Source organism: Achromobacter sp. (genome assembly GCF_050285565.1).
Classification (GTDB): domain Bacteria; phylum Pseudomonadota; class Gammaproteobacteria; order Burkholderiales; family Burkholderiaceae_B; genus Achromobacter.
In genome coordinates this window covers 281,371-337,334 of record NZ_JBLZXG010000007.1, presented here as the reverse complement: position 1 = coordinate 337,334, position 55,964 = coordinate 281,371, and the positions used below count along the sequence as shown (strand labels likewise).

Genomic DNA, 55,964 nt, shown 5'->3' with positions numbered 1-55,964 from the left:
ACACCGGCGTGCCCAGGGCCACCACGGGCAAGGCGTCGCCCTGGCGCATGACGTCGCGCACGTGGGTCAGCAGGCGGCGGCCGAGCGCGCCGCCGGGATGCGAGCGGGCGAAGTCCTGCGGACCGAAGCCCCGCGCCTCGAGACAGGCCACGGCCAGCGCGTCGCCCAGGGCCAGCGCCGCGGTGGTGCTGGCGGTGGGGGCCAGGTTCAGCGGGCAGGCCTCCTGGGACACGCTGGCGTCCAGGTGGACGTCGGCCAGCAAGGCCAGTTCGGACTGCGGATTGCCGGTGATGGCGACCAGGCCGGCGCCCATGCGGCGGGCCACCGGCAGGATGGTGAGCAGTTCCTGGCCAGAACCGGAATATGAAATGGCGATCAGGACGTCGTCGCGGGTGATCATGCCCAGGTCGCCGTGCACCGCTTCGGCCGCGTGCACGAAGAAGGCGGGCGTGCCGGTGGAGGCGAACGTGGCGGCGATCTTGCGGGCGATGTGGCCGGTCTTGCCGATGCCGCTGACGACCACGCGGCCACGGCAGGCCAGCAGCATGGCGACGACCTGCGCGAAGCTGTCGTCCAGCCGCGCGGACAGGTCCAGGATGCCCTGGCTTTCGATTTGCAGCGTCCGGCGCGCGGATGCCAGCGCGGTCTCGGACGATGTGGTGGGATGGTCGGTCATCAAGCGATTTTAATATCAGGTTGCGGGTTTGCCCCGGGCTGGGGGGTATGGCATCCTGGCGGCTCTTTCATCCGGCTATCAATCTTTCCTTTCCAGGCCCGCTCCATGTCCAGCATTCCCAGCCCCGTCCTTGGCACGCCCCTGTCTCCCCTGGCCACCCGAGTCATGCTGCTCGGCTCGGGCGAACTGGGCAAAGAGGTCATCATCGCCCTGCAGAGGCTGGGCGTGGAAGTCATTGCGGTGGATCGGTACGCCGACGCGCCGGGCCACCAGGTGGCGCACCGCGCCCACGTGGTGTCGATGACTGATCCGGCGGCCCTGGAAAAGATCATCCGGCAGGAGCGGCCGCACGTTATTGTCCCCGAAATCGAGGCCATTGCCACCCATTTGCTGGTGGAACTGGAAGCGGCCGGCGTGGCGCGGGTCACCCCGACCGCCCGGGCGGCGCAGTTGACCATGAACCGCGAAGGTATCCGCCGCCTGGCGGCCGAGACCCTGGGTCTGCCCACTTCGCCCTACGCCTTCGTCGACACCGAGGACGAACTGCGCCAGGCCATCGATGGCGGTATTGGCTATCCCTGCGTCATCAAGCCGGTCATGTCCTCGTCGGGCAAGGGCCAGTCCGTCATCAAGAGCCCCGACGACGTCGCCTCGGCCTGGCGCTACGCCCAGGAGGGCGGCCGGGTGGGCGGCGGCCGCGCCATCGTCGAGGGCTTCATCCGCTTCGATTACGAGATCACCCTGCTGACCGTGCGCGCCCGTGGCGCCGACGGCCAGGTCGAGACCCGCTACTGTGAGCCGATCGGCCACAAGCAGGTCGACGGCGACTACGTCGAAAGCTGGCAGCCCCATCCCATGTCGCCGGCGGCGCTGGAACGGGCCCGCGAGATCGCGCTGGCGGTTACGGCCGAGCTGGGCGGCCTGGGCATCTTCGGGGTCGAACTGTTCGTGGCGGGCGACCAGGTCTGGTTCTCGGAAGTCAGCCCGCGCCCGCACGACACCGGCATGGTCACCATGATCACCCAGGTGCAGAACGAATTCGAGTTGCATGCCCGTGCCCTGCTGGGCCTGCCGGTGGACACCTCGCTGCGTCAGCCCGGCGCCAGCAGCGTCATTTATGGCGGGGTGCAGGCCAAGGCGGTGTCGTTCCATAACGTCGCCCAGGCGCTGGCCGAGCCCGGCACCGACATCCGCCTGTTCGGCAAGCCCGAATCCTTCGTCAAGCGCCGCATGGGCGTGGGCCTGGCGGTGGCCGAGGACGTCGCCGCCGCGCGTGCCAAGGCCAAGCGGGTCTCGGCCGCCGTGACCGTCAAGGCCGGCTGACCGCAAGTTCCATTCCGGGCGCCAGGCCCGGATCTGCCATCACTGCCAGCCACCCGCCGTACGGCGGGTGGCTTTTTTCGTCGTGTGCCCGCAACAGACAGCGACTGATTTCGGGGGCGGAACGGCAGAATCGTCATCGCTTGCGGCTATACCCCTGCCATGAGTGTGGTTTGTGTTTTCGCACAGTTTGTTCGATAATTTCAGGAATTTCTGAAAACGGCGTAACTGTTTATGTTTGCCGTCATGGCATATGCCGGGCTGGATGGATCATGGTGCTCACCCCTCAAAACGAACGTTTCGTCCTGCACTTCGGCGAAATGGGCAGCCGTTGGGGCGTGAACCGCACGGTCGGCCAGATCTATGCTTTGCTGTTCCTGGCGCCGCAGCCCCTGCATGCCGACGACATCGCCGAAACGCTGGGTTTTTCCCGTTCCAACGTCAGCCTGGGCCTGAAGGAACTGCAGTCCTGGCGCCTGGTGAAGCTGGTGCACCAGGTCGGCGACCGCCGCGACTACTTCGAAACCCCCAAGGATGTCTGGGAGATCTTCCGCATCCTCATGGAAGAGAAGCGCAAGCGCGAAATCGATCCCACCCTGACCCTGCTGCGCGACACCCTGCTCGAGCCCCCTAGCGGGCCGGACGGCGCCTACGCGCAGCAACGCATGACCGAAATGCTGGAGCTCATCGAACTGTCCACCGGATGGTTCGATGAGGTTCAACGTCTGCCGCCGGAGACACTGCAGAACCTGATGAAGCTGGGTTCCAAGGTGCAGAAAGTGCTGGGCTTCGCCGGCAAGTTGCGGGGCAAAGGCTGATTCGTCTGACCTGGCCCCAATTTTTTCAGGAAACCTCTATGAAGCTGTATACAACGCCCTTATCATGGGGCCAGAGACGGCCTGGGAACCATGCCGGTTGCTGTGGCTACTCACCTGCTTGGGAGCGCCCCAATGATTGATCTCGACGTCGTCAACCTGTCGCGATTCCAGTTTGCCGCGACCGCCCTTTACCACTTCCTGTTCGTCCCACTCACGCTTGGCCTGTCGTTCATCCTGGCCATCATGGAAAGCGTGTACGTCATGACTGGCCGCCCCATCTGGAAGCGGATGACGATGTTCTGGGGCACCCTGTTCGGCATCAACTTCGCGCTGGGCGTGGCCACGGGCGTGGTCATGGAGTTCCAGTTCGGCATGAACTGGTCGTACTACAGCCACTATGTGGGTGACATCTTCGGCGCGCCGCTGGCGCTCGAAGGGCTGATGGCCTTCTTCCTGGAAGCCACCTTCGTCGGCCTGTTCTTCTTCGGCTGGAACCGCATGTCCAAGGTCAGCCACCTGGTGGTGACCTGGCTGGTGGCGTTCGGCACCAACTTCTCGGCGCTGTGGATCCTGATCGCCAACGGCTGGATGCAGAACCCGGTGGGCGCGGTGTTCAATCCCGACACCATGCGCATGGAAATGACCGACTTCGCCGCGGTTCTCTTCAACCCCGTGGCGCAAGCCAAGTTCGTGCACACCGTCAGCGCGGGCTACGTGGCCGGCGCCATGTTCGTCATGGCGATCAGCGCCTGGTATCTGCTCAAGGGCCGTCACACCGACCTGGCCAAGCGCTCGATGGCGGTGGCCGCCAGTTTCGGCCTGGCTTCGGCGCTGTCGGTGGTGGTGCTGGGTGACGAAAGCGGTTACCTGACCACCGAGCACCAGAAGATGAAGATCGCGGCCATGGAATCCATGTGGCACACCGAGCCGGCGCCCGCGTCCTTCAACCTGATCGCGCTGCCCAACCAGGCTGAGCGCAAGAACGACTTCGCCATCGAGATCCCGTATGTCATGGGGATCATCGGCACGCGTTCGCTGACGACGCCGCTGCTGGGCATCAACGACCTGATCCTGCGCGCCGAGAACCGCATCCGTGACGGCATGGTGGCGTACGACGCCCTGCAGAAGATCCGCGCCAACCCCAAGGATGTCGACGCGCGCATGGTGTTCGACCGCACCTGGCCCGACCTCGGCTACGCGCTGCTGGTCAAGCGCTACCAGCCTGACATGAGCAAGGTCACCGAGGAGGACATCAAGAAGGCGGCGGTGGATACCGTGCCGAACGTGGCGCCGCTGTTCTGGGCGTTCCGCATCATGGTGGCCGTGGGCCTGTACCTGATCCTGTTCTTCGGCGTGGCGTTCTGGCTGGCCTCGCGTGGCCGTCTCGACAGCCGCCGCGGCTTGCTGAAGGTGGCGCTGTGGAGCCTGCCGATGCCCTGGATCGCCATCGAGAGCGGCTGGTTCGTGGCGGAATACGGCCGCCAGCCCTGGGTGATCGAAGGCGTGCTGCCGACGTATTACGCCGCGTCCGGCCTGACCATCGCCGACCTGGCCATCAGCCTGACGATCTTCCTGGTGCTCTACACCGCGCTGCTGATCATCGGTGTGAAGGTGATGCTGCACGCCGTGCGCAAAGGCCCGAAGTCCGACGCGCCGGCTCCGGCCAGCGCCGCCGCCGATCCAGTCCACGCCGCCGTGCGCGCTTGAGGGGAGAGAAGCAATGGATACCCTTATTCCTTTCGACTACGCCACCTTGCGGGTGGTCTGGTGGGTCCTGCTGGGCGCGCTGCTGATCGGCTTCGCCATCATGGATGGTTTCGATCTTGGCGTGGCCGCGCTGTTGCCGGTGGTCGCCAAGACCGACGCCGAGCGCCGCGTGGTGATCAACGTGGTCGGCCCCGTATGGGAAGGCAACCAGGTATGGCTCATCACGGCGGGCGGTGCCATCTTCGCGGCCTGGCCGCTGTTGTATGCGGCCTCGTTCTCGGGTTTCTACCTGGCGATGATGCTGGCGCTGATCGCGTTGATCCTGCGTCCGGTCGGGTTCAAGTACCGCAGCAAGATGGAAGGCACGCGCTGGCGCAACAGCTGGGACGGCGTGCTGTGCTTCTCGGGCGTGGTGGCGTCGCTGGTGTTCGGCGTGGCCGTGGGCAACATCATCCTGGGCGTGCCGTTCACCTTTGACGAAAACGCGCTGCGCATGGTGTACCAGGGCCATTTCTATCAGCTTTTCACGCCGTTCGCGCTGTTGTGCGGCGTGCTCAGCGTGGTGATGCTGGCGATGCATGGCGCCGTGCTGCTGGCCTGGCGCACCGAGGATCCGGTGTCGTCGCGGGCCCGCAACTGGGGGCGCCTGTGCGCGCTGCTGACGCTGGCGCTGTTCGTCGCGGGCGGGTTCTGGGTGAATCATCTTGCCGGCCATACCATCACCAGCGCGGTCGACATGCACGGCCCCTCGGATCCCATGCTCAAGAGCGTCGCCGTGCAGCCGGGCGCCTGGATGGCCAACTACGCCAAGTGGCCGCTGATGTGGATCGCGCCCGCGCTGGGCGTGGCGGGCGCGGTGCTGGTACTGCTGCTGTTGACGCTGCGCGCCAATGTGCTGTCGTTCCTGGCTTCGGCGGTGTCGATCGCCGGCGTCATCCTGACGGTCGGCTTCTCGATGTTCCCGTTCCTGATGCCGTCCTCGACCAATCCCAAGGCCGGCCTGACGGTCTGGGATGCCTCGTCCAGCCATCTGACGCTGTGGATCATGGTGATCGCGGTGGTCGTCTTCCTGCCGATCGTGACGCTCTATACCGCCTGGGTGTACCGCGTCATGCGCGGCAAGGTGACCCACGCATCCGTGGGCGATACGCCCAACTCGTACTGACAAGGAGCCTTCGCCATGTGGTATTTCTCATGGGTACTCGGTCTGGGACTGGCGTGTGCATTCGCCATCCTCAATGCAATGTGGTTCGAGCTGCGCGAAGGTCACTCGCATGATCCGCGCGCCAACCGTAACGACGAGTGAGCAACCGCGCCAGCAGCCTCGAGCATGATCCCTCGGCCAGCCTGCGCAAGCCGTCGCGCGAGCAATCGCGCTGGCTGAAGGGGCTGGCCGGGGCCGCCCGGCTGCCGCTGATGCTGGCGGGCGCGGCGCCGCTGGCGGCGGGCGCGCTGCTGGTGGTGCAGGCCTGGCTGCTGGCGAGCGTGCTGGATGCCGCCATTGCGCGGCAGGTGCCGCGCCAGCAATTGCTGGGCCAGATACTGGCCATCGCGGCGTTGATGCTGGTGCGTGCCTGCATCACCTGGGCGGGCGAGCGCGCCGGGGCGGATGCCGCCGAACGCATCAAGCGTCACGTGCGCCAGGCGCTGTTCGCGCGGCTGCTGCGCAAGGGGCCGGACTGGAGCCGCAGGCAGGCGTCCGGCGAAATCGCCAGCGCGCTGGTGGATCAGGTCGAAGCCCTCGACGGTTTTTTTTCCAAGTACCTGCCGGCAATGGCCGCGGCGGCCTTGCTGCCCGTGGCCTTCTCCGTCCTGCTGCTGCCGGTGGATGTGATCGCGGGGCTGGTGCTGCTGATCACCGCGCCGCTGATTCCGCTGTTCATGGCCCTGGTGGGGTGGGGCGCTCAGGGCGCGAGCCGCCGCCATCTGCGGGCTTTCGCGCGCCTGTCGGGCTTTTTCGCCGACCGCCTGCGCGGCCTGTCCACCTTGAAACTGTACGGCCGCGCCGAGGCCGAGGCGGCATCGGTCGCCGCCGCCAGCGACGCGCTGCGCCAGCGCACCCTGTCCGTGTTGCGCATCGCTTTCCTGTCGTCGGCGGTGCTGGAGTTCTTCGCCGCGCTGGGGGTGGCCGGGGTGGCCGTCTACATTGGCCTGAGCTATCTGGGATTTCTCGACCTGCGCTGGTCGCCGTTCACCATGCAGGCGGGCCTGTTCTGCCTGTTGATGGCCCCCGAGGTCTACGCGCCGTTGCGCCAGTTCGCGGCGCACTACCATGACCGCGCCACGGCGCTGGCCGCCGTGTCGCAGATCGCCACGCTGTTCGATGGCCTGCCGCAAGGGCAGGAGCCGGACGCGGCCCCGGCGTCCGTGGCGCAAGCGGCGCCGGTGCCGGCCACGGGCGCCGCGCGCCTGACGGTGACGGGCCTGACGATGACCGCGTCCGGCCGGCCGCAACCGGTGCTGGCCGAGGCGGCGTTGGCGCTGGCGCCGGGCGAGCAGGTGGCCTTGATGGGCCCCAGCGGCATCGGCAAATCGACCTTGATCGAAGCGGTCGCGCGCCTGCGTCCCAGCCAGGGCGATATCCATCTGGACGGCGTGCCATTGGCACAGTGGGGCGAGGCGGCCCTGCGCGCGCGGGTGGCGCTGATCGGGCAGAAGCCGCAGTTGCTGGCCGGGTCGATCGCCGACAATATCCGCCTGGGCCGCCCCGATGCGTCCGACGCCGCCGTGCAAGAGGCCGCGCGCCGCGCCTGTGTGCTGGAGTTCGCCGCTGAATTGCCGCAAGGCTTGGATACGCCCCTGGGCAGCCGTGGTCATGGCCTGTCCGGCGGCCAGGCCCAACGGGTCGCGCTGGCGCGGCTGTTCCTGCGCGATCCGGGCTTGATCCTGCTGGATGAGCCGACCGCCCATCTGGACGAGGCGACACAGTCGCGGGTGCTGGACGAGATCCTGGCGTTCGCCGCCGGCCGCACGCTGCTGCTGGCGACCCATTCGCCCGCGGTTGCGGCGCGGTTTGCCCGGGTGTTGCGGGTGGCCGATGCAAAAGTGAAAGACGCATGAAGAATCTGTTGCTGCTGCTGCCGCTGTACGCGCGCCGCAAGGGCGGGCTGTTGCTCGCCCTGTTCTGTGCCCTGGCGACCGTGGCGGCGGGGGTCGGCCTGTTGGGCGTGTCGGGCTGGTTTCTGACCGGCGCGGCGCTGGCCGGAGCCGGCGGCGCCTTCAACCTGTTCGCGCCATCCGCGCTGGTGCGTGGCCTGTCATTCCTGCGGATCGTGTCGCGCTATGCCGATCGCGTGGTCGGGCATGCGGCCACGTTGCGGCTGTTGGCGGACCTGCGCGCGGTGGTGTTCGCGGCGCTGATCCGGCTGACGCCGCGGCAGCTGGCGCGCTACCGCAGCGGCGATCTGGTGGCGCGCATGACCGGCGATGTCGATGCGCTGGATACGGTCTTCCTGTTCGTGCTGGCGCCGCTGGCCACGGCCATCCTGGCCGGCGCGGTGTTGACGGCGGTGCTGGGTCACTGGGTGCCGGCGGCGGCGCTGGTGTTCGCGCTGGCCTTGCTGGTGGTGTGCGCGCTGGTGCCATGGTGGTTGCTGCGCGCCGCGCGCAAGCCTGGCGCGGCCGCGCAGGAAAGCGCGGCCGGCTTGCGCGCGGCCGCGCTGGACGCGGTCGACGGCCACGCCGACATGGTGGCGCTGCACGCGCAGGCCCAGACCCACGCGCATTTCGAGCGCTTGTGCGAGGCCAGCGCCAAGGCGCGCGGCAGCCAGGCGCGCGTGGCTGCCCGCGGACAGTGGTTCCTGCAGGCGGCGGCGGGCATGTCGGCATTGGCCATGCTGTGGTTCGGCCTGGCGCAATACGAGGCCGGCGCGCTGCCAGGGCCGTTGCTGGTCGGTCTGTTGTTGGCGGTGATCGGTATTTTCGAAGTGGCCGGTCCGATCATGCGCGGCGCCTCGCGCATGGGCTCGGCCCTGTCGGCTGCGGCGCGCATCCGTGATGTGTCGCAGCGCGAGCCTGACATGCGCGATCCGGCCAGGCCCGCACCGTTGCCGCAGCGCGGCGCGCTGGAACTGCTGGGCGTGGACTTCGCCTATCCGGCGCGCGCCGGGGAATCGCCGGCAGCCTTGCTGCGCCGGTTGGACTTGCGCGTGGAGCCGGGCGAACGGGTGGCGATCGTGGGCCCGAGCGGCGTGGGCAAGTCCACGCTGTTGCATCTGCTGTTGCGCCTGGAGGATCCGCTGGCCGGGCAGGTGCGCTATGCCGGTGTCGACGCCCGAGCCTGCGCGCAGGCCGACTGGCACCGCCGCATCGCGCTGCTGTCGCAGGATGCGCCGGTTTTCCTGGGCACCTTGCGCACCAACCTGCTTATCGGCGACCCGCAGGCCGACGACGCGGCGCTGTGGCGCGCGCTCGACGCCGCCCGCCTGGGCGAGTTCGTCAGGGGCCTGCCCGATGGCCTGGATACCTGGGCGGGGGAAACCGGCTCGCTGCTGTCCGCCGGCCAGGCGCGCCGCCTGTGCCTGGCACGGGCGTTGTTGTCGCCGGCCACGGTCATTGTGCTGGACGAGCCGACGGCCGGTCTGGACGCGGCGGCCGAGGCGGCGTTCCTGGCCGATCTGGGCCAGGCGGTGCGGGGACGCACCGTGGTGCTGGCGACGCATGCCGCTCTGCCGCCTGGCGCGGTCGACCGTTGTTGCGTGTTGCGCGGCGGCCAGTTGCATGACGTGTCATCGCCGGCGGCAATCCTGGCTTAAGCGCGGTTGCGCGGTTATAGTTCGCCTTGCTTCAATTCTTCAGGGCCGTCTTTCATGCAGACCGACAACGCCGAGTACATCCGGCGCACCATCCGCAGCGTTCCAGACTGGCCCCAACCCGGTGTCATTTTTCGTGACATCACGCCCGTGCTGCAGGATCCACGCGCGTTCCGGGTACTGATCGATCTTTTCGTCTACCGCTATATGCGCCAGCGCCTGGATCTGGTCGCGGGCGTGGACGCGCGCGGGTTCATCATTGGCAGCGTGCTGGCCTATGAACTGAACCTGGGCTTCGTGCCGGTGCGCAAGAAGGGCAAGTTGCCCTATCGCACCGTGGCCGAGGAATATTCGCTGGAATACGGCAACGCCGCGGTCGAGATGCATACCGATTCGGTGCGCACCGGCCAGCGCGTCCTGCTGGTGGACGACCTGATCGCCACCGGTGGCACCATGCTGGCGGCTATCAAGCTGCTGCAGCGCCTGGGCGCCAACGTGGTCGAGGCCGCCGCCATCATCGACCTGCCGGCGCTGGGCGGCTCGGCCAAGATCGCGGCGACCGGCACGCCGCTGTACACCGTCTGTCAATACGATAGCGCGTCGGTCTGAACGAATCGCGCGGCCCGGCCATCCGGCGCCACGCTCAGGCGTCGGACAGTCGTGGCTGGATGAAGTCCAGGAAGGCCTTGGTCTTGGCCGGCAGCATGCGCGACGGCAGCAGGGCGAACAGGGGCAGGGGCGTCAGGCTCCAGTCGGGCAGCACGCGCACCAGCCCGGCCTGCTGGATCGCCCGTTCCATCGCATCGAACACCAGCAGAGGCGTAATGCCCAGGCCCTGTCCGGCCAGGCGGCCGAGCATGCCGACGTTGTTGGCGGACAGGCGTCCCGATACCTGCACCCGTTCGACCTTGTCACCCGAATGCAGCATCCAGAAGGAGGATTCGTCGCGCATCGTCGGGCGCAGGCATTCGTGGTGGCTCAGATCGGCGGGCACGCGCGGCTCGCCGTGGCGCGCCAGGTAGTCGGGCGAGGCATACAACTGGTGCGCCATCAGCACGATCTTGCGCGAGATCAGGCTGGAATCGGGCTGCTGCCCGAAGCGCAGGATCAGGTCGAACGGATTGCTGATGGGGTCGATCGGCCGCATGCTGAGATCGAAGTCGCATTCGATGTCGGGATGCTGCTCGCGGAACTCGCGGATGACGGCCGGCAGAAACAACTGCGCCAGGCTGGTCGGCAGGGAGATGCGCAGGCGGCCCTTGGGTTGTACCGCCATGTCCAGCAACTGGTCGTGGGCGATGCGCGCTTCTTCGACGATGTGGCGGCAACGCTCGAAATAGATGGCGCCGGCTTCGGTCAGATCGATCTTGCGTGTGCTGCGATTGAGCAAGCGCATGCCCACGCTGCGCTCCAGTTCGCTGACCCGGCGTGAGAGCGTGGACGTCGGAATATTCAAGGCTTCCGCGGCATGGCTGAAGTTCTTGCGCTTGGCGACTTCGACGAAGAGCGCGATGTCGTTAAGCTGTATATCCATGGGCCCCTCAGATTCAAAATTCCATTTCTGGCAGGGTCATATGATAAGTGGAATTATTGTCCCGGCAGTGGAAATGTCTATTTAGGCGGGACAATGCCACCCCGTGCCACTTGGCGGACGGTCATTTCGCGGCCAAGCTGGCGCGCAGCTGAATGCCGGAGCGGCCCGCGGCATAGGCGCGGGCAGGCTGGCCGCGCATTGGCGGTGAGATTTTGAGGGTTGGGCTTTGCGATTGTCCCGCCCATGCAAATATGTTCACCAAAATAAGGGTTTTTACTAGGGCTTGATCGCCAGATACTTCACCCCAGCAATCGAATTGTCACATTGCCGCTGCCGCCCTGGCGGCGGACGGTGTGCCAGGTTTAGGATGGAGTCATCACAATGAAAGCCCTAGCTACCGCCCTCATGGTTACCGCAACGCTGGCGGGCATGTCCGCCGCCCACGCCGATGGCAAGACCCGCGAACAGGTCCGCCAGGAACTGCAGGCCGCCAAGGCCGCCGGCCAGGTCACGTTCGGCGAACAGGACTATCCGCCCGCCATTGCCCAGCAGACCGGCATGACGCGCGAGCAAGTGCAACAGGAACTGCAAAGCGCCAAGGTGGCCGGACAAGTCACCAGCGGCGAACTGGATTACCCGCCGCGCGCGGCCGCGCCGCAGACGGCCGGCAAGACCCGCGAGCAGGTGCGCGAAGAACTGGCCCAGGCCAAGGCGCGTGGCGAATACACGTTCGGCGAACTGGATTACCCGCCCAAGGGCCGTTGAGCGATTCCTCTGCCACGAGGCACTGAAACCCCTTGCAACCCAAGGGGTTTTTTGTCGCCGCGCGTTGTGGCGTTTTCGCCGCAGAAATGTGCGGCCAGTACAACAAGTGATGTCGGCATGGCGGCCGGCAACGTGCCGTTCCCGGTGCCATGCGGGCCCAATTGCGAGCAAGAATTCACATTTGATATCAAGACGTTAAAGCACCTTTCCGGGAGGCTCGACGGCGCGGGCGGCGGGCATTATCCCAACCATGGAAAGTTGTTCTTCGAAATCCGGATTACTTCAAATTGTTCCCGAGCCGAAACTAGATCCAGTGCAGACGCCGCTCGCTTTTTTTCGTAGCGGCACGCAGACCACGGCGGGCTTCGCCGCGCGGATGCGTCAATGCCTTTATCTCGCCATTTTGGGGACTTTTATGAAGAAGACGCTATTGGCAGTCGCGTTGCTGGCTGGCTTTGCCGGTGCCGCGCAAGCCGCTGACTCCGTGACGCTGTACGGCCTGATCGATGCCGGTGTCGGTTACGAGCAGGTGAAATTCAACGGCCATTCGCAAAGCCGCATCGCCGGGGTGCAGGGCGTGAGCAGCGGCTCGCGCTTTGGCCTGCGTGGTTCGGAAGACCTGGGTGACGGCCTGCGCGCCGTGTTCAACCTGGAAGGCGGCTTCGGCCCGATGAACGGCCAATCGCTGCAGAATGGCCGCCTCTGGGGCCGCCAGGCCACCGTCGGCCTGGACAGCGATTCGTGGGGCCGCCTCGAATTCGGTCGCCAGACCAACCTGGCCTCGAAATACCTCGGTTCGATCGACCCGTTCTCAATCAGCTACAACACCGCCAACCTGGGTACCACGTTCAGCAGCGCCAACACCATGCGCCTGGACAACATGGTGCTGTACCAGACCCCCAGCATGGACGGTTTCAAGGTGGGCGTGGGCTATTCGTTCAGCGCCGATGACAGCGTCACCGACGACAAGCAGAAGGGTTTTGCCACCGGCAACAACAACCGCGTCCTGACCGCGGGCGTGCAGTACCTGAACGGCCCGTTGAACCTGGCGGCCGCCTATGACCGCTTCAATCCGTCCAACGATACCAAGGGTGGCAAGTCCAGCTCGCGCATCCAGGAATACATCATCGGCGGCACCTACGACTTCGAGGTGGTGAAGGTGGCGGCGGCGTTCAGCCAGACCCGCGACGGCTGGTTCATCGGCCAGAACATGGGCACGACGCCGGACGGCATGCAGAAGCTGGGCACGTTCAAGCTGGCCGACGGCTTCCGTGCCAATTCCTACATGATCGGCGCCACCGTGCCGCTGGGCCGCCACGCCGTCTTCGGCTCCTGGCAGCGCGCCACGCCGAACAACGACAAGCTGACCGGCGACGACGCGACCTTCAACGTCTACAGCCTGGGTTACACGTACGACTTCACCAAGCGCACCAATCTGTACGCGTACGCCTCCTACGGCGACAACTACGCGTTCCAGCATGATGCGCGTGACACCGCCTTCGCGGTGGGCGTGCGTCACCGTTTCTAAGCGAGGGCGCCGGCCTGGCTGCACCTTGCTGAATGCGCGGCACATCTCCGTGAGCCGCCGAGTGACAGCGAACCCCCCCTTCAGGTTGCAGCCGGGCGGGTCTTGAGCAAAGAAGGGCAGGGCCTCCGTATGGAGGCCCTCTCGCTTTTAGCGAACGGAATTACAGGAACAGCTTGTAGGCCGGGTTGTCGGTTTCATTCCAGTGCGGATAGCCGAGGTCGGCCACGAAGTGGCGGAACTGCTTCTTGTCGGCCGGCGGCACCTGGATGCCGATCAGGATGCGGCCGTAGTCGGCGCCCTGGTTGCGGTAGTGGAACAGGCTGATGTTCCATTCCGGGTTCATGGCGTTCAGGAAACGCATCAGCGCACCCGGGCGTTCCGGGAACTCGAAGCGGTAGAGCAGTTCGTCGCGCGCCTGCGCCGAGCGCCCGCCGACCATGTGGCGCAAGTGGGTCTTGGCCATTTCGTCGTGGGTCAGGTCGAGCGTGTCGAAGCCGTGGCGGCGGAAGTGGTTGGCGATCTTTGCCGGCTCGGCCGGCGACGACACTTGCAGGCCGACGAACACGTGGGCTCGGTCCGAATCGGAAATGCGGTAGTTGAATTCGGTCACGCTGCGCTCGCCGACCAGTTCGCAGAAGCGGCGGAAGCTGCCGCGCTGCTCCGGCATGGTGACGGCGAAGACGGCCTCGCGCATTTCGCCGACCTCGGCGCGTTCTGCCACGAAGCGCAGGCGGTCGAAGTTCATGTTGGCGCCGCAGGCGATGGCGACCAGCGTCTTGTCCTTGAGCTTGTGTTCGGCGGCATACTGCTTGGCGCCGGCCACGGCCATGGCGCCGGCCGGTTCCAGCACGCTGCGGGTGTCCTGGAACACGTCCTTGATGGCGGCGCAGATCGAATCGGTGTCGACCACCACGAAGTCATCCACGTACTTGCGGGTGAGCCTGAAGGTTTCGGCGCCCACCAGTTTGACGGCGGTGCCGTCGGAGAACAGCCCGACGTCGTTCAACTGCACGCGGCGGCCGGCGCGCACGCTGCGCAGCATGGCGTCGGAATCCTCGGTCTGCACGCCGATGATCTTGATCTCGGGGCGCAACTGCTTGATGTAGGCGGCCACGCCGGCAATCAGGCCGCCGCCGCCGATGGCCACGAAGATGGCGTCGATCGGGCCAGGGTGCTGGCGCAGGATCTCCATGCCGACCGTGCCCTGGCCGGCGATCACGTCGGGATCGTCGAAGGGGTGCACGAAGGTCAGTTTCTCTTTCTTTTCCAGCGTTTGCGCGTGGGCGTAGGCGTCGGAGAAGCTTTCGCCGGCCAGCACCACTTCGCCGCCCAGGCGGCGCACCGCGTCGATCTTGACCTGCGGGCTGGTGGTGGGCATGACGATGACCGCGCGGCAGCCGAGCCGGGAGGCGGCCAGCGCCACGCCCTGGGCGTGGTTGCCGGCCGAGGCCGCGATCACGCCGCGGTTGCGCGCCGCCGGGGTCAGGTTGGCCATCTTGTTGTAAGCCCCGCGCAGCTTGAAGCTGAAGACGGCCTGGGTGTCCTCGCGCTTGAGCAGGATCGTGTTCGCCATGCGCTGCGACAACAGCGGCGCGGCTTCGAGCGGCGATTCGACCGCGACGTCGTAGACCTTGGAGGTCAGGATGCGTTTCAGATAATCGGTGGACATGGACTGCGCGTGGATAGGGGCGGAAAAGTGGACGGCGCGGGCTGGTGAGCCGCGCGCGCCATGGTGTGAGCGCGATTATTGCAGGGAATCCCCCGGCACCCGACGGATTTCCGGCGCTTTTGCCACGCATCGGACGGCCGTGGCGTGGCACGGGGCCGCGCGCGGCTACACTCGTTGGCATCATGGAAGAAAGTCTTCTCGCCGCCGTCCACTGGCTGCTTGGCCTGCTGGCTCTGCCTTCGGTGGGCCTGTCCGCCATCTTCGCCGTGTCGCTGATCTCGGCCACCCTGTTGCCGCTGGGCTCGGAGCCCGCGGTGTTCGGCTATTTAAAGCTGGCGCCCGACATGTTCTGGCCGGCCGTCCTGGTGGCGACCGCCGGCAATACCATCGGCGGCGCCATCAGCTACGCCATGGGCCTGGGCGCGGAAAAGGCCGTCGAGCGCTGGAAGGAGCGGCACCCCCACGCGCCCGCCGAGCGGCGCATGCGCGGCCGCTGGCACGAGCGGGCCCATGACTGGATCCACCGCATGGGGCCGCCGGCCCTGCTGCTGTCGTGGCTGCCGGCCGTGGGCGATCCGTTGTGCGCCGTGGCCGGCTGGCTGCGACTGCCGTTCTGGCCGTGCGTCGCCTATATGGCCATCGGCAAGTTCCTGCGCTATCTGGCCATGACGGCCAGCCTGCTGTGGCTGTTTCCCGGGCAGGTCTAGCGCTGACGCCCCGCTTAAATGGGGACGCAATAATGTGAAATTGCCCAGGTTTTGGACGCTTCCCTGGGGGTATTCGGGGGCAGTTCCGGCCAATGGCATAAAATAATTTTTTAAGGGCCCCCTCTTGCCGCCATGAACGCCCCACTCGCCAGCCACATCTTGAACGGGGCGACGCCGCCCACAGCACCCGCGCGACTGCGCGAAATTCCCTACAACTACACGTCGTTCTCCGATCGCGAGATCGTCGGCCGGCTGCTGGGCGATGACGCCTGGAGCCTGTTGACCGACCTGCGCGGCGAACGCCGCACCGGGCGCTCCGCCCGCATGCTGTACGAGGTGCTGGGCGACATCTGGGTGGTGCGCCGCAATCCGTACCTGCAGGACGACCTGCTGGACAACCCCAAGCGTCGCAAGCAGCTGATCGACGCACTGCACCATCGGCTGGGCGAGATCGACCGCCGCCGCGAACCCGGCGCGCCGGCCGAGGCCGGCCACGATCCGCATCGCGACGAAAAGGTGCTGGGCCTGCTGGGCCGGGCGCGTTCGGCCATCGCCGCCTTCGAGGGCGAGTTCGACCAGACCGCCATGCTGCGCAAGCAGGCGCAGAAGGTGCTGGGCCGCATCACCGCGCGCGATAACATCAAGTTCGACGGCCTGTCGCGCGTGTCGCACGTGACCGACGCCACCGACTGGCGCGTGGAATACCCGTTCGTGGTGCTGACGCCCGACTCGGAGGACGAGATCGCCGCGCTGGTCAGGGCCTGTATCGAGCTGGGCCTGACCATCGTGCCGCGCGGCGGCGGCACCGGCTATACCGGCGGCGCGATTCCGCTGACCTGGAAATCGGCCGTCATCAACACCGAGAAATTCGACAAGCTGGGCAAGGTCGAGTCCTGTATTTTGCCGGGGCTGACCGAGCCCGTGGCCGTCATCCATGCCGGCGCCGGCGTGGTGACCAAGCGCGTGTCGGAGGCGGCCGAGGCGGCCGGTTTCGTCTTCGCCGTGGACCCGACCTCGGCCGAGGCCTCGTGCGTGGGCGGCAACATCGCCATGAACGCCGGCGGCAAGAAAGCCGTGCTGTGGGGCACCGCGCTGGACAACCTGGCCTGGTGGCGCATGGTCGATCCGGACGGCAACTGGCTCGAAGTGACGCGCCTTGACCACAACATGGGCAAGATCCACGACGTCGACGTGGCCCGTTTCGAACTCAAGTGGTTCGACGGCCGCGGCAAGCCGGGCGAGCGCCTGCTCAAGACCGAGACGCTGGAGATCGCCGGCCGCGTGTTCCGCAAGGAAGGGCTGGGCAAGGACGTCACCGACAAGTTCCTGGCCGGCCTGCCCGGTATCCAGAAGGAAGGCTGCGACGGCCTGATCACGTCGGCGCGCTGGGTGCTGCACCGCATGCCCAAGCACACCCGCACGGTCTGCATGGAGTTCTTCGGCCAGGCGCGCGACGCGATTCCGTCGATCGTCGAGGTCAAGGGCTACCTGGACGGCGAGGGCCGCGCCCGCGGCGCCATCCTGGCCGGCCTGGAGCACCTGGACGAACGCTATCTGCGCGCGGTCGGCTACGCCACCAAGAGCAAGCGCGGTTCGCTGCCCAAGATGGTGCTGATCGGCGACATCGTCGGCGACGACGAAGATGCCGTGGCCGCGGCCGCCAGCGAAGTGGTGCGCCTGGCCAACACCCGCCATGGCGAGGGCTTCGTGGCGGTGAGCGCCGAGGCCCGCAAGAAGTTCTGGCTCGACCGTTCGCGCACCGCGGCCATCGCGCGCCACACCAACGCCTTCAAGATCAACGAAGACGTGGTGATCCCGCTGCCGCGCATGGGCGAGTACACCGACCATATCGAGCGCATCAACATCGAGCTGTCGACCCGCAACAAGCTGCGGCTGCTGGACGCGCTGGACGATTACCTCTGTACGCCGTTGCCCGTCGGCAAGGCCGAAGACGCCGCCGACGACGATGAAACCCGCGCCGAGGTGCTGGCCGAGCGCACCCGCCAGGCCATCGAGCTGCTGGCCGCGGCGCGCCAACGCTGGCAGTGGCTGCTGGACAACCTGGACCTGCCGCTGGCCGAGGCCATGCCGCAGCTGGACGGCCTGGGCATGTCGCATCTGCGCGCGACCCTGACCGAGCGCCTGGCGGCGCAGCCGCAGGCGCGCGTGTTCGACGTGGTGCAGGACCGCACCATCCGCGTGTCGTGGAAGACCGAAGTGCTGGCCGGCCTGCAGGCTGCCTTCTCGGGCGCGGCGCGCAAACCGATCCTGGACGAGCTGGTGGCGATCCATGGGCGCGTGCTCAAGAGCCGCGTGTTCGTGGCGCTGCACATGCACGCCGGCGACGGCAACGTGCACACCAACATCCCGGTCAACTCGGACGACTACGGCATGCTGCAGGAGGCCCACCAGGCCGTCGAGCGCATCATGCAGATCGCGCGCGACCTGGATGGCGTGATCTCGGGCGAGCACGGCATCGGCCTGACCAAGTACGAGTTCCTGACCGAAGCCGAGCTGGCGCCGTTCCAGGACTACAAACGCCGCGTCGATCCCAACGGCCACTTCAACGCCGGCAAGCTGATGCCGGGCGCCGACCTGCGCCACGCCTGGACGCCCAGCTTCAACCTGATGGGCCACGAGTCGCTCATCATGCAGCAGAGCGACATCGGCGCCATTTCGGATTCGATCAAGGATTGCCTGCGCTGCGGCAAGTGCAAACCGGTGTGCGCCACCCACGTGCCGCGCGCCAACCTGCTGTATTCGCCGCGCAACAAGATCCTGGCGACCTCGCTGCTGGTGGAGGCCTTCCTGTACGAAGAGCAGACCCGCCGCGGCGTCAGCCTGAAGCACTGGGAGGAATTCGAGGACGTGGCCGACCACTGCACCGTCTGCCACAAGTGCTACAACCCCTGTCCGGTCGATATCGACTTCGGCGACGTGTCGATGAACATGCGCGCCGTGCTGCGGCGCATGGGCCGCAAGTCGTTCAATCCGGGCACGGCCAGCGCTATGTTCTTCCTGAACGCCAAGGACCCGGCCACCATCAACGCCACCCGCAAGGCGATGGTGGGCGTAGGCTACAAGGTGCAGCGCGCCGCGCACGACCTGCTGTCGGGCCTGGTGAAGAAGCAGACCTCGGCGCCCCCGGCCACGGTCGGCAAGCCGCCGCTGCGCGAGCAGGTGGTGCACTTCGTCAACAAGAAGATGCCGGGCGGGCTGCCCAAGCAGGCCGCGCGCAAGCTGCTGGACATCGAGGACGCGAACTACGTGCCGATCATCCGCGACCCGAAGGCCACCACGGCCGACACGGAAGCGGTGTTCTACTTCCCGGGTTGCGGTTCGGAGCGGCTGTTCTCGCAGGTGGGCCTGGCCACGCAGGCAATGCTGTGGCATGCCGGCGTGCAGACCGTGCTGCCGCCGGGCTACCTGTGCTGCGGCTATCCGCAGCGCGGCAACGGCATGACCGACAAGGCCGAGCAGATCATCACCGACAACCGGGTGCTGTTCCACCGCGTCGCCAACACGCTCAACTACCTGGACATCAAGACCGTGGTGGTCAGCTGCGGCACCTGTTACGACCAACTGGCCGGCTACGAGTTCGACAAGATCTTCCCGGGCTGCCGCCTGATCGACATCCACGAGTACCTGCTGGAAAAGGGCATCAAGCTGGAAGGCGCCAAGGGCGTGCGCTACATGTATCACGACCCCTGCCACACGCCGATGAAGCTGCAGGACCCGATGAAGACCGTGCGCTCGCTGGTGGGCGAGGGCGCCGTCAAGAGCGATCGCTGTTGCGGCGAGTCTGGCACGCTGGCGGTCAGCCGGCCGGACATCTCGACGCAGGTGCGCTTCCGTAAGCAGGAAGAACTGCTCAAGGGCGATGCCGCGCTGCGCAGCGACGGTTTCACGGGCGACGTCAAAGTGCTGACCTCATGCCCGTCGTGCCTGCAGGGCCTGTCGCGCTACCAGGGCGACACCGGCATGGACGCCGACTACATCGTGGTCGAGATGGCGCGCCATATCCTGGGCGAAGGCTGGATGGAAGACTACGTGCGCCGCGCCAACGCCGGTGGCATCGAGCGCGTGCTGGTATAAGACGCCGCCGTTGTGGTGGCAGGACGCAACGCCCGGCGGTGACGCCGGGCGTTTTGCTTTGGGTCGGCCGGGGATAATTCCGGCGCCGATGGAAAGCTTGTGTTGCAATTTTATTGCAAATAACATTGCGTCTCAGTTGTAAATTGAGGCGAAGCATTTCCCATGCCTGTTTTCCCCCGTACTCCCCTCCTGGCCGCGCTCCTGGCGGCCACGGCCAGCCTACCGGCCCACGCCGCGCGCCAACCCATCGCCGAGGCCCCTTTGTCTGGCGAAACCGAGTTTCACTGCCGCTTCGGCCAGGACAACAGCACCGAGTGCCTAAGCACCTACCGCTACACCATCCTGACCCTGGCCGGACGCGACCTGGTTTCGCGCATCGACCGCAGCTATGCCGAAAACGACAGCCTGAAGGTCGAGCGCGCCGAATTGATCCAGCCCGGCGAGAAGCCGGTGCCGCTGCCGGCCACGCAGATCGATACGCGCATGGCGCCCAATCCGGATCAGGGCTTTCTGCGGCAGAAGCAGACGTCGCTGGCCTTTCCCAATCTGCGGGTGGGCAGCACCATCGTCTATACCCTGCGCGAACGCTTCGCCGCCGTGCCGTCGGCCACGCAATTTCACTACCTGCTCGACCTGCAACCGCGCGCCGTGCGCCAGGAGCGCTTCCGGGCCGAGTTCAGCGCCGATCGCCCGATGCGCTGGCGCGGCCAGGCCATGGATGACTACCGCGTCGAGGCAACGCCCGATGCCAAACACATCACGGTGGAGCTGAAGGCCCCGCCGTACTACTACGCCTACGTCAACGAGTCGGACCGCGGTTATCTGCGGCAGTCGCCACGCCTGGAAATCGGCAGTTCCGACGCGCTGCAGGATTACTTCGGGCCGTTCGCCAAGCGCTACAACGCGATCCTGGCGGCCGCGCTGCCGCCGAACGCCGCCGCGGCGGTCGCGGCGCAGCGCGGCCAGCCCGAGCCGCGGGCCGTGGCCGGCCTGATGCGCCATTTGCACGAACACTACCGCTACCTGGGCGACTGGCGCAGCAGCGAGCGTGGCCAGATTCCGTTCGCGCTCGACGAGATCGAGCGTCGTGGTTATGGCGATTGCAAGGATCTGGCCGTGCTGCTGGTGGCCATGCTGCGCGCGGCCGGCGTCGAGGCCGAACCCGCGCTGGTGAGGCGCGGCACCCTGGCGCCAGAGATCCTGCTGCCAGGGCTGGCGGCGCCCAACCACGCCATCGTGCGGGCCCGGGTGCAGGGCGCGACCTGGTGGCTGGATCCCACCAATCCGGTGTTCGTGCCAGGCTTCACCATGCCCGACATCCAGCAGCGCTGGGCGTTCGTCATGGATGACCAGGGCAATGTACGGCGCGAGGACATTCCGCTGGAAAGTCCGGGCGTCGGCGTCGCGGTGACGCGCAACGAGCAATTCGGCGAAGGCGGGCAAGCCCAGGTGCGCGCCTCGGTCGAGGTCGGGCGCATGGTGGCGGCGCAAGTCAGCGTCGGCGATCTGCAGAATGGCGCGACGGCGATGGATCAGGCCCTGTGCCGCGGCTTCGCCGCCGAGAACCGCGATTGCCAACTGCAACGCGCCGCCAGCGATTTCGTGGTGCCGACCGCTTATCGCATCGACGCCACGCTGGTGGACCTGCGGGCGCTGGAACGTGTGGGCGGGCAGTATCTGTACGCGCAATCGCACCTGGGCGATGAGTGGGAGTCTTTTGCGCGCTATCGCCAGACCGGCCAGTTGGCGGATATCTACCTGGGCACGCCTGAAACCGCATCCTACGACGTGACGCTGGCGGGCGGCCGGGTCGAGGCGCCGGCGCTGCATTGCCAGGTGCGATCGCCCTGGATCGACGTGGACCTGGACGGCAAGCCCGCCGCGTCGGGTTATCGATACCGGTATCGCAGCGTGCGCAAGGTGAGCTGGTTCAGCCACGACGATATCGTGTCCGAGGCGTTCGGCCAGGCCATCGAGCAGGGCCGCCAGTGCGTGGAGTCCCTGCGCCTGGCGGTCCGGCTGCCGGGCAAGTGACCGGCCTGGCGGCCAGCCGCCGCGGACGGCGCGGCCACCCAAGAAAAACGCGGCCCCTGGGGGGCCGAGTTTTTCTTGGGCGAGAGGCGCTCATTCGAGCTTGATGTTGGCCTTCTTGATCACGTCGGCCCAGGTGGCGCGTTCCTTGTCGGCATAGGCCTTGAAGTCCTGCGCCGACATCGGCATCGGGATGACGCCCATGTCCAGCATTTTCTGCGACACGGCCGGCGATTTCAGCGCGGCGTCGAGTTCGGCGGACAGCTTCTTGATCACCGGCTCGGGCAGGCCGCCGGGGGCGACCAGGCCTTGCCAGGCATAGGCGGTGAAGTCGGGCACGCCTTGTTCGGCCATGGTGGGCGCGTCGGGCAGCACGGCGACGCGCTCGGGCGTGGCCGCGGCCAGCACGCGCAGCTTGCCGGCCTTGACGTTCGGCAGGCCGGCGGCCAGGTCGATGAACATCACGTCCACCTGTCCGCCCAGCAGATCCTGGATGGCGGGCGCGGCGCCCTTGTAGGGCACGTGCAGCAGGTTGGCGCCGGTGCGTTGTTTGAACAGCTCCAGTGCCAAGTGGTGCGGCGAACCGGCGCCGGCCGAGGCGGCGGTCAGCTTGCCGGGTTCCTTCTTGGCGGCCTGGATGACGTCGTTGACCGTCTTGTAGGGCGAATTGACGTTCACCGCCAGCAACAGCGGGAACTTGGCGATGCCGCCGATGTACGTGAACTTGGACGGGTCGTAGGCCAGCTTGGCGTATAGCGTCGGGTTGTACGCCAGGGTGCCGGAGTCGGCCGTGCCAATGACGTAGCCAGTGGGTTCGGCCTGCGAGATCGCGGTGGCGCCGATGATGGTGGCGGCGCCGGGCCGGTTTTCGACCACGATGGTCTGGCCCAGCGGCTTTTCCATGCCGCTGGCGACGGTGCGCGCGACCACGTCGGCGCCGCCGCCGGCCGGGTAGGGCACGATCCAGCGGACGGGTTGGGTGGGCCAGGATTGGGCCGAGGCCGCGGTGGCGGCCAGCGACAGGGCGGCAAGCGCCAACAGGCGCCGGGCGTGCTTGTGCATGGGGAGTCTCCTCGTTTTTTTGCGACGCTATTATGCCCCGGGCTCCGGGCAATATGCGTGTGTTTCGAGGCCCCGATTCAGCGGCTTATTGCGGATCCGGGTAGCTGCGGGCGCCGAAGATGGCGGTACCGATGCGCACTTCGGTCGAGCCTTCCTCGATCGCCAGTTCGAAATCGCCGCTCATGCCCATAGACAGCCGCTCCAGCGATACGCCGGCGATGCCTGCCGAGCGCAATTGGTCGCGCAACTCGCGCAGGGCGCGGAAGCAGGCGCGCACCTCCTGCGGGTCGGGGGAGTTCACGGCCATGGTCATCAGACCCTGCACGCGCAGGGTGGGGAAGTCGGCCGCGATGCGGCGCAGGAAGGCCGCCACCTCGCCGGGCGCCATGCCGTACTTGCTGGGTTCGGAGGACGTCTTGACCTGCACCAGCACGTCGAGGGTACGACCCTCGTTGAGCAGGCGGCGGTGCAGCGCCTCGGCCAGGTCGAGGCGGTCGAGCGATTGCAGCTCGGTGGCGTCGCGCGCGGCGTCCTTGGCCTTGTTGGTCTGCAGGTGGCCGATCAGCACCCATTGCAGGCCTTGGCCGGCCAGGGCGGCTGCCTTCTGGCGCAGTTCCTGGGTCTTGTTCTCGCCGAAGCGGTTCAGGCCCAGCGCCATGGCCTCGCGGATGGCTGCGACCTCGAAGGTCTTGCTGACGGGCAGCAGGGTCACGCTGTCCGGCGCCCGGCCGGCGCGTTCGCAGGCCTGGGCGATGCGTTGCCGGATCCGGGCCAGGCGGGTGGCCATGGTGTCTACTTCGGTCATGCGGCTCTCTTGGGAACGGAATGTCCCATAGTGTAGGACGCGCGCGCACCGTTTCGCCACACTGGGCCGCGCGGCGCCCGGTCTTCGTTGACCCTGTCCGAAGCGCCGGCTTAGAATTTCAGGATATTTGTTTAGATTTCAATGTTCTAAGCCCGCCGGCGTGGTCCTCGCGGATCGCGCGGTCCCTTCCTTCCTCTCGTCGTTCCCCTCCGCCATGTCCAGCGCCGCGCCCGAGTACGCATTTGCCACGCCTTTCGTGAATCCCCCCGCTTCGCCGATCCGATCGCTCATGCCCTACGCGCTGCGTCCCGGCACGATTTCGCTGGCGGGCGGCTATCCGGCGCAGGAGCTGTTCGACGTGGATGGCCTGTCGATTGCTTCGACCCAAGTGCTGGCGCGCCTGGGCGCCTGCCTGCAGTATTCGAACATCGATGGCCAGGCCAGCCTGCGCCATGAACTGGCCCGCCTGTCGGCGGCGCGCGGCCTGCAGTGCAACGCGGATACCGAGCTGGCCGTCACCGGCGGTTCGCAGCAGGCGCTGGCGCTGTTGAGCCGGGTGATGCTGCAACCGGGCGACCACGCCATCATCGAATCGCCCGCCTTCCCCAATTCCGTGCAGGCGCTGCGCTACACCGGCGCCACCGTACACACCGTGGCGTCAGGCCCCGATGGCATCGACATCGACGCGCTCGACGAGCTGGCCACCCGCGTCAAGCCCAAGATCGTGTGCGTGGTGGCGTCGTTCTCCAATCCCTGTGGCGCCACCCTGTCGCGCCAGCGCCGCCTGCGGCTGCTGGAGCTGGCGGTCAAGCACCGTTTCCTGATTGTCGAGGACGATCCCTACAGCGAATTGCGCTTCGCCGGCGAGGCGGTGCCGCCCATCATGGCGCTGGCCGAGGGCGAGGCCCGCCACTGGGCCGTGTATCTGGCGAGCATGTCCAAGACCATGGCGCCGGCCCTGCGCATCGGCTGGCTGGTGGCGCCGGCCGAGATCCGCCGCCGCTGTGTCGGCGCCAAGGCCGCCGACGATATGGCCTCGTCCGCCTGGATCCAGGAGGTGGTGGCGCAGTACCTGGCCAATGGCCGCTACGAAGCGCACGTGCCGCGCATCCGCGCCGCCTACGGCCAGCGTTGCGACGCCATGGCCACGGCGCTGGCGCGCGAGCTGGACGGCCGCATCACCTTCAGCAAGCCCGAAGGCGGCATGTTCTTCTGGGCGCGGCTGACCGGCGAGGTCGACGCCACCCGCCTGCTGCCCTACGCCATCGAGCACGAGGTGGTCTACGTCCCGGGCAAGGCGTTCTACGCCGACCCGGCGCAGGCCGACCTGCACGCCATGCGCATGTCGTTCGCCACCATGAACGAAAGCCAGATCGCGCAGGGCATGGAGCGCCTGAGCCGGGCCCTGGACGCGTGCGAGGCCAACGAACCGGTGTCGATCTCGCTGGCGGCGTGATATACCCAAATAAGCGTTGGTTATTTGGTTCTGGCGCTTCATGCCGATAAGCTTCTCGCCTTGACGCGCCTGGCGCGTCCCGGATCAACAGGAAAACCAGTCATGAACATTGCAAAAGGATTGGCGGGCGCGGCGTTGCTGTTTGCCGCGGCACAAGGGGCGCAGGCAGCCACGCTGGACGTGGTGCGCCAGCGTGGCGCGGTCGCCTGCGGCACCACCACGGGCTTCGCGGGCTTTTCCGCGCCCGACGCGCAGGGCAAGTGGCAGGGGCTGGACGTGGATCTGTGCCGCGCCATCGCGGCGGCCGTGTTCGGCGACGCCAACAAGATCAAGGTGGTGCCGCTCAACTCGCAGCAGCGCTTTACCGCGCTGCAGTCCGGCGAAGTCGACGTGCTGACCCGCAACACCACCGTGACGCAGCAACGCGATACGGCGCTGGGCATCATCCACGCCGGCATCAACTTCTACGACGGCCAGGGCTTCCTGGTGCCCAAGTCGCTGGGCGTCAAGAGCGCCAAGGAGATCAACGGCGCGACCATCTGCCTGCAGACCGGCACCTCCAACGAGAACACGCTGGCCGATTGGGCGCGTGCCAACAACGTCACTTACAAGCCGGTGGTGATCGAGACTTTCAACGAAGTGGTCAATGCCTTTGCCGCGGGCCGCTGCGACGTGTTTTCGACCGACGCTTCGGGCCTGGCCTCGATCCGCATCTCCAAGTTGCAGAACCCCGATGACTACGTGGTGCTGCCCGAAATCATCTCGAAGGAGCCGCTGGGCCCGTTCGTGCGCCAGGGCGACGATGCCTGGCTGAATATCGTGCGCTGGTCGCTGTCGGCCATGATCGAAGCCGAGGAATACGGCGTGACCTCCAAGAACGTCGATGAGCAGGCCAAGAGCAACAACCCCAACATCAAGCGCATCCTGGGCGTGACGCCCGGCGGCGGCGCCAACCTGGGGCTGGATGAGAAGTGGGCCTACAACATCGTCAAGCAGGTCGGCAACTATGGCGAGAGCTTCGAGCGCAATGTTGGCCAGGGCAGCCCGCTGAAGATCAAGCGCGGCCTGAATGCGCAGTGGACGCAGGGCGGGTTGATGTACGCGCTGCCGATCCGCTGAGCGCGGCGTGAGCCGGCCCAGGGGCCGCAACCGTCAATGAAAAAACCGATGCCGCGCATCGGTTTTTTCATTTGGCGCCGATGGTTTCAGGGCCGCCTTGCCCGGATCGTCATCCGCGCCGGTAGACCTGCGCGACCCGCGTGAACGCCGCCCGCAGTTCGCGTGTGCCGCCCTGGAAGATCACGGGCCGGCCGCGATGCGTGAACACCACCAGCCGCTTGGAAAAGATCATCGGCACGAAGCGCGCCTCGCGCACATCTTCCCAGACGACCTCGCGGCGCGAGAACCAGGTCTGGCGCAGGCCGCGTTCGTCGATGGTGGTGATGGAGGTCTGCATGTGCCACGACACGAACAGCAGGCCGATGAAGCACAGGCCCACCACGATGGCCATCGAGCTGTCCAGCGGCTGGCCCGGGGCGCGGATGGCGCTGGTGACGACCTGCACGCCCAGCACGGCCAGGATGACCCAGGTCAGGATGCGCACCCAATCGGGCCAGGCCTGTCCCGACAGGGGCAGCGGGCCGATGGCGCGCAGCAGGGCGGCGTGCTCCTCGGGCGAGGGGGGCGTAGCGGGGGACGTCATGCGGCGGCGGAGTTCCGGTAGCGTTGCGAGAAGACGTGCGCCGGGTGGCCCCGGCGCTCACGCGAAACGCGCGCAGCCATTCTACGGGGTTTCCGTGTCAGGCGGCCCGCTTGGCGGCGATGGCGTTGCCGGCCCGGCTGGAGCCCTTGCGATTCAGGTTGGCCGACATCCATTGGCCGATGTCGACCACCGCGTCGAAATCCACGCCGGTGTCGATGTCCAGGCCGCGCAGCATGTACAGCACGTCTTCAGTGGCGACGTTGCCGGTCGCGCCCTTGGCGTAGGGGCAGCCGCCCAGGCCGGCCACCGAGGCGTGGAAGATCGAGATGCCGGTTTCCAGCGAGGCCAGGATGTTGGCCAGCGCCTGGCCATAGGTATCGTGGAAGTGGCCCGAGACGCGCGCCGGATCCACCACGCGGGTGACCGCGGCCATCACGTCGCGCACGCGCTGTGGCGTGCCCACGCCGATGGTGTCGGCCACGTCGATCTCGTCGACCTGCATGGCCAGGTAGCGCTGGGCCACGTCGACCACGGATTCGATCGGGACTTCACCCTGGTACGGACAGCCCAGCGCGCAGCTGATGCTGCCGCGCACACGGATGCCGGCCTCGCGGGCGGCTTGCACCACGGGCTCGAAGCGCGCGATGGATTCGGCGATGGAGCAGTTGATGTTCTTTTGCGAGAAGGCTTCGCTGGCCGCGCCGAAGATGACGATTTCGTCCGCGCGGGCCGCCAGCGCGCCCTCGAAGCCCTTCATGTTGGGCGTGAGCACCGAGTAGATCGTGCCGGGACGGCGCTGGATGCGCGCCATGACGTCGGCGCCGTCGGCCATCTGCGGCACCCATTTGGGCGACACGAACGAGGCCGCCTCGACGTTGGCAAAACCGGCGGCCGCGAGGCGGTCGATCAGTTCCACCTTGATGTCGGTGGGCACGAATTCCTTTTCATTCTGCAGGCCGTCGCGGGGCGACACCTCGACGATCTTGACGTGTGTGGGCAATGCCATGTCTCTTCCTGTATCGGTATCGGCGGGCGGCCGCGGCGGCGGCCCGGTGCCAGGGACAATATTAGCGCCAACGAATCCGGCCCCGCGCGCGGCCTGCCGGGCGGGCGTCGATGCGCCGGCCGCGCCCGCGCTGCGTCGCGGCGGGGCGGGCTACTTCAGGCGTTGGAAGCGGCCATCGTCCAGGCGCGCGACGCGCGCGGCCAGCTCGAGCTCGAGCAGTTGCGCCTGCAGCGTGGCCGTGTCCAGTCCGCAGCGTGCCTGCAGCGCGTCCAGGTGCAGGGGGTCGAAGCCCAGCGCGTCGAGCACCGGATGAGCCGGTGCCGCGTCTTCGGCCGGCGCCGGGGGGCGGCGGGCGCCTGGCTGCGGCCCGCCGCCCAGTTCGTCGGTGATGTCGGCGGCGGTTTCGACCAGCTTGGCGCCCTGGCGGATCAACGCATGGCAGCCGCGCGACAGCGGCGAATGGATCGAGCCGGGAATGGCGAATACCTCGCGCCCGCTTTCACCCGCCAGCCGCGCGGTGATCAGCGAGCCGCTCTGCCTGGCCGCCTCCACCACCAGTACGCCCCGCGCCAGCCCGGCCACGATGCGGTTGCGCTTGGGGAAGTGCTGCGGCAGGGCGCCCGTGCCCAGCGGCAGTTCCGACACCAGCGCGCCGTGCGCGGCGATGCGGTGCGCCAGGTCGCGGTGGCGCGCCGGATAGATGCGGTCGATGCCGGTGCCCATCACGGCGACGGTGCCGGCGCCATCAGGGCCGGCATCCAGCGCGCCCTCGTGGGCCGCGGCGTCGATGCCCAGGGCCAGGCCGCTGACCACGCGCCAGCCGTGGCCGGCCAGGTGGCGGGCGAAGGCGCGGGCGTTTTCCTGGCCGCCGGGCGTGGCGTTGCGCGCGCCCACCACCGCCAGCGCCGGCCCCTGCAGATAGGCCGGATCGCCGGTCACGTAGAGCAGGATGGGCGGGTCGGCGATGGTCAGCAGGTTTTGCGGGTAGTCCGGGTCGGACAGCGTCAGGATGTGGTGGCCGGGCGCCTCGACCCATTGCAGCGCGCTGTCGACCTGGGCCGCCATGTCGGCCGGCATGGGCGCGGCCAGTTGGCGTGCCAGCGAATCCGGCAGTTGGCGCGCCAGGGCGGTGGCGCGCTGGGCGTAGATCTGCTCGGGCAGCCCGAGGGCGCCCAGCAGCGTGCAGGCGGTGGCGGAACCGATACCCGGTTCCAGCGACAGGCGCAGCCAGGCGGACAATTCAGCGGCGGTGTGGGTGAGCGGCATGGGCAGGGGGCGCCGGGCGGGCCGGCGCGGCAAAGGCAAGGGGCGAGGCACGCGCAGGCGCGCCAGACGTCCGAGAGTGTCGCACGGCGGCCGGGCGGCGCCGCGCGGGGCGGATCGAATCGTCCCGGCCGGCGCCGGCCAAAACGGGGCCGGGCCGGGCTTGGATAATCCCCGGTTTAGCCGAAAACTATTAGAAATCAAGACTCTAATGAATTAAACTCTTAGCTGGACACCAATTACCGACGATCCCTTTTCAATGGCTTTACTCCCTATTCTTCGCTACCCGGATCCGCGCTTGCACAAAAAGGCCAAGCCGGTCGCCGAGGTCGATGACCGCATCCGCCAACTGGTGCGCGACATGGCCGAGACCATGTATGACGCGCCGGGCGTGGGCCTGGCCGCGACCCAGGTCGACGTGCACGAGCGCGTGGTCGTCATCGACGTTTCCGAAGAAAGCAACCAGTTGCTGGTCCTGATCAATCCCGAGATCACCTGGCGCAGCGACGATTACAAGATCTACGAGGAAGGCTGCCTGTCGGTTCCCGGCATCTACGACGAAGTCGAGCGCGCCTCGCGCATCCGCTGCAAGGCCCTGGACATCGATGGCAAGCCGTTCGAGTTCGACGCCGACGGCCTGCTGGCGGTGTGCGTGCAGCACGAGCTCGACCACCTCGAAGGCAAGGTGTTCGTCGAATACCTGTCCAACCTGAAGCAGAACCGCATCAAGACCAAGCTGAAAAAGGCCGAGCGCGAAGCGCTGCGCGCCTGACGCCCGTCTCCTTCTTCCTGGTTTCGATCCCCATGCGCCTCGTTTTTGCCGGCACGCCGGAATTCGCCCGTATCGCCTTCGACGCCCTGCGGGCGGCGGGGCACGACATTCCCCTGGTCCTGACCCAGCCCGACCGGCCGGCCGGGCGCGGGCTCAAGCTCACGCCCAGCCCCGTCAAGCAGGCGGCGCTGGACGCCGGCATCGAGGTGGCCCAGCCGCGCAGCCTGCGGCTGGACGGCCGTTATCCCGATGAAGCCGCCGCGGCGCGCGCCCTGCTCGAACGCGTGGCGCCCGATGTCATGGTGGTGGCCGCCTATGGCCTGATCCTGCCGCAGTGGGTGCTCGACCTGCCGCGGCTGGGTTGCCTGAACATCCATGCGAGCCTGCTGCCGCGCTGGCGCGGCGCGGCGCCGATCCAGCGCGCCATCGAGGCGGGCGACGAACGCACCGGGGTCACCATCATGCAGATGGATGCGGGCCTGGACACCGGCGACATGTTGCTGGAACGCATCGTGCCGATCGGCGCCGACACCAATGCCGCGCAATTGCACGACGCGCTGGCGCAGGCCGGCGGCGAGGCTATCGTGGCGGCCCTGGCCGCGTTGGCCCAGGGCAACCTGGCGCCGACCCCGCAGCCGCAGGACGGCGTGACCTACGCCGCCAAGCTGGACAAGGCCGAGGCCGCGCTCGACTGCAGCCAGCCGGCCGAACTGCTGGCGCGCCGCGTGCGCGCCTTCAATCCGGTGCCGGGCGCCAGCATCCGTCTGCCCGGGCTGGCCGATCCCGTGAAGGTGTGGCGCGCGCAGGCCTTGCCGCGGCCAGCGGCGGCGGCGCCGGGCAGCGTGCTGCGCGCGGATGCCGAAGGCATCGACATCGCCACCGGCGACGGCGCGCTGCGCTTGCTGGAGTTGCAGAAAGCCGGCGGCAAGCGCCAGCCGGTGGACGTGTTCGTGCGGGGCTGGCAGCCGGCCTGAGGTCGGCGCCGCCGCGTCGCGGCAACGGGCCCCGCCGTGATGGCGATCGGCCCGTTCTCAGGGGCGTTGGGCCAGCAGGTCCAGGTAGGCGCCCGATAGCAGCTGATCCGGCGCGACTTGCAGGCTGGCCAGCAGTTCGTGGGCTTCGGCCATGCCGGCGTCGACGCTTTCGCCGTCGCGCAGCACCACTTCCAGCTCCAGGAATTCCCCCAGCCCTTCGACCCTGTCCAGATGGATGCGGGTGCGCCCCGCCATGAACAGCAGGCGCTGCTTGCGCACGCGGCCAATCACGCCGTGGGCCAGCGCCAGCGCTTCACGCAAGGTGTCGGGCGATGCGGTCGGCGAGATGACGTAGAAGCTTTCCTTGGGCCCGGTAGCGTCGGCGCGGCGGTAGAAGATCAGTTCACCCGAGCCGTCGCCGAAGTCGCGCAGCTTGAGGCGGCCGCTGGCGCAGGTGAAGAAGGTGTCGTCCTGGGCGATGCTCACGGGCGCGGCGCCCGACAACGCCGCCGCCAGGGGTTCCAGGGCGGCCAGGCTGGCGACGCGCGCCTTGATTTCGACATTGCGTGCCATCGCGCTTCCTTGGTGGGGCCGCTCAGGCGAGCGCGGCGGGCAGGTCGGCGACCCGCAGGATCAGTTCGTCGGGGCCGCGCTCACGCAGCGCATCCACGTGGTTGTAGCCCCAGGCCACCGAGCTCACGCGCACGCCGGCCTTGCGGGCGGCGTCGATGTCGCGTATTTCGTCGCCCACCAGCAGGAAGCGGTCGGGAGCCACGGCGTGGCGCTGCAGCAGCCGGTCGATCTTGGCGGCCTTGCCGAACAGGTCGGTGCCGCATTCGTAGTCATCGAACAGGGCCGCGGTTTCGGGCCCCAGCACCCGCTGCACGTTTTCCAGCGAGTTCGAGCTGACCACCGCCAGCCGCATGCCGGCGGTCTTCAGGCGCGCCAGGGCATCGGGAATGCCGTCGAACATGTGCACGGTGGGATCGATTTCCTGCATCAGTGCGCGCACGTGCGTCATGATCGCGGGCAGCTTCCACAGCGGGATGCCGAGGAATTTGAGGATCTCGGAGGCGTCGCGATGGCGCAACTGATCGCGCTCGGCGGCATCGATCTTGCGAAAGCCGTACTTGTCGGCCACCGTGTTCAGGATGGAATTGAACCAAGGCATGGTGTCCGCCAAGGTTCCGTCGAAGTCGAAAGCTGCTATGTCGTATTTCAAGTAAACAATCCGATGCCGGGCTACAGGGGGTGAAGCAGATACTGCACCACCGGCGCCAGGTCTTCAAGCGGCGGGGCGCCGGCGACAACGCGCTGGGCGTTGGTCCAGGGGTAGTCCAGCGCCAGCAGCCAGCCGAAGACGGCGTCGGTGTCGCCGGGCGGCAGCGTCACCATGGTGTCGATGGTGATGGTCAGGTGGGTGGCGCGGTAGGGCTCGGGCTGGAACGTCCAGGCGTAGCGGCCGCAGCCCACGCGCACGTTGCCGGTGGCCTTCTCGGTCATGCCGACGATCCAGTCACAGGAATAATCGGACAGCCGTGCGCCGGCCTCCGGGCGCGCCAGGTAGAAGGTGTAGACGTTGTCGTAGGTCTGGCCGAACTTGCGCACCAGCGTATCGGTGATCGCGGCCAGACCGTGCGATTCGGGCGGGAAGGCGATCGCCTGCGTGCGCAGCGCCATCTTCAGCACCGCCTGCGGCGCGAAGGCGCGCGCCATGAAGTGCGGGCGGTTTTCGTCCTTGGCGTGGAAGTAATCGCGCAATACGGACTCGGTGCTGGCGGGAGACGAACCGTTGGACATTGCGGGCTTTCCTTGGGGCGGGTTAGGGGGCGCGATGCTCGGGCTTGACCGGCTCGAACCACTTGGAGATGTTGGGCGGTTCGTAGATGGCGTAGCGGTCCAGCAGCGTCGCGGGGTCGCTTTCCACCACCAGCATGTCGCGATGCTGGGGGCGCATGAAGGCTTCTTCGACGGCGTGGTCGACGAACTGCATCAGCGTGTCGTAGTAGCCGGCGATGTTGAGCAGGCCGCAGGGTTTCTGGTGAATGCTGAGCTGGGCCCAGGTCCAGACCTCGAAAAACTCTTCCAGCGTGCCGGCGCCGCCGGGCAGCGCGATGAAGCCGTCGGCCTTTTCCATCATCATGGCCTTGCGCTCATGCATGCTCTGCACCAGGTGCAGCTCGGTCAGGCCGCGGTGGGCCTGCTCTTTCTTCTGCAGCAGTTCCGGGATCACGCCGATCACGCGGCCGCCGCCGGCCAGCACCTCGTTGGCGATCACGCCCATGATGCCGACGACCGAGCCGCCGTAGACCAGGCCGAGGTCGCGCTTGACCAGTTCACGGGCCAGCACGCGGGCCTGTTCCAGGTATTCGGGGCGCGCGCCAGGATTGGAGCCGCAATACACGCAGATGTTCTTCAGGGTCATAGGGAGCTACGAATTGCCGGGCCCGTTACAGATTGCGTCACGGGCCATCCGGGAAGCCAATAGTTTACGAGAAGCGCCGGGCGGGTTCCCGGACCCCGCCGGCGGGAGGCGATCCGGCGTCCGGGGCAATGTTTGGACACAGCATCTTTTCGCATGGCCGGTAGACTGGGTTGTTCGGAACGACTGGATATCCAGCGTCGTATTGCCAACCCACAAGGAGCTGACGATATGGAAAACACGACCCGTAACCACAACGAGGCAAGCCGCCCCTTCGACATGGATGTGAAGGCGATCCGCGCCAAGGCGCGCCAGGACATCGAATCCGGCGCTGTCACCGACACCTACCGCGCCGACCGCAAGACCGTGCTCAAGCTATTGAACGAGGCGCTGGCCACCGAGATCGTCTGTGTGCTGCGCTACAAGCGCCACTTCTTCATGGCCCGCGGCCTGAACGCCGAGCCGGTGGCGGCGGAATTCGCCGAGCACGCCACCCAGGAACAGGAACACGCCGACAAGCTGGCCGAACGCATCGTGCAGCTGGGCGGCGAACCCAATCTGTCACCCAAGGGGCTGCTCGATCGCAGCCACTCCGAGTATGTCGAGGGCGCCACGCTGGAGGACATGATCAAGGAAAACCTGATCGCCGAGCGCATCGCCATCGACAGCTACCGGCAGATGATTGATTACATCGGCGAACAGGACTCCACCACCCGCCGCCTGCTCGAGGAGATCCTGGCGGTCGAGGAAGAGCACGCCGACGACATGTCTGATTTCCTGGCCAAGCACTGAAGCCACGCCGGCCAGCCGCGTTCAATCCGGGCGCGGCGGCCGCATCGTGGCGGCGCGCCGCCGGCCCGGCAGCGTGACAATCAGACCGAGTCGGCCCAGAGGTCGTATTCGTCGGAGTCGGTGACGCGGGCGCGCACCAGGTCGCCGGCCTTGAGCGGGCGTTCCGAACTGACGTAGACGCAACCGTCGATTTCCGGCGCGTCGCCGCTGCTGCGGCCCACGGCGCCGTCTTCGTCCACTTCGTCGATCAGCACCTCGATCTCGCGGCCGACCTTCTGCGCCAGGCGCGCGGTCGAAATCGACTGCTGCATTTCCATGAAGCGTTCCCAGCGTTCCTGCTTGACCTCGTCCGGCACCGGATTGTCCAGCAGGTTGGCGGGCGCGCCTTCGACCGGTGAATACTGGAAGCAGCCGACGCGGTCGAGTTGCGCCTCTTGCATCCAGTCCAGCAGGTACTGGAAGTCCTCCTCGGTTTCTCCGGGGAAGCCGACGATGAAGGTCGAGCGGATGGTCAGGTCGGGGCAGATCTCGCGCCAGTTCTTGATGCGCGCCAGCGTCTTGTCCTCGAACGCCGGGCGCTTCATCGCCTTGAGGATGCGCGGGCTGGCGTGCTGGAAGGGGATGTCCAGGTAGGGCAGGATCTTGCCCTCGGCCATCAGCGGGATCACTTCGTCCACGTGCGGGTACGGGTAGACGTAGTGCAGGCGCGTCCAGACGCCCATTTCGGACAAGGCCGTACAGAGTTCGGTCATGCGGGTGCGCACCGGACGGCCGTTCCAGAAGCCGCTGCGGTACTTGACGTCGACGCCGTAGGCGCTGGTGTCCTGCGAGATCACCAGCAGTTCCTTGACGCCGGCCTTGACCAGGCGCTCGGCCTCGCTGAGCACGTCGCCCACCGGGCGGCTGACCAGGTCGCCGCGCATCGACGGGATGATGCAGAAGCTGCAGCGGTGATTGCAGCCTTCCGAGATCTTCAGGTAGGCGTAGTGGCGCGGGGTCAGCTTGACACCCTGCGGCGGCACCAGGTCCAGGTAGGGATTGTGGTCCTTCTTGGGCGGCGCGGCATTGTGCACGGCGCGCACCACTTCCTCGTACTGCTGCGGGCCGGTCACGGCCAGCACGCTCGGATGCACATTGCGGATCACCGATTCCTCGACCCCCATGCAGCCGGTGACGATGACCTTGCCGTTCTCGGCCAGCGCCTCGCCGATGGCTTCGAGCGACTCGGCCTTGGCGCTGTCGATGAAACCACAGGTGTTGACCACCACCACGTCGGCGTCGTTGTACTCGGGCGTGACTTGATACCCTTCGGTGCGCAGTTGGGTCAGGATGCGTTCGGAGTCGACCAGGGCTTTGGGACAGCCCAGGCTGACAAAGCCGACTTTGGGGGAAGACATGGAATACCTCGGTGGGCGCGAGCCGGCGCCAATGATCAAATACTGCGCAATTCTAGCGCGGCAGGGCGGGGGGCCGTTATTTTAGCGGGTCGCCGCGGGCAGCTTGCGGATAAGGTGTGTCCCTAATATTTCGGCGGTCTTGGCGCGAGGCGTCCGGCCGGGTCAGGCGCCGCTGCGGCGATACAGCGCCAGGGTGCCAGCCAGCCCGATCATGAGCGAACCGCAGACCCGGTTCAGCCAGCGCAGGCCCGAGCCGCGAAAGGCCCGCACCAACTGCGCTCCGAGGGTGGCGTAGGCCAGCATGGTGGCGATGTTCATCAGCGCAAGCACGGCGGCCACGGTGGCGTATTGCGGCAGCAGGGGCGCCTGGGTATTGATGAACTGCGGCAGGAAGGCCGACATGAACAGCAGCGCCTTCGGGTTGGTCAGCGCCACCACGAAGCTGCGCAGGCCCAGCTTCAGGCCCACCTGCCGGGCGCCGCCGGGTTCGGCCGCCGGCAGCACCAGCGCGGCGTCCGAGCGCAGCATCTTCCAGCCGAGATAGGCCAGGTACGCCGCGCCCGCCCACTTGATGGCATGGAAGGCCACTTCCGAGGTGGCCAGCACCACGCCCAGGCCGGACGCGACCGCGCCCAGCAGGATGAAGTCCGCCAGCACCGCGCCGCCCATGCCCCAGCAGGCGGTACGCACGCCGTGGCGCGAGCCGTTGCTCATGGCGAGCAGCATGGTGGGGCCAGGCGTCACGATGGCGACGGCCGAGGCCAGGATGAACAGCAGCAGCGTGGCGGTGGACATGGCGGGCTCCGTGGCAAGCGGCCAGTGTGACGCGCCCGTTCCGGTTCGTCCAGCGCCGGGCGCGGCCGCCGCCGGGGCCGCTGGGCCGCGCCGGGCTACCATAGCGGTCTTATTCCCTGATCTGTTGCCATGTCCACGCGTTCCGACACTCCTCATCTGGCCCCGCCGCTGTCCACTGTCCTGCTTTCCAGCGCGCAGGTGGTGGAGGACGTCCTGGACGGCCGCTCGCTCACCGAGGCGCTGGCCGACGTCGACGGCGCCTTGCGCCCGGCCGCGCAGGCGGTGTCGTTCCATGCCATGCGCTACCTGGGCTGGGCCGACGCGGTCGGCCGCGAACTGGTGCAGCGCTATCCGAACGTGCTGTTCGAATCGCTGTTGCTGGTGTCGCTGACGCTGCTCAAGGCCGAAGGCGAGGCCGCCGCGGCGCTGCCCGGCATGCCGGTGTACGCCCCGCACACGGTGGTGGATCAGGCGGTCACGGCGGCCGCCAAGAGCCGCGGCCTGGCGTCGTTCAAGGGGCTGCTCAATGCCTGCCTGCGCCGCTTCCTGCGTGAGCGGGCGGCGCTGGAGGCCGCCGTGGCCGACAGCCCCGAGGCCGAATGGAACCATCCGGGCTGGTGGGTCAAGCAGTTGCGCGTCGCCTATCCGCGGCAATGGCAGGACATCCTGCGGGCGGCCAACGTGCCGGCGCCGCTGACCCTGCGCGTCAACCGCCGCCGCGCCAGCCGCGAACAGGTTCTGGCCGCGTTCCAGAACGCGGGTCTGGCGGCCGAGGCCGTGGGCTCCGCCGGCCTGGTGCTGGCCACGCCCCGGCCCGTGACCCAGTTGCCTGGCTTTGCCGAAGGCTGGTGGTCGGTGCAGGACGCCGGCGCCCAACTGGCCGCCGAGTTGCTGGCGCCCGCCGCCGGCATGCGGGTGCTGGATGCCTGCGCCGCGCCCGGGGGCAAGACCGCCCATCTGCTGGAGCTGGCCGACATCGACCTGTTGGCGCTGGATGCCGATGCCGACCGGCTGGCGCGGGTCGGCCAGAACCTGGACCGGCTGGGCCTGGCCGGCGAACGGGTGCGGCTGCAGGCCGCCGACGCGGCCGACCTGGACAACTGGTGGGACGGAACGCCGTTCGACGCGGTGCTGGCGGACGTGCCGTGCACGGCCTCGGGCATCGTTCGGCGTCACCCCGACATCCGCTGGCTGCGCCGCGAGAACGACCTGCGCCGTACCGCGACCTTGCAGGCGCGCATCCTGGACGCGCTCTGGCGCACCGTGGCGCCCGGCGGCCGGCTGCTGTATGTCACCTGCTCGGTGTTCCCGATCGAAGGCACGCGCCAGGCGCTGGAGTTCCTGCAGCGCCATCCCGACGCCACCCGGCTGGAAGCGCCCGGCCAATTGCTGCCAGTTGCGGTCGATGCAACACCCGCCGCGCAGCACGATGGGTTTTTCTACGCCTTGTTTGCCAAGCAGTCGTGAATCGCCAAGAATAGGGGCAATGACGGGGTTCCGGTGTCGTATGTCCATCATTTCACGCTTATTTCTGGGGTTATTGTTCGCATCTGCCGCGCTGTCATTGGCGCCGGCGGGCCAGGCACACGGGTCCGAGCCGCAGGTCGTGCGCGTCGAGCCGGTGGTGCGTGGCGACAAGCTCGAAATCGACGCCGACATCGAATTCGAACTGAACCAGCAACTGCGCGACGCCGCCCAGCGCGGCGTGCCGCTGTATTTCACCGCCGACCTGACCATCACGCGCGAGCGCTGGTGGTGGTTCAACAAGTCCCTGGTGGATACCTCCCGCACCTGGCGCGTGGTCTACAACGCGCTGACGCGGCAGTGGCGTGCCGGCGTGGGCGAGCTGTCCTTCCCGGTGGCGTCGCTGGACGATGCCATGAGCGTCATCCGCCACGTGCGCAACTGGCAGGTGGCCGATGCCGACGATTTCGACGAAGGCGTGGTCTATGGCGGCCAGTTCCGGCTGCGGCTGGACACATCGCTGCTGCCCCGGCCGTTCCAGGTCAATGCGCTGAACAGCAGCTCCTGGATCCAGGGCACGCCGTGGACCGATTTCTCGTTCTCGCTGGGTGACAAGGAGAAAGACCCCTCATGAGGCTGTTGCTTCGGCTGGCCCTGATGGTCGGCGCCGTGAGCGGCCTGGCATTGCTGGGCCTGCTGGCGTGGTCCACCGGCAATGCCTCGCGCTTTGCGCGCTATTACGACACCCTGCTGATCCTCAACGGCATTTTCGCCCTGGCGCTGTTCGTCTGGGTGGTGGCCTTGACGGTGCGGTTGGCGCGGCAGATCCGGCGCCGGCAGTTCGGCGCCCGGCTGACGGCCCGCTTCTCGCTAGCCTTTGCGCTGATCGGCGTGGTGCCCGGCGCCCTGATCTACACCGTCTCGGTGCAGTTCATGTCGCGCTCGATCGAATCCTGGTTCAACGTGCGGGTCGACAGCGCGCTGGAGGCCGGCCTGAACCTGGGCCGCGCCGCGCTCGATTCGCTGCTGGCCGACCTGGATGCGCGGGCGCGGTCCATGGCTGCCGAGCTGAACCGCAACTCCGACACCGGCGTGACGCTGGCCCTGACGCGGCTGCGCGAAGCCAATGGCGTGCAGGAAGCCATGGTTTTCACCGGCAGCGGCCGCATGGTGGCGTTCTCCACCAGCCAGTACGGCCAATTGCTGCCGGCCATGCCGCCGCCCGCTGTCATGAACCAACTGCGCCTGTCGCGCGGCTATTCGGCCGCCGAGGCCGACGACCCGGTCAAGCCGGGCGAGGATGGCGGGCTGCACCTGCGCGTGGTGATCCCGCTGACCGGCCCGGACCGCTACGACAATCTGCTGGGCGCCGCGTCCGAGCCGCGCTGGCTGCAACTGCTGCAGCCAGTGCCCGAGCAGATCGCGCACAACGCCAACCTGGTGCAACAGGGATTTCGCGATTACCAGGAACTGGCGCTGTCGCGGCTGGGCCTGCGCAAGCTGTATGGCATCACGCTGACCCTGGCGCTGCTGCTGGCGGCATTCGGCGCCATCGCGGTGGCGTTGTCGCTGTCCAAGCGGCTGGTGCGGCCGCTGCTGAGCCTGGCCGGCGGCACCCAGGCGGTGGGCGTGGGCGACTACCGGCCGCTGCCCGAGCCGCCGGAACGCGACGAGGTCGGCCAGCTCACCCGCTCGTTCAACGCCATGACGCGCCAGCTCGACGAGGCGCGCCGCATGGTCGAGAGCAACCGTCAGCAGCTCGAACGATCCAACGTCTACCTGGAAAGCGTGCTGTCGAACCTGTCCTCGGGCGTGCTGGTGTTCGACGAGTCCTTCCGCGTCACCACCGTCAACCAGGGCGCCCAGACCATCCTGCAGGCCGATCTGCGCTCGGTGATCGGGCGGCCGCTGGAAACCGTGGACGGCATGCTCGAATTCGCCAATATCGTGCGGCAGGCGTTTTCCACCCACGCGGCGGTGGGCTCCGAGCGCCAGCACTGGCAGCAGCAGTTCGAGATCGCGCCCAAGCAGGGCGACACCCCCAACGGGCCGCAGCCGCTGACGCTGCTGGCGCGTGGCACGCACCTGCGGGTGGATGGCCGCGGTAACGGCTACCTGGTGGTGTTCGATGACATCACGGAAGTCATTTCGGCCAATCGCACCGTGGCCTGGGGCGAGGTGGCGCGCCGGCTGGCGCACGAGATCAAGAATCCGCTGACCCCGATCCAACTGTCCGCCGAACGCCTGGCGATGAAGCTGGAGGGCAAGCTGCAACCGGCCGAGGCCCAGATCGTGGAGCGTTCCACCAACACCATCGTCAACCAGGTGGCCTCGCTCAAGCAGATGGTGGACGATTTCCGCGAATACGCCCGCACGCCCCCCGCGGTGATGCAGCGCATCGACTTCAATGCCCTGGTTGCCGATGTGCTGTCTCTTTACGGCTGGGAGCCGGACGGCGCCGCCGCGGTCCGCATGGTGTCCGGCAAGGCTTTGAACCTGGACGTCAACCTGGCCGCGGGCCTGCCGGCCATCGAGGGCGATCCGACCCAGCTGCGCCAGGTGATCCACAACCTGCTGTCCAACGCCCGCGACGCCATCGCCGAGAAGGGCGGGGAAGGCCGGGTCAGCGTCACGACCCAGCTGATGCGCAGCGAGCAGCCCGACCGCGCCGACCAGCAGGCCCTGCGTTTCACGGTCGCCGATACGGGCCCGGGCTTCCCACCGCAGGTCATGCAGCGCGCTTTCGAGCCCTACGTAACCACCAAGTCCCACGGGACTGGGTTAGGATTGGCAATCGTACGCAAGATCGTGGAAGAGCATGGCGGGCGGATCGACCTTGCCAATCGCAAGGAAGGAGGCGCGCGGATCTCCATCTTGTTGACCCGGCTTGCGCCCGGGGCCGATACTATGGACGCGACCGCGCAAGAAAAGGATAATGCGGCTACGCAATAGGTGGATGCTTTATGGCCAGAATTCTGGTGGTTGACGACGAAGTCGGTATTCGCGAGCTTTTGTCGGAAATCCTTTACGACGAAGGGCACACGGTCGAATTGGCCGAAAACGCGGCGCAAGCGCGCGCCGCGCGCCTTCGCATGCGTCCCGATCTGGTGCTGCTGGACATCTGGATGCCGGACACCGATGGCGTCAGTCTGCTCAAGGAATGGGGTTCGCAGGGCCTGCTGGACATGCCCGTCATCATGATGAGCGGCCATGCCACCATCGACACGGCGGTCGAGGCCACCCGCATCGGCGCCATGGATTTCCTCGAAAAGCCGATCACGCTGCAGCGCCTGCTCAAGACCGTGGCGGCCGGCCTGGCCCGCGGCCGGGTGCCGCATCCGGCGCCCGTGGCGGCGCCCGTGGCGGCCAGCACCGCCGTGGCGCTCGAAGACGAACTCGATCCGCCGACGCTGTCGGCGGCGCCCGCCAACGAGGTTCCGGTCACCGCCAACGGCCAACTGGGCAGCATTTCGCTGGATCAGCCGCTGCGCGAGGCGCGCGACGAGTTCGAACGCATCTATTTCGAATACCACCTGGTTCGCGAAAGCCACAGCATGACGCGCGTGTCCGAACGCACCGGCCTGGAACGCACCCACCTCTATCGCAAGCTCAAGCAATTGGGCATCGAGTCGGCGCGCAAACGGGGCGCATGAAGATCCTGATCATCGGCGCTGGGCGCGTAGGCACCAGCGTGGCGGAAAACCTGGTGTCCGAGCAGAACGACATCACGGTGATCGATTCGGATCCCTCCCAGCTGCAATACCTGCAAGAACATTTCGACCTGCGCGTCGTCCATGGCGACGGCTCGCAGGTATCGGTGCTGGAAGGCGCCGGCGCGGCCGACACCGACCTGTTGATCGCCTGCGCCGCCTCCGACGCCGCCAACATGGTGGCCTGCAAGATCGCCCGCCAGTTGTTCAATATCCCCCGCCGCATCGCCCGCATCCGCTCGGGCGAGTTCTCCGAGCATCCGGAGCTGATGAGCGAAGAGGGCTTCTGCATCGACGCCATCATCAGCCCCGAGCGCAGCGTCACCACCTACCTGCACAGCCTGATCGAATTTCCGGAGGCCTTGCAGGTCGTGGAGTTCGCCGAGGGCCGGGTCAGCGTCGTGACCGTCCGCGTCGGGCATGGCAGCCCGATGGCGCATCATCCCGTCGACAAGCTGCGCGAGGTCTGGCCCGACGTCACCGCCCGTGTGATCGACGTGCTGCGCGGCGGCCGGCCGCTGCGGGCCGGCTCGGGCACCGTGATCGCGCCCGGCGACGAAGTGGTGCTGGTGGTGGACACGCGCCACGCCCGCCGCGCGGTGCGGCAACTGCGCGAAGCCGAAAAGGCCGTGCGCCGCGTGATGATCGCCGGCGGCGGCAACATCGGCCTGCGGCTGGCGCGCGCGCTGGCCGAGGAAAACTACAGCGTGCGCATCATCGAGCGCGACCTCAAGCGTTGCGAATACCTGGCCACGCAACTGCCCGACAGCGTGCTGGTACTGCACGGCAGCGGCACCGACGAGGCCCTGCTGGAACGCGAGAACATCGAGGACATGGATACCTGGCTGGCCCTGACCAGCGACGACGAGGACAACATCATGTCGTCGCTGCTGGCCAAGCGCCTGGGCGCGCGCAAGGTGATCGCGCTGATCAACCGCCAGGCCTACGGCGAACTGATGCAGGGCAGCCATATCGACATCGCGGTGTCGCCGTCGCAGGCCACCATGAGCGAACTGCTGCGCCACGTGCGGCGCGGCGACGTGGCGGCGGTGCACCGCTTGCGCCAGGGCGTGGCCGAGGCGCTGGAAGCCATCGCCCACGGCGACCGTTCCACTTCCAAGGTGGTGGGCCGGCGGGTCGGCGAGATCAGCCTGCCCAAGGGCGCCAGCATCGGCGCCCTGGTGCGCGAGGACGAAATCATCCTGCCCGACGCCGACACCGTGATCGAGACCGACGACCACGTCATCGTCTTCGTGCCCTCGCGCAAGCAGATGCCGCGCGTGGAAAAGCTGTTCCAAGTCTCGGCGTCGTTCTTCTGATGAGCCCGCGCGTCCTGTTTTCCGACGGGCCGGCGCCGGCCGGGGAGGCGGCATGAGGCGCGTCCTGGCGACCCTGCACATCCTGGGCCTGACCATGGTGATGTTCGCGCTCACCATGCTGATTCCGCTGGGGGTGGCGTACCTTGGCGGCGACGCCGCGCGCGATGCCTTTCTGCACGGCTTCCTGCTGTCCATCGGCATTGGCGTGGGCCTGGCGGCGCTGACCCGGCGCGCCCGCAGCGAGCTGCGCGCCCGCGACGGCTTTGTGCTGGTGTCGGCCGTCTGGGCCGGCCTGCCGCTGCTGGCGGCGATTCCGTTGCTGATCTATTTCCACCGCGCCGGCCTGCCGCTGTCGTTCACCAGCGCCTATTTCGAGGCCATGTCCGGGCTGACGACCACTGGCGCCACGGTGCTGACCAACCTGGACGCGTTGCCGCCGTCGATCAACCTTTGGCGCGCCACGCTGGTGTGGGTCGGGGGCATGGGGATCCTGGTGCTGGCGGTGGCGATCCTGCCGCTATTGGGCGTGGGCGGGCACCAGGTGGTGCGGGCCGAGACCCCGGGCCCGATGAAAGACGAGCGCCTGACGCCGCGCATCGCCAGCACCGCCAAGGCGCTGTACGCGGTGTATTTCGCCTTTTCGATTCTATGTTTCCTGGCCTATCGCGCCGTCGGCCTTTCCTGGTTCGAGGCCTGGTGCCACATGGCCACGACCATGGGGCTGGGCGGCTTTTCGACCTGGGACGACGGTTTCGCCCATTTCGATTCGGTGGCGGTCGAAATGGTGGCCATGGTGTTCATGCTGATCGCCGGCATCAACTTCGCCACCCACTTCAATGCCTTCCGCCAACGCAGCGCGCGCGCCTACCTGCGCTGCCCGGAGGCGATTCCGTATCTGGTGGTGGTGCTGGGCGTGGGGCTGGTGATCTCGGTGTTCCTGTACGTCAAGGGCGTCTACCAGGAACCGCTGCAGGCCCTGCGCTATGGCATGTTCAACACCATTTCCATGGCCACCACCACCGGCTATGCCAATACCGACTTCGCCCAGTGGCCGCTGTTCGCGCCCCTGACCATGCTGCTGCTGTCCGGGTTCGCCACCTCGGCGGGGTCGACCGGGGGCGGGATCAAGATGATCCGGGCCATCCTGCTGGTCAAGCAGGCGCGCAACGAACTGGTAACAATGTTGCACCCGCACGCCGTCAGTCCGGTGCGGGTCAACGGCCGGGCGGTCGAGGCCCGCACCATGTCGTCGGTGCTGGCGTTCATGTTGTTCTACGGCCTGTCCATCGCCGTCTTCACCAGCTTGCTGCTGTTGTCGGGCCTGGATCCCATCACGGCGTTCTCGGCCGTGTTCGCCAGCGTCAACAATACCGGGCCAGGCCTGGGCCCGGTCGGCCCGATGGGCAATTTCGCGGTGCTGTCCGACTTCCAGATCTGGGTCTGCACTTTTGCCATGCTGATCGGCCGGTTGGAATTGCTGACCGTGCTGGTGCTGTTCACCCCCATCTTCTGGCGCAAATAGCCGGTCCGGCCAGCGCGTGGCGGCGGCGCGCCGAGGTGGCAGGTTTTGCTCCGGGATAACCCGAATAAGGGTTATCCCGCCCTCGCTCCAAAGCCTCGTCCCGACTGCGCTTGCGGCCCGCGCGCGCCGTCAGGCCGCATGGTTTCTAGGTTGTGAGCGCTCGCTTACCTTGTCGTAGAGGGAAAAACCGAATGCATCGTGATGTTGCACACAAATGTCACGATTTTCAATCGTTTTGCCACAAACATGCGGCTATTATGCGTTCACAAGCCGCCGTCTAGTGCCCCCCGGGAAGTTGCCGGGCTTCAAGGTCGAACGGCGCATCCCCTCATCAAAATATCCAAAGGAGTCCGAGATGGAACAGATCCCGTTCATTTCGTCGGCCCCCAACACCCTGGGCATCGAACTCGAGCTGCAACTGATCGACCCCCGCAGTTTTGACCTGACCGCAGCCTCTGACGAGCTGCTGGCCCAAATGGCCAACCACCCCATCGCCGACCGTGTCAAACCGGAAATCACGCGGTCCATGATCGAATTGAATTCTTCGGTGCACGAGCACCCGATGGGCCTGCTGGCCGAAATGCGCGAGATGCGCGACGCCCTGGTCGAGGCGGCCGATGCCGTTGGCGTTTCGGTGGCCGGCGGCGGCGCCCACCCGTTCATGCGCTGGCAGGAACGTTCCATTTCGGATACCCCGCGCTTCCAATACCTCGCCGAAATGTATGGTTACCTGGCGCGTCAATTTACGGTGTTCGGCCAGCACATCCATCTGGGCGTCAAGAGCGGCGACGACGCCATCAAATTGTTGCGCCGGCTGTCGCCCTATGTGCCGCACTTCATCGCGCTATCGGCGTCGTCGCCGTATTGCGAGGGCGTCGATACGCTGTTCTCGTGCTCGCGCCTGAACGCGGTCAACAGCTTTCCGCTGGCCGGCCACATGCCGGCCGAGGTCAAGGACTGGTACCAGTTCGAGGCCCATCTGGCGCAGTTGCGCGCCTATGGCCTGGCCGAGAGCATCAAGGACCTGTACTGGGATATCCGCCCCAAGCCCGAATTCGGCACGGTGGAGATCCGTGTCTGCGACACGCCGCTGACGGTCGAGCGCGCCTGCCAGGTCGCGGCGTTCGCCCAGGCGCTGGCCGTGCTGCTGATGCGCGAGGACGATCCCAGCGACAAGGCCTGGCTGTCCTACCGCAGCAATCACTTCCAGGCCTGCCGCTTCGGGCTGCAGGGCAGCTATGTGACGCCGGACGGCCAGCGCCTGCGCCTGATGGATCATCTGCGCGCGCTGTTCCAGCGGCTGATGCCGGTGGCCGAGGAGCTTGGCACGGGCGACATGATCGCAGCGCTGCGCGACGACGCCATGCGCAGCGGCAACGACGCGCGCTGGCTGCGCAACCAGTTCCATCGCCTGCGCGACCTGCCGCTGGTGGTGGAGTCGATGTCGCAGGCCTGGCGTGGCGAGTCGCCCCCGCTGGCCGCGCCGGCCGAACCCACCGCGGTGCTGCGCCGGCGCATCCGCGCCACGTCCGAACCGATGCAGCCGCTATCGGCCGCGGAGCCGGGCGTGACCGGAACCGTGCCCGAACGCCTGCACTGACCTGAACGCCTGCGCGAGGCGCGCAGGCCCCGGGCGGGGCTTTTGACCTCAGGGCGTGCCGCGCTGGCGGCCGCCGATGGCGCTGACCGACAAGCGGGTTTCCCCGGCGCTGGCGCGGTGGGTCGCGGCGCGCCAGGCGTGGCCATAGGCTACCTCGATGCTCAGGGCGATGACGCCATCGGGCCGGCGTTGGGCCTCCAGTGCCGCGCACAGGCGTGCCCGCCAGTCGCGCCCGACCAGGCCGCCACGGCGGCCGGCGGCCGGATTGCCGCCCAGGGCGCGCACGTCCTGCAGCAGTTTTTCCGGCGTGCGGTAGGTCAGGGTCAGGATTTCCTGGTCCATGACCGGGTCGGCGAAGCCGTTTTCCACCAGCAGGTCGCCGAAGTCGTGCATGTCGACGAAGGCCGGCGTGGCGGTGCGCAGGCCGGCGTCAGCCAGTGCCTGGCGCAGTTCGCGCAGCGTCGCCGGCCCGAGACAGGAGAACATCGCCAGTCCGCCGACCTTGAGGATGCGGCGCCATTCGGCCAGCACCGCGTGCGGTTCGCGATGCCAGTGCAGGGCCAGGTTGGACCAGACCAGTTCGTGTGATTCCGGGGCCAGCCCGGTCGCGGCCAGGTCGGCGTTGACGAAAGCCGTGGCCGGGCCACGGCGCGCCAGCTTGCCGATCCAGGCGCCGAGGCCGGCGGGCGCGTGGCGTTGGCGGGCGATGTCCAGCAGCGGTTCGCAATTGTCCAGACCGCTGTAGGCGGCCTCGGGGTAGCGCTCGCGCAGCAGGGCCAGGTTGTCGCCAGCGCCGCAGCCCGCGTCCAGCATGGCCTGCGGCCGCACGCGGATGTACTGCAACCGGCCCAGCATGCGGCGGGCGACTTCGCCATACAGGAACTGGGCTTCCGACAGGTCGCCGCGGCGGGCGAATTGGCGCGGCACATCGGCGGCGACGAGCGGGAGCGAGGGCGGGGAACTGGGTGCTGGCAAGGACATTTCGGTCGCGCCCGGGCCACAGCCGCGGGCGGATCATGATTTCATGGGGGATGGCTCACATTATTGCCCATCCCGGCCGGGGGCGCCGATTGTCCCTACAGGCGATGGGGCGGTGGCTGCTGGACCGGGTGCCTTGCGATTGCCCGTTGTGCGGGGTCCGCGTCGGCGGCGCCAGATTGTGCGAGGGCTGTGAAATCGATCTCGCCGCCGCGTCGCAGGCACCGCCGGCCCCGCGCTGCCTCCGTTGCGCCGTGCGGCTGGGGCCCGACGCGCTGCATTGCGCCGCCTGCCTGGCGCGGCCGCCGGCCTTCGCGCGCACGATCACCGCGTTCGATTACGAGCCTCCCGCCGATACGCTGATCCGCCAGCTCAAGACCCAGCTGCGGCTGAGCGCGGCGCCGGTGCTGGCGCGCCTGCTGGCGCACGCGGTGTGGTGCGATCCGCCGCCCGCGGCGCTGTTGCTGGTGCCGGTGCCGTCCAGCCGCGCGTCGCTGCGCCGGCGCGGCTTGAATCCGGCGGCCGAGATCGCGCGCGACCTGGCGGCGCGGCTCGGCTGGCCGCTGCTGCGCGGGGCGCTGCGGCGGCGGCGCGAGACGCCGCGGCAGACGACCCTGGGACGACAGGCGCGGCAACAGGGCGCGAGGGGCGTGTTCCACTGCCGGCGGGATCTGTCCGGCCGCGCGGTCGGCCTGGTCGATGACGTCATGACCACGGCCAGCACCGCCGATGCCGCGGCGCGCGCGCTGCTGGACGCGGGCGCGGCCAGCGTGACGGTGCTGGTGGCGGCGCGCACGCCACGTCCCGGCTGATCCGCTGTCGCGTTCCGCCGGCCCGGCATGGGGCCGGCGCGAGGCCGGCGGATAGTCCAAATCGGCGACAATCGCTGCTGCGCGGCTGCTTGCGGCCGCGCGCCCGTCAACGTTTTTCGGCCCTTTCGCCATGTTCCACGTCATCCTCGTCTGCCCCGAGATTCCGCCCAACACGGGCAATGCGATCCGCCTGTGCGCCAATACCGGCGCGCAATTGCACCTGGTGCGCCCCTTGGGGTTCGAACTGGACGATGCCCGCATGCGGCGGGCGGGGCTGGATTACCACGAGTGGCAGCCCGTGCGGGTGCACGATTCCCTGCCGCAGGCGCTGGCGGACACGGGGGCGGCGGCCCCGCATATCTATGCATTGACCACCCAGGCGCAGCGCAGCGTGGGGGATGTGCGGTTCGAGGCCGGGGATGTATTCGTGTTCGGGCGCGAGAGCGCGGGACTGTCGGCGGAGCATCATGCGCTGTTCGCGCCGCAGCAGCGGTTGCGCTTGCCGATGCGGGCGGGGCAGCGGAGCTTGAATCTCTCGAATGCGGTGGCGGTTACCGTGTTCGAGGCTTGGCGGCAGCTTGGGTATGAGGGGGGCGTTTAGGGAAGGGGGCGCCGCCGCCAGCGGCCTTAGTCCAGAGACAGGTTCAGTTTCTGGATGACCTGGTCCCAGCGGGCTTTTTCGTCCTGGATGCGGACGGTCAGCGCCTCGGGAGTTGAGGGGGCGGGGGTGAAGTACTGCAAGGCCATCTGCTTGCGAACCGTATCGCTGTTGATGATGCGGGTCAGCTCGCTGTTCAGGCGCTCGATGATGGGCATCGGCGTTTCGGCCGGGGCGAGGATGGCGTTCCAGGAGATGGCTTCGAAGTCGGGGTAGCCCTGCGAGGCCATGGTGGGGATGCCGGGCAGCGTGTCGCTGGGCTGCAGGCTGGTGACGGCCAGGACCTTGACCTTGCCGTCGCGGGTCTGGGGCACGGCGATGGCGGGCACCATGAAGCCAGCCTGGATGTCGCCGCCAATGATGGCGCTGATGACCTGCGGGAAGCCGGCGTAGGGAATGTGCGCCATGTCGATGCCGGCGCGCTCCTTGAACATTTCCATGGCCAGGTGGGCCGAGCTGCCGGGCCCGACGGAGCCGTAGTTCAGCGAGCTGCCGTGTTCCTTCACCATGCGCACGAAGTCCTGCACGGAGTTCACGTTCTGCAGGTTGCCGGGCACCGTCAGCACGTTGGGGCTGGTGCCGACCAGCGTCACGGGCGCCAGGTCGTGCAGCGGGTCATAGCCCAGCGTCTTTTTGTAGAGCGTGGGGGCGGTGACCAGCGGGCCATTGATCGTGTAGAGCAGGGTGTAGCCGTCGGGCTTGGCCTGGGTAACGATGCGGGTGCCGATGTTGCCGCCGGCGCCGGGTTTGTTGTCGATGACGATGGGTTGCCCGAGCGCCTGGGCCAGGGGTTCGGAGATGGTGCGCGCCAGGATGTCGGGCGAAGAGCCGGGCGGGAACGGCACCACCATGTGGATGGGGCGTTCGGGCCAATCGGCGTGGGCGGCGGCGGGCAGGATGGCCGCCAGGCTCAGGCACAGGCCGCGCAGCAGGCGGCCGACCCGGAACTTGCTGGGGTGCGTCATGAAGGGTGTCTCCTGGGTGTCGGGCGTGATGTCGTGATGGGGAGAGGGCGCGGGCGCGGCGGGTGTCAGCCGTCGGAGTCGTGTTCGTCGCGGGCGTTGCGCGCCAGCAGCGCCGACACGGCCGTCATCGGGGCCACGCCCTCGAACAGCACGGCGCACACGGCTTCGGTGATGGGTAGTTCGACGCCGATGGCGCGGGCGCGGTCCAGCGCGGCGCGGGCGCAGCGCACGCCCTCGGCGGTGATGCCGCTGGCCAGGATGTCGGCCAGTTTGCGGCCGGCGCCGATCTCCAGTCCCACGTGGCGGTTGCGCGATAGTTCGCCGGTCGCGGTCAGCACCAGGTCGCCCAGGCCGGTCAGGCCGGCGAAGGTTTCGGCCTGCGCGCCCAGCGCGACGCCGAAGCGGGTCATCTCGGCCAGGCCGCGGGTGATGAGCGCGGCGCGGGCGTTGGTGCCCAGCGCCAGGCCGTCGCCGATGCCGCAGGCCACGGCGATGACGTTCTTGAGGGCGCCACCCACTTCCACGCCGACCAGGTCGCCGCTGGCGTAGACGCGCAGCGCGGCGCCGTGCAGGGCCAGGGTGGTGGCGGCGCGCAGGGCGGCGTTGTCGCTGGCAACGGTCAGCGCCACGGGCAGGCCCTGGGCCACTTCGCGGGCAAACGACGGGCCCGACAGGGCGCCGCCGATGGCGCCGGGCAGGGCCGCGCGCACGATTTCGTGAGGCAGCCGCGCGGTGTCGGCCTCGAAACCCTTGCAGGTCCAGACGATGGGGGTGTCCTGCAGGCCCAGCGCGGGCAGGCGTTGCGCCAGTTCGGCACAGGTCGCGGCCAGGCCGGCCACGGGCACGCCCAGGATGATCAATCCCGCCGCGCCGTCCTGCTTGAGGCTGCGCAGGGTCGCGTCGAGATCGGAGGAAACGGTAAGCGCCTGCGGCAGCGCGATGCCGGGCAGGTAGCGCGCGTTCTCGTGGCGGGCAGCCATGTCGGCGGCCTGCGCCGGATCGCGCGCCCAGAGTACGGTGGGGTGGCGGCGGCTCGCGGCCGCCGCCAGCGCGGTGCCCCAGCTACCCGCGCCCAGGACGGCAACGCGCAGGCTGGGCGAGGAAGACTGGTTCATGGGGCGCCGCGATGCGCCTTATTGGCGGGTGGCGCTGGCGGGCAGGATGATGCCCGAGTCGCTGCCGTTGCCGTTGGCGTTGCTTTGCTGCTGTTGCAGCTCGGCCAGGCGCTGCTCGTACAGGGCCTGGAAGTTGACTTCGGTCAGGTGCAGCGGGGGCATCGAGGTGCGGGTGATCGCATCGGCGATGTTGGCGCGCAGGTACGGGTACAGCATGGTCGGGCAAACGATGCCCAGCAGCGGGTCGAGCTGTTCTTCAGGGATGTTGGCGGCTTCGAAGATGCCGGCCTGGGTGCCTTCGACCAGGTACACGACCTTGTCGTTGACGCGGGTGGTGACGGTGACCGTGACCGTGGTTTCGAACACGGTTTCGGCCAGGCGTTGGCCGCCCACGGTGATGCTCACTTCAACCTGGGGCGCTTCTTGCTCCAGGAAGACGTGGGGCGCGTTCGGCATTTCCAGCGAAAGGTCTTTCAGGTAGACGCGCTGCAGATTGAACGAGGGCGCGTCGTTGCCGCCTTCTTGCTGGGTGTTTTGGTCTTGATCAGCCATGAGTGTTTCCGTTGGTGGGAGGGGCAAAAAGGGGCGTTAGCCGTTGAGCAATGGGGTCAGGCCGCCCGAGCGGTCCAGCGCCATCAGGTCGTCGCAACCGCCGACGTGGGTATCCCCGATGAAGATCTGCGGTACCGTGCGCCGGCCGGTGCGTTCGATCATGCGATCGCGCTGGCCGGGTTCGCGGTCGATCTGGATGATTTCCAGGTCGGTCACGCCGCGCTGCTCCAGCAGCGCCTTGGCGCGGGCGCAATAGGGACAATAGTCCTTGCTGTACATGACAACTTTATTCATAGGCGCTCCAGACAGATTCTGTCGATAAGATGGGGGCGCGTCGCCCGGGTTCAACCCTTCTGGGTGACCGGCAGGCTGGCGGCCAGCCAGGCGCGCATGCCGCCTTCGAGGGGCACCACGTCGGCAAAGCCCTGCGCGCGCAGCTTGGCGGCGGCGCGGGCCGCATCACGGCCATTGTCGCAAACCACGACCAGCGGCTTGTTCTTGGGCAGCGAGGCGGCCTTCTGTTCCAGGTCGGCGGCGGGCACGCTGCGGGCTTGGGCGATGTGGCCGGCCTGGAACTGCTCGGCGGGGCGCACGTCGACCCAAACGGCCTGGCGCTGGTTGACCATCTGGATGGCTTCCGCGGTGCTGACGGCCGAGCCGGTGCGGCCTTTGCGCAGGGCGGGAATGGCCAGCATGACGCCGGACACGAGGGTCACGGCGACAATGAAGATGTTGTTTTTATCGAGCAAGAATTGCAGAAGGTCCACGGGGCATCCTGAAGTGCGGCATCTAGCCTGGTAAGGGCGAACCCTGGAGCGCCGCGCCGCGAAATTGACGGGTGCGCCGGGGCAAAATCAAGGGCAAAATCGCTCAATTATAAAATGAGCGCATTCCGCAACTTTAACCCGCGTTACACGCCTGCCAAACCATGCACAAACTCGTTCTCATGCGCCACGGCGAAAGCCAGTGGAATCTGGAAAACCGCTTCACCGGCTGGACCGACGTCGACCTGACCGAAACCGGCCGCGAACAGGCCCGCAAGGCGGGTGAACTGCTCAAGAAGGAAGGCTACACCTTCGACCTGGCCTATTCGTCGGTGCTCAAGCGCGCCATCCGCACCCTCTGGATCGCCCTGGACGCCATGGACGCCATGTATACCCCGGTGGGCGTGAACTGGCGCCTGAACGAGCGCCACTACGGCGCCCTGCAGGGGCTGAACAAGGCCGAAACCGCTGCCAAGTATGGCGACGAGCAGGTGCTGATCTGGCGCCGCGCCTACGCCATCGCGCCCGAGCCCCTGTCGCTGGACGACGAGCGCCACCCGCGCTTCGACAGCCGCTACGCCAAGATCCCGGCCGACCAGTTGCCGGCCACCGAGTGCCTGAAAGACACGGTGGCGCGCGTGCTGCCCTTCTGGAACGAATCCATCGCCCCGGCCATCCGCGCCGGCCGCAAGGTGCTGATCGCCGCCCATGGCAACAGCCTGCGCGCCCTGATCAAGCACTTGGACAATGTCTCGGATGACGACATCGTCAACCTGAATATTCCCACCGGTCAGCCGCTGGTGTACGAATTGGATGATGACCTGCGTCCGATCCGCCACTATTATCTCGGCGATGCCGCCGAGATCGAGGCGGCCATGGCCGCGGTCGCGGCCCAAGGCAAGGCGAAGAAGGACTGATTTCATGGTGCGCAAGGCGGGATGGTTGTTGGCGGTCATGCTGGCTGGCGGAGCGCTGCCCGCGGGCGCCGCGCCCAACGATCTTGCCGGCCGCCAGTCCGAAGCCGAAAGACAGCAGGCCCAACTGCGCGATCGCATCGAGAACCTGCAAAAGGACATCGATGCGCGCGAAGCGGCCCGCAAGGAAGCCGCCGACGCCCTGAAGCAGTCGGAATCGGCGATTTCCAGGATCAATCTGCGCCTGAAGGAACTGGCCGACGCCAACCGCCAGGCGAGCACCGACCTGTCCGGCCTGGAAAAGCAGATCACGGCCCAGCAGGCGGTGCTGGCCAAGCGCCGGGTCGAGCTGGCCGACCAACTGCGCACCCAGTACACCAGCGGCCTGTCGCCCTGGACGGCGCTGCTGTCCGGCGACGACCCCCAGGTGCTGGGGCGCAACCTCGGCTACCTGGACTACGTATCCCAGGCCCGCGCCCGCGCCGTCGAGGCCTTGCGGGCCGATATCGACCGCCTGGCGGCGTTGCAGGGGCGCGCCGACGCGCGTCGCGCCGAAATCGAAAAGCTGGTGGCCGAGACCTCCGAGCAGAAAGCGGCGCTGGTCGCGCAGCAGAAGGAACGCGCCACGCTGTTGGCGCGGCTGGAAGGCCAGATCGCCGCCCAGCGCGCCGAAGCCAACAAGCTGGGCCGCGATGACCAGCGCCTGTCGCGCCTGATCACCGACCTGGACGCGGCCATCGTCAAGCAGGCCGAAGAGGCCCGCAAGGCCGAAGAGGCGCGGCGCCGCGCCGAGGAGGCACGCCGCGCCGAGGAAGCCCGGCGCGCCGAAGAGGCGCGCAAGAAGGCGGAAGCCGAGCGCCGCGCCGAGGAAGCCCGCAGGAAGGCCGAGGCCGAGCGCAGGGCGGCCGCCGACAAGGCCGCGGCCGACGGCGCCCGCCGCGAGCGCGACGCGCGCGAAGCCCGCGAGGCCGCCGCGGCGCGCGAACAGGTCGAAGCCGCCTCGCGCCAGGGCCGTGGCCCTGTCGCCGTGGCCGATCCCGATGCGGCCGGCCTGCGTCCGGCCGACTCGCGCCAGCCGCGCCTGACCGGCCCGGCCGAAGCGCCGCCCCCGGTCAAACCCGCGGAAGCCCCCAAAAAGGCGGAACCTGCCGAGGCGCAGACCACTCCAACCCGTACCGCATCGGCCCAGCAGGCTCCGCGCGCCGCCCCGGTGGGCGGCGGCAACGGCCTGCGCCATGGCCTGGCCGCGCCGGTGCGGGGCCAGGTGCAGGGCCGCTTCGGGGTCGACCGTCCGGACGGCGGCGTCTGGCGCGGCATCGTGCTGCGCGCCCCCGAGGGCACGCCGGTGAAGGTCGTGGCGCCTGGCACGGTGGTCTATGCCGATTGGCTGAGGGGTTTCGGCAACCTCATCATTGTGGATCATGGCCAGCAATATCTGACCGTCTATGCTTACAACCAAAGTCTGCTCAAACGGGTGGGCGATTCCGTCGCGGCGGGGGATACTATTGCTTCGGTAGGCGCAACCGGCGGCCAAGTGGAATCCGGCCTATACTTTGAAATTCGCCATCGCGGCGCTCCTGTGGATCCAGCCCAATGGCTGGCCCAGTAAGCCAAAAACCCTCAAGGGCGAAAACCATTCGGGAAGTGTGCATGAGCACTCGCAAGTTTCGCGGTTTCGGTCTGATTGCCATCGGTGCGGTGGCAGGTGTCTTGCTCAGCGTGGGCGTCACCGCTGTCGCCCAGCGCGGCAGCCCGTTGCCACTGGATGAACTCAGGCAACTGAGCAACGTCTTCGCCGCCATCAAGAACAACTACGTCGAGTCGGTCGATGACAAGACACTGATCGACAATGCCATTTCCGGCATGGTGTCGAACCTTGACCCGCATTCGGCCTACCTGGATGCCGATGCCTTCCGCGAAATGCAGACGGCCACGCAGGGCGAGTTCGGCGGCCTGGGCATCGAGGTCGGCGCCGAGGACGGCTTCGTCAAGGTCATCTCGCCCATCGAAGACACGCCCGCCGCGCGCGCGGGCGTCATGGCCGGCGACCTCATCATCAAGATCGACGACACGCCCACCAAGGGCATGTCGCTGAACGACGCCGTCAAGCTCATGCGCGGCGCGCCCAAGTCGCCCATCACGCTGACCATCATGCGCGCCGACCGGCCGCAGCCGATCGTGCTCAAGATCGTGCGCGACATCATCAAGGTGCGCAGCGTGCGCAGCAAGATGCTGGACAACGGCGTGGCCTACGTGCGCATCGCCCAGTTCCAGGAAAAGACCGGCGTCGACCTGGCCAAGCAGCTCAAGGACCTGGGCGCCAAGGAAGCTCCCAAGGGCCTGGTGCTGGACCTGCGCAACGACCCGGGCGGCCTGCTGACCAGCGCCATCGGCGTGTCCGGCGCGTTCCTGCCGGCCGATGCCCTGGTGGTGTCGACCGACGGCCGTACCCCCGACGCCCGCCACAAGTACCTGGCCACGCCCTCGGAATACGCCCGCGGCGAAAGCAACTACCTGGCGGGCCTGCCGGCCTGGACCAAGACCGTGCCGATGGTGGTGCTGGTCAACGTCGGTTCCGCTTCGGCCTCGGAAATCGTGGCCGGCGCGCTGCAGGACCACAAGCGCGCCAAGGTGCTGGGCAACCGCACCTTCGGCAAGGGCTCGGTGCAGGTGATCCTGCCGCTGTCTGAAACCACCGCGGTCAAGCTCACCACCTCGCGCTACTTCACGCCCAGCGGCCGTTCGATCCAGGCCACCGGCATCGAACCCGACTACGTCGTGGCCGACACCGCCGACGGCGACCTGTTCCGCCTGCCGCGCGAGGCCGACCTGCAACGCCACCTCTCCAACCCGGGCACCGCCAACGAGGTCAAGTCCAATGCGGACCAGGACAACGTTGACGTGCCGACCAAGGTGTTCGAGTTCGGCGGCAAGGACGACTTCCAGTTGCAGCAGGCGCTGAACCTGCTGGCCGGCAAGCCGGTGCAGAAGGGGTCGGCGCGCGCCCAGGCCAAGGCCGATGCCAAGCCCGGCACCGGCACTGCCCAGCGCATGAAGATCACGCCGACCGGAGTCGAGCCCAGCAAGGACAAATGAACGACGAGCAACTGCTGCGCTACGCCCGCCACATCCTGCTCGACGAGCTGGGTATCGAAGGGCAGGAAAAACTGCTGGCGGCGCGTGTGCTTGTCGTAGGGGCGGGTGGCCTGGGGTCGCCCGCCGCGCTCTACTTGGCCACCGCCGGCGTCGGCGAGATCACGCTGGCCGATGACGACGTCGTCGAACTCAGCAACCTGCAGCGCCAGATCCTGCATACCACTGCCAGCGTCGGCCGGCCCAAGGCCGAATCCGGGCGCGACATGCTGGCCGCTTTCAACCCGCAGACGCGTGTGCATGCGCGGGTCGAACGGCTGCAAGGCCAGGCATTGTCGGACGCCGTGGCGCAGGCCGACCTGGTGCTGGACTGCACCGACAACTTCACCACCCGCCACGCTATCAACCGCGCCTGCGTGCAGCACGGCAAGCCGCTGGTGTCGGGCGCCGC

At 67.6% G+C, this 55,964-nt stretch carries 51 protein-coding genes (2 of these 51 only partly in view); 31 read left to right on the top strand and 20 right to left on the bottom strand.

The window, feature by feature from the left end:
• Positions 1–676, bottom strand: partial view of a KpsF/GutQ family sugar-phosphate isomerase gene (locus ACN6O8_RS17155; RefSeq protein ID WP_427992221.1) — the 5' portion only. The gene continues 314 nt to the left of window position 1, outside the view; the window shows 676 of its 990 coding nt (coding positions 1–676); it begins with the start codon at positions 674–676; its stop codon lies beyond the left edge, outside the window.
• Positions 677–781: 105 nt separating this feature from the next.
• On the opposite strand from ACN6O8_RS17155, the gene purT reads away from it, so the two are divergent.
• The 8 genes from purT (at position 782) to ACN6O8_RS17115 (ending at position 9,881) form a co-directional block, all read left to right on the top strand.
• On the top strand, positions 782–1,999 hold the full coding sequence (gene purT, locus ACN6O8_RS17150; protein WP_427992220.1) for a formate-dependent phosphoribosylglycinamide formyltransferase: 1,218 nt from the start codon (positions 782–784) through the stop codon (positions 1,997–1,999).
• Between the two features lie 269 nt (positions 2,000–2,268).
• Positions 2,269–2,814 carry a GbsR/MarR family transcriptional regulator gene (locus ACN6O8_RS17145; protein WP_020925982.1) on the top strand — a complete coding sequence of 182 codons (546 nt, stop codon included), beginning with the start codon at positions 2,269–2,271 and terminating at the stop codon, positions 2,812–2,814.
• 132 nt (positions 2,815–2,946) lie between these two features.
• Complete coding sequence (locus ACN6O8_RS17140; protein ID WP_427992219.1) at positions 2,947–4,521, top strand: cytochrome ubiquinol oxidase subunit I; 1,575 nt, start codon at positions 2,947–2,949, stop codon at positions 4,519–4,521.
• A 13-nt stretch (positions 4,522–4,534) separates the two neighbouring features.
• Positions 4,535–5,686 carry a cytochrome d ubiquinol oxidase subunit II gene (gene cydB / locus ACN6O8_RS17135; protein ID WP_427992218.1) on the top strand — a complete coding sequence of 384 codons (1,152 nt, stop codon included), beginning with the start codon at positions 4,535–4,537 and terminating at the stop codon, positions 5,684–5,686.
• Between the two features lie 15 nt (positions 5,687–5,701).
• The gene (gene cydX / locus ACN6O8_RS17130; RefSeq protein WP_024070662.1) at positions 5,702–5,827 is read left to right on the top strand and encodes a cytochrome bd-I oxidase subunit CydX; all 126 of its coding nucleotides are present in this window, start codon (positions 5,702–5,704) and stop codon (positions 5,825–5,827) included.
• Positions 5,824–7,581: a thiol reductant ABC exporter subunit CydD gene (gene cydD / locus ACN6O8_RS17125; protein ID WP_427992217.1), complete on the top strand. Its 1,758-nt coding sequence runs from the start codon at positions 5,824–5,826 to the stop codon at positions 7,579–7,581. Before cydX ends, cydD begins: the two co-directional genes overlap by 4 nt.
• Complete coding sequence (cydC, locus tag ACN6O8_RS17120; RefSeq protein WP_427992216.1) at positions 7,578–9,275, top strand: thiol reductant ABC exporter subunit CydC; 1,698 nt, start codon at positions 7,578–7,580, stop codon at positions 9,273–9,275. Before cydD ends, cydC begins: the two co-directional genes overlap by 4 nt.
• Before the next feature lie 54 nt (positions 9,276–9,329).
• The gene (locus ACN6O8_RS17115; protein WP_427992215.1) at positions 9,330–9,881 is read left to right on the top strand and encodes an adenine phosphoribosyltransferase; all 552 of its coding nucleotides are present in this window, start codon (positions 9,330–9,332) and stop codon (positions 9,879–9,881) included.
• A gap of 34 nt (positions 9,882–9,915) precedes the next feature.
• On the opposite strand, the gene ACN6O8_RS17110 is transcribed toward ACN6O8_RS17115, so the two are convergent.
• Positions 9,916–10,806 carry a LysR family transcriptional regulator gene (locus ACN6O8_RS17110; protein ID WP_049076849.1) on the bottom strand — a complete coding sequence of 297 codons (891 nt, stop codon included), beginning with the start codon at positions 10,804–10,806 and terminating at the stop codon, positions 9,916–9,918.
• Positions 10,807–11,187: 381 nt separating this feature from the next.
• On the opposite strand from ACN6O8_RS17110, the gene ACN6O8_RS17105 reads away from it, so the two are divergent.
• Together ACN6O8_RS17105 and ACN6O8_RS17100 are read left to right on the top strand one after the other, a co-directional pair.
• Positions 11,188–11,571, top strand: coding sequence for a DUF4148 domain-containing protein (locus ACN6O8_RS17105; protein ID WP_427992214.1), 384 nt, complete (start codon positions 11,188–11,190; stop codon positions 11,569–11,571).
• Positions 11,572–11,986: 415 nt separating this feature from the next.
• Positions 11,987–13,099, top strand: a complete 1,113-nt coding sequence (locus ACN6O8_RS17100; RefSeq protein WP_427992213.1) for a porin — start codon at positions 11,987–11,989, stop codon at positions 13,097–13,099.
• 160 nt (positions 13,100–13,259) lie between these two features.
• On the opposite strand, the gene ilvA is transcribed toward ACN6O8_RS17100, so the two are convergent.
• Positions 13,260–14,768: a threonine ammonia-lyase, biosynthetic gene (ilvA, locus tag ACN6O8_RS17095; RefSeq protein WP_427992212.1), complete on the bottom strand. Its 1,509-nt coding sequence runs from the start codon at positions 14,766–14,768 to the stop codon at positions 13,260–13,262.
• A 182-nt stretch (positions 14,769–14,950) separates the two neighbouring features.
• Here ilvA and ACN6O8_RS17090 point away from each other — a divergent pair, with 182 nt between their 5' ends.
• The 3 genes from ACN6O8_RS17090 (at position 14,951) to ACN6O8_RS17080 (ending at position 21,604) form a co-directional block, all read left to right on the top strand.
• Positions 14,951–15,475 (top strand): YqaA family protein, encoded by a 525-nt coding sequence (locus ACN6O8_RS17090; protein WP_427992211.1) that lies wholly within the window; start codon positions 14,951–14,953, stop codon positions 15,473–15,475.
• Between the two features lie 132 nt (positions 15,476–15,607).
• Positions 15,608–19,570 carry a DUF3683 domain-containing protein gene (locus tag ACN6O8_RS17085; RefSeq protein WP_427992210.1) on the top strand — a complete coding sequence of 1,321 codons (3,963 nt, stop codon included), beginning with the start codon at positions 15,608–15,610 and terminating at the stop codon, positions 19,568–19,570.
• Between the two features lie 162 nt (positions 19,571–19,732).
• A complete protein-coding gene (locus ACN6O8_RS17080; protein WP_427992209.1) occupies positions 19,733–21,604 on the top strand; it encodes a DUF3857 domain-containing transglutaminase family protein in 1,872 nt (623 codons plus the stop codon).
• Between the two features lie 90 nt (positions 21,605–21,694).
• Here ACN6O8_RS17080 and ACN6O8_RS17075 read toward each other — a convergent pair whose 3' ends face one another.
• Positions 21,695–22,663, bottom strand: coding sequence for a Bug family tripartite tricarboxylate transporter substrate binding protein (locus tag ACN6O8_RS17075; protein ID WP_427992208.1), 969 nt, complete (start codon positions 22,661–22,663; stop codon positions 21,695–21,697).
• Positions 22,664–22,748: 85 nt separating this feature from the next.
• Positions 22,749–23,468 (bottom strand): YggS family pyridoxal phosphate-dependent enzyme, encoded by a 720-nt coding sequence (locus ACN6O8_RS17070; RefSeq protein WP_427992207.1) that lies wholly within the window; start codon positions 23,466–23,468, stop codon positions 22,749–22,751.
• 214 nt (positions 23,469–23,682) lie between these two features.
• Here ACN6O8_RS17070 and ACN6O8_RS17065 point away from each other — a divergent pair, with 214 nt between their 5' ends.
• Together ACN6O8_RS17065 and ACN6O8_RS17060 are read left to right on the top strand one after the other, a co-directional pair.
• Positions 23,683–24,924, top strand: coding sequence for a PLP-dependent aminotransferase family protein (locus tag ACN6O8_RS17065; protein ID WP_427992206.1), 1,242 nt, complete (start codon positions 23,683–23,685; stop codon positions 24,922–24,924).
• 102 nt (positions 24,925–25,026) lie between these two features.
• Positions 25,027–26,043 carry an amino acid ABC transporter substrate-binding protein gene (locus ACN6O8_RS17060; RefSeq protein ID WP_427992205.1) on the top strand — a complete coding sequence of 339 codons (1,017 nt, stop codon included), beginning with the start codon at positions 25,027–25,029 and terminating at the stop codon, positions 26,041–26,043.
• A gap of 109 nt (positions 26,044–26,152) precedes the next feature.
• On the opposite strand, the gene ACN6O8_RS17055 is transcribed toward ACN6O8_RS17060, so the two are convergent.
• The 3 genes from ACN6O8_RS17055 to dprA all read right to left on the bottom strand — a co-directional run bounded on the left by ACN6O8_RS17055 (position 26,153) and on the right by dprA (position 28,898).
• A complete protein-coding gene (locus ACN6O8_RS17055; protein WP_427992204.1) occupies positions 26,153–26,626 on the bottom strand; it encodes a hypothetical protein in 474 nt (157 codons plus the stop codon).
• Between the two features lie 97 nt (positions 26,627–26,723).
• Complete coding sequence (locus ACN6O8_RS17050) at positions 26,724–27,632, bottom strand: hydroxymethylglutaryl-CoA lyase (RefSeq protein ID WP_427992203.1); 909 nt, start codon at positions 27,630–27,632, stop codon at positions 26,724–26,726.
• Between the two features lie 150 nt (positions 27,633–27,782).
• Positions 27,783–28,898 carry a DNA-processing protein DprA gene (gene dprA / locus ACN6O8_RS17045; protein WP_427992202.1) on the bottom strand — a complete coding sequence of 372 codons (1,116 nt, stop codon included), beginning with the start codon at positions 28,896–28,898 and terminating at the stop codon, positions 27,783–27,785.
• A gap of 256 nt (positions 28,899–29,154) precedes the next feature.
• Here dprA and def point away from each other — a divergent pair, with 256 nt between their 5' ends.
• Together def and fmt are read left to right on the top strand one after the other, a co-directional pair.
• Positions 29,155–29,667, top strand: coding sequence for a peptide deformylase (gene def / locus ACN6O8_RS17040; RefSeq protein WP_006389914.1), 513 nt, complete (start codon positions 29,155–29,157; stop codon positions 29,665–29,667).
• A gap of 32 nt (positions 29,668–29,699) precedes the next feature.
• Positions 29,700–30,641 (top strand): methionyl-tRNA formyltransferase, encoded by a 942-nt coding sequence (fmt, locus tag ACN6O8_RS17035; protein WP_427992201.1) that lies wholly within the window; start codon positions 29,700–29,702, stop codon positions 30,639–30,641.
• 57 nt (positions 30,642–30,698) lie between these two features.
• Here the strand turns inward: fmt and ACN6O8_RS17030 are convergent, their stop codons facing one another.
• From ACN6O8_RS17030 to ACN6O8_RS17015, 4 genes are read right to left on the bottom strand one after another with little or no spacing between them, the layout of a single operon-like run.
• Entirely contained in the window at positions 30,699–31,214 is a 516-nt protein-coding gene (locus ACN6O8_RS17030; RefSeq protein ID WP_427992200.1) for a class IV adenylate cyclase, read from the bottom strand.
• Positions 31,215–31,236: 22 nt separating this feature from the next.
• Entirely contained in the window at positions 31,237–31,863 is a 627-nt protein-coding gene (locus tag ACN6O8_RS17025) for an HAD hydrolase-like protein (RefSeq protein ID WP_427992199.1), read from the bottom strand.
• A gap of 20 nt (positions 31,864–31,883) precedes the next feature.
• A complete protein-coding gene (locus ACN6O8_RS17020; protein ID WP_427992198.1) occupies positions 31,884–32,441 on the bottom strand; it encodes a hypothetical protein in 558 nt (185 codons plus the stop codon).
• A 22-nt stretch (positions 32,442–32,463) separates the two neighbouring features.
• The gene (locus ACN6O8_RS17015) at positions 32,464–33,066 is read right to left on the bottom strand and encodes a TIGR00730 family Rossman fold protein (RefSeq protein WP_427992197.1); all 603 of its coding nucleotides are present in this window, start codon (positions 33,064–33,066) and stop codon (positions 32,464–32,466) included.
• 228 nt (positions 33,067–33,294) lie between these two features.
• Here ACN6O8_RS17015 and ACN6O8_RS17010 point away from each other — a divergent pair, with 228 nt between their 5' ends.
• Positions 33,295–33,855 carry a ferritin-like domain-containing protein gene (locus ACN6O8_RS17010; protein ID WP_427992196.1) on the top strand — a complete coding sequence of 187 codons (561 nt, stop codon included), beginning with the start codon at positions 33,295–33,297 and terminating at the stop codon, positions 33,853–33,855.
• Between the two features lie 80 nt (positions 33,856–33,935).
• On the opposite strand, the gene rimO is transcribed toward ACN6O8_RS17010, so the two are convergent.
• Positions 33,936–35,252: a 30S ribosomal protein S12 methylthiotransferase RimO gene (gene rimO / locus ACN6O8_RS17005; protein ID WP_427992195.1), complete on the bottom strand. Its 1,317-nt coding sequence runs from the start codon at positions 35,250–35,252 to the stop codon at positions 33,936–33,938.
• 162 nt (positions 35,253–35,414) lie between these two features.
• A complete protein-coding gene (locus ACN6O8_RS17000) occupies positions 35,415–36,047 on the bottom strand; it encodes a LysE family translocator (protein WP_427992194.1) in 633 nt (210 codons plus the stop codon).
• 129 nt (positions 36,048–36,176) lie between these two features.
• Here ACN6O8_RS17000 and rsmB point away from each other — a divergent pair, with 129 nt between their 5' ends.
• From rsmB to ACN6O8_RS16965, 7 genes are all read left to right on the top strand, one after another.
• A complete protein-coding gene (gene rsmB, locus ACN6O8_RS16995) occupies positions 36,177–37,514 on the top strand; it encodes a 16S rRNA (cytosine(967)-C(5))-methyltransferase RsmB (protein WP_427992193.1) in 1,338 nt (445 codons plus the stop codon).
• A gap of 40 nt (positions 37,515–37,554) precedes the next feature.
• On the top strand, positions 37,555–38,145 hold the full coding sequence (locus tag ACN6O8_RS16990) for a DUF4390 domain-containing protein (RefSeq protein ID WP_427992192.1): 591 nt from the start codon (positions 37,555–37,557) through the stop codon (positions 38,143–38,145).
• Positions 38,142–40,463, top strand: a complete 2,322-nt coding sequence (locus tag ACN6O8_RS16985) for an ATP-binding protein (RefSeq protein WP_427992191.1) — start codon at positions 38,142–38,144, stop codon at positions 40,461–40,463. Before ACN6O8_RS16990 ends, ACN6O8_RS16985 begins: the two co-directional genes overlap by 4 nt.
• An 11-nt stretch (positions 40,464–40,474) precedes the next feature.
• The gene (locus ACN6O8_RS16980; protein ID WP_427992190.1) at positions 40,475–41,164 is read left to right on the top strand and encodes a response regulator; all 690 of its coding nucleotides are present in this window, start codon (positions 40,475–40,477) and stop codon (positions 41,162–41,164) included.
• Complete coding sequence (gene trkA, locus ACN6O8_RS16975) at positions 41,161–42,540, top strand: Trk system potassium transporter TrkA (protein ID WP_427992189.1); 1,380 nt, start codon at positions 41,161–41,163, stop codon at positions 42,538–42,540. The genes ACN6O8_RS16980 and trkA overlap by 4 nt, the downstream gene beginning before the upstream one ends.
• A gap of 52 nt (positions 42,541–42,592) precedes the next feature.
• Positions 42,593–44,062, top strand: a complete 1,470-nt coding sequence (locus ACN6O8_RS16970; RefSeq protein WP_427992188.1) for a TrkH family potassium uptake protein — start codon at positions 42,593–42,595, stop codon at positions 44,060–44,062.
• 355 nt (positions 44,063–44,417) lie between these two features.
• On the top strand, positions 44,418–45,662 hold the full coding sequence (locus ACN6O8_RS16965) for a YbdK family carboxylate-amine ligase (RefSeq protein ID WP_427992187.1): 1,245 nt from the start codon (positions 44,418–44,420) through the stop codon (positions 45,660–45,662).
• Between the two features lie 48 nt (positions 45,663–45,710).
• Here ACN6O8_RS16965 and ACN6O8_RS16960 read toward each other — a convergent pair whose 3' ends face one another.
• Positions 45,711–46,643 (bottom strand): methyltransferase domain-containing protein, encoded by a 933-nt coding sequence (locus ACN6O8_RS16960; RefSeq protein WP_427992186.1) that lies wholly within the window; start codon positions 46,641–46,643, stop codon positions 45,711–45,713.
• 251 nt (positions 46,644–46,894) lie between these two features.
• Between ACN6O8_RS16960 and ACN6O8_RS16955 the strand changes: the two genes are divergently transcribed.
• Together ACN6O8_RS16955 and ACN6O8_RS16950 are read left to right on the top strand one after the other, a co-directional pair.
• The gene (locus ACN6O8_RS16955) at positions 46,895–47,452 is read left to right on the top strand and encodes a ComF family protein (protein WP_427992185.1); all 558 of its coding nucleotides are present in this window, start codon (positions 46,895–46,897) and stop codon (positions 47,450–47,452) included.
• A 130-nt stretch (positions 47,453–47,582) separates the two neighbouring features.
• Positions 47,583–48,053: a tRNA (cytidine(34)-2'-O)-methyltransferase gene (locus ACN6O8_RS16950; protein ID WP_427992184.1), complete on the top strand. Its 471-nt coding sequence runs from the start codon at positions 47,583–47,585 to the stop codon at positions 48,051–48,053.
• 26 nt (positions 48,054–48,079) lie between these two features.
• Here ACN6O8_RS16950 and ACN6O8_RS16945 read toward each other — a convergent pair whose 3' ends face one another.
• The 5 genes from ACN6O8_RS16945 to ACN6O8_RS16925 form a co-directional block, all read right to left on the bottom strand.
• Positions 48,080–49,075 (bottom strand): Bug family tripartite tricarboxylate transporter substrate binding protein, encoded by a 996-nt coding sequence (locus ACN6O8_RS16945; protein ID WP_427992183.1) that lies wholly within the window; start codon positions 49,073–49,075, stop codon positions 48,080–48,082.
• Positions 49,076–49,140: 65 nt separating this feature from the next.
• Positions 49,141–50,190, bottom strand: coding sequence for an NAD(P)H-dependent glycerol-3-phosphate dehydrogenase (locus ACN6O8_RS16940; RefSeq protein WP_427992182.1), 1,050 nt, complete (start codon positions 50,188–50,190; stop codon positions 49,141–49,143).
• Positions 50,191–50,208: 18 nt separating this feature from the next.
• Positions 50,209–50,742 carry a protein-export chaperone SecB gene (gene secB / locus ACN6O8_RS16935; protein WP_049076759.1) on the bottom strand — a complete coding sequence of 178 codons (534 nt, stop codon included), beginning with the start codon at positions 50,740–50,742 and terminating at the stop codon, positions 50,209–50,211.
• Between the two features lie 36 nt (positions 50,743–50,778).
• Positions 50,779–51,036, bottom strand: coding sequence for a glutaredoxin 3 (gene grxC, locus ACN6O8_RS16930; protein WP_006391755.1), 258 nt, complete (start codon positions 51,034–51,036; stop codon positions 50,779–50,781).
• 50 nt (positions 51,037–51,086) lie between these two features.
• On the bottom strand, positions 51,087–51,509 hold the full coding sequence (locus tag ACN6O8_RS16925) for a rhodanese-like domain-containing protein (protein ID WP_427992181.1): 423 nt from the start codon (positions 51,507–51,509) through the stop codon (positions 51,087–51,089).
• A 161-nt stretch (positions 51,510–51,670) separates the two neighbouring features.
• On the opposite strand from ACN6O8_RS16925, the gene gpmA reads away from it, so the two are divergent.
• The 4 genes in view from gpmA to ACN6O8_RS16905 are tightly spaced (at most 41 nt apart) and all read left to right on the top strand, a layout consistent with a single transcriptional unit that may run on beyond the window.
• Complete coding sequence (gpmA, locus tag ACN6O8_RS16920) at positions 51,671–52,423, top strand: 2,3-diphosphoglycerate-dependent phosphoglycerate mutase (RefSeq protein ID WP_049076754.1); 753 nt, start codon at positions 51,671–51,673, stop codon at positions 52,421–52,423.
• A gap of 4 nt (positions 52,424–52,427) precedes the next feature.
• Positions 52,428–54,029 carry a peptidoglycan DD-metalloendopeptidase family protein gene (locus ACN6O8_RS16915; protein WP_427992180.1) on the top strand — a complete coding sequence of 534 codons (1,602 nt, stop codon included), beginning with the start codon at positions 52,428–52,430 and terminating at the stop codon, positions 54,027–54,029.
• 41 nt (positions 54,030–54,070) lie between these two features.
• Entirely contained in the window at positions 54,071–55,516 is a 1,446-nt protein-coding gene (locus ACN6O8_RS16910) for a S41 family peptidase (protein WP_427992179.1), read from the top strand.
• A protein-coding gene (locus tag ACN6O8_RS16905; protein ID WP_427992178.1) for a HesA/MoeB/ThiF family protein crosses the window boundary here: on the top strand, positions 55,513–55,964 show its 5' portion. Its footprint extends 304 nt past the window's final position; only the first 452 of its 756 coding nucleotides appear in the window; the start codon lies at positions 55,513–55,515; the stop codon falls past the right edge of the window. The genes ACN6O8_RS16910 and ACN6O8_RS16905 overlap by 4 nt, the downstream gene beginning before the upstream one ends.

Excerpts from the sequence above, each read along its gene's own strand:
- ACN6O8_RS17060 (WP_427992205.1), top strand. The coding sequence starts at position 25,027 with ATGAACATTGCAAAAGGATTGGCGGGCGCGGCGTTGCTGTTTGCCGCG.
- gpmA (WP_049076754.1), top strand. The coding sequence starts at position 51,671 with ATGCACAAACTCGTTCTCATGCGCCACGGCGAAAGCCAGTGGAATCTG.
- ACN6O8_RS17140 (WP_427992219.1), top strand. The coding sequence starts at position 2,947 with ATGATTGATCTCGACGTCGTCAACCTGTCGCGATTCCAGTTTGCCGCG.
- ACN6O8_RS17065 (WP_427992206.1), top strand. The coding sequence starts at position 23,683 with ATGTCCAGCGCCGCGCCCGAGTACGCATTTGCCACGCCTTTCGTGAAT.
- ACN6O8_RS16960 (WP_427992186.1), bottom strand. The coding sequence starts at position 46,643 with ATGTCCTTGCCAGCACCCAGTTCCCCGCCCTCGCTCCCGCTCGTCGCC.
- ACN6O8_RS16945 (WP_427992183.1), bottom strand. The coding sequence starts at position 49,075 with ATGACGCACCCCAGCAAGTTCCGGGTCGGCCGCCTGCTGCGCGGCCTG.
- ACN6O8_RS17090 (WP_427992211.1), top strand. The coding sequence starts at position 14,951 with ATGGAAGAAAGTCTTCTCGCCGCCGTCCACTGGCTGCTTGGCCTGCTG.
- ACN6O8_RS17000 (WP_427992194.1), bottom strand. The coding sequence starts at position 36,047 with ATGTCCACCGCCACGCTGCTGCTGTTCATCCTGGCCTCGGCCGTCGCC.
- ACN6O8_RS17020 (WP_427992198.1), bottom strand. The coding sequence starts at position 32,441 with ATGTCCAACGGTTCGTCTCCCGCCAGCACCGAGTCCGTATTGCGCGAT.
- ACN6O8_RS16965 (WP_427992187.1), top strand. The coding sequence starts at position 44,418 with ATGGAACAGATCCCGTTCATTTCGTCGGCCCCCAACACCCTGGGCATC.
- dprA (WP_427992202.1), bottom strand. The coding sequence starts at position 28,898 with ATGCCGCTCACCCACACCGCCGCTGAATTGTCCGCCTGGCTGCGCCTG.
- ACN6O8_RS17115 (WP_427992215.1), top strand. The coding sequence starts at position 9,330 with ATGCAGACCGACAACGCCGAGTACATCCGGCGCACCATCCGCAGCGTT.
- ACN6O8_RS16980 (WP_427992190.1), top strand. The coding sequence starts at position 40,475 with ATGGCCAGAATTCTGGTGGTTGACGACGAAGTCGGTATTCGCGAGCTT.
- fmt (WP_427992201.1), top strand. The coding sequence starts at position 29,700 with ATGCGCCTCGTTTTTGCCGGCACGCCGGAATTCGCCCGTATCGCCTTC.
- trkA (WP_427992189.1), top strand. The coding sequence starts at position 41,161 with ATGAAGATCCTGATCATCGGCGCTGGGCGCGTAGGCACCAGCGTGGCG.
- secB (WP_049076759.1), bottom strand. The coding sequence starts at position 50,742 with ATGGCTGATCAAGACCAAAACACCCAGCAAGAAGGCGGCAACGACGCG.
- ACN6O8_RS17055 (WP_427992204.1), bottom strand. The coding sequence starts at position 26,626 with ATGACGTCCCCCGCTACGCCCCCCTCGCCCGAGGAGCACGCCGCCCTG.
- ACN6O8_RS17030 (WP_427992200.1), bottom strand. The coding sequence starts at position 31,214 with ATGGCACGCAATGTCGAAATCAAGGCGCGCGTCGCCAGCCTGGCCGCC.
- ACN6O8_RS17085 (WP_427992210.1), top strand. The coding sequence starts at position 15,608 with ATGAACGCCCCACTCGCCAGCCACATCTTGAACGGGGCGACGCCGCCC.
- ilvA (WP_427992212.1), bottom strand. The coding sequence starts at position 14,768 with ATGTCCACCGATTATCTGAAACGCATCCTGACCTCCAAGGTCTACGAC.
- ACN6O8_RS17110 (WP_049076849.1), bottom strand. The coding sequence starts at position 10,806 with ATGGATATACAGCTTAACGACATCGCGCTCTTCGTCGAAGTCGCCAAG.
- ACN6O8_RS17010 (WP_427992196.1), top strand. The coding sequence starts at position 33,295 with ATGGAAAACACGACCCGTAACCACAACGAGGCAAGCCGCCCCTTCGAC.
- ACN6O8_RS16910 (WP_427992179.1), top strand. The coding sequence starts at position 54,071 with ATGAGCACTCGCAAGTTTCGCGGTTTCGGTCTGATTGCCATCGGTGCG.
- rsmB (WP_427992193.1), top strand. The coding sequence starts at position 36,177 with ATGTCCACGCGTTCCGACACTCCTCATCTGGCCCCGCCGCTGTCCACT.
- rimO (WP_427992195.1), bottom strand. The coding sequence starts at position 35,252 with ATGTCTTCCCCCAAAGTCGGCTTTGTCAGCCTGGGCTGTCCCAAAGCC.
- grxC (WP_006391755.1), bottom strand. The coding sequence starts at position 51,036 with ATGAATAAAGTTGTCATGTACAGCAAGGACTATTGTCCCTATTGCGCC.
- ACN6O8_RS16915 (WP_427992180.1), top strand. The coding sequence starts at position 52,428 with ATGGTGCGCAAGGCGGGATGGTTGTTGGCGGTCATGCTGGCTGGCGGA.
- def (WP_006389914.1), top strand. The coding sequence starts at position 29,155 with ATGGCTTTACTCCCTATTCTTCGCTACCCGGATCCGCGCTTGCACAAA.
- ACN6O8_RS17070 (WP_427992207.1), bottom strand. The coding sequence starts at position 23,468 with ATGACCGAAGTAGACACCATGGCCACCCGCCTGGCCCGGATCCGGCAA.
- cydB (WP_427992218.1), top strand. The coding sequence starts at position 4,535 with ATGGATACCCTTATTCCTTTCGACTACGCCACCTTGCGGGTGGTCTGG.
- ACN6O8_RS16985 (WP_427992191.1), top strand. The coding sequence starts at position 38,142 with ATGAGGCTGTTGCTTCGGCTGGCCCTGATGGTCGGCGCCGTGAGCGGC.
- purT (WP_427992220.1), top strand. The coding sequence starts at position 782 with ATGTCCAGCATTCCCAGCCCCGTCCTTGGCACGCCCCTGTCTCCCCTG.
- ACN6O8_RS17050 (WP_427992203.1), bottom strand. The coding sequence starts at position 27,632 with ATGGCATTGCCCACACACGTCAAGATCGTCGAGGTGTCGCCCCGCGAC.
- ACN6O8_RS17015 (WP_427992197.1), bottom strand. The coding sequence starts at position 33,066 with ATGACCCTGAAGAACATCTGCGTGTATTGCGGCTCCAATCCTGGCGCG.
- ACN6O8_RS16990 (WP_427992192.1), top strand. The coding sequence starts at position 37,555 with ATGTCCATCATTTCACGCTTATTTCTGGGGTTATTGTTCGCATCTGCC.
- ACN6O8_RS17080 (WP_427992209.1), top strand. The coding sequence starts at position 19,733 with ATGCCTGTTTTCCCCCGTACTCCCCTCCTGGCCGCGCTCCTGGCGGCC.
- ACN6O8_RS16940 (WP_427992182.1), bottom strand. The coding sequence starts at position 50,190 with ATGAACCAGTCTTCCTCGCCCAGCCTGCGCGTTGCCGTCCTGGGCGCG.
- ACN6O8_RS17145 (WP_020925982.1), top strand. The coding sequence starts at position 2,269 with ATGGTGCTCACCCCTCAAAACGAACGTTTCGTCCTGCACTTCGGCGAA.
- ACN6O8_RS16970 (WP_427992188.1), top strand. The coding sequence starts at position 42,593 with ATGAGGCGCGTCCTGGCGACCCTGCACATCCTGGGCCTGACCATGGTG.
- cydC (WP_427992216.1), top strand. The coding sequence starts at position 7,578 with ATGAAGAATCTGTTGCTGCTGCTGCCGCTGTACGCGCGCCGCAAGGGC.
- cydX (WP_024070662.1), top strand. The coding sequence starts at position 5,702 with ATGTGGTATTTCTCATGGGTACTCGGTCTGGGACTGGCGTGTGCATTC.
- ACN6O8_RS16950 (WP_427992184.1), top strand. The coding sequence starts at position 47,583 with ATGTTCCACGTCATCCTCGTCTGCCCCGAGATTCCGCCCAACACGGGC.
- ACN6O8_RS17105 (WP_427992214.1), top strand. The coding sequence starts at position 11,188 with ATGAAAGCCCTAGCTACCGCCCTCATGGTTACCGCAACGCTGGCGGGC.
- ACN6O8_RS17075 (WP_427992208.1), bottom strand. The coding sequence starts at position 22,663 with ATGCACAAGCACGCCCGGCGCCTGTTGGCGCTTGCCGCCCTGTCGCTG.
- ACN6O8_RS17100 (WP_427992213.1), top strand. The coding sequence starts at position 11,987 with ATGAAGAAGACGCTATTGGCAGTCGCGTTGCTGGCTGGCTTTGCCGGT.